Source organism: Kineococcus deserti, from assembly GCF_050871945.1.
Lineage (GTDB): Bacteria > Actinomycetota > Actinomycetes > Actinomycetales > Kineococcaceae > Kineococcus.
Window position 1 is genome coordinate 57,672 of record NZ_JBJLSI010000012.1, and the last position, 52,026, is coordinate 109,697.

49 protein-coding genes and 4 pseudogenes (1 of these 53 cut by a window edge) are annotated in these 52,026 nt (G+C 69.1%); 38 read left to right on the top strand and 15 right to left on the bottom strand.

The window, feature by feature from the left end; all coding sequences use genetic code 11:
• Window positions 1–436 carry the 3' portion of a YbhB/YbcL family Raf kinase inhibitor-like protein gene (locus ACRYR2_RS11670; protein ID WP_432563084.1) on the top strand. It extends 92 nt beyond the left edge of the window, so 436 of the gene's 528 nt are visible here — the last part of the coding sequence; the start codon falls outside the window, past its left edge; its stop codon occupies window positions 434–436.
• A 564-nt stretch (window positions 437–1,000) separates the two neighbouring features.
• Window positions 1,001–1,528: an SET domain-containing protein gene (locus ACRYR2_RS11675; RefSeq protein ID WP_432563038.1), complete on the top strand. Its 528-nt coding sequence runs from the start codon at window positions 1,001–1,003 to the stop codon at window positions 1,526–1,528.
• Window positions 1,529–1,607: 79 nt separating this feature from the next.
• Here the strand turns inward: ACRYR2_RS11675 and ACRYR2_RS11680 are convergent, their stop codons facing one another.
• Window positions 1,608–2,423 (bottom strand): aminoglycoside 6-adenylyltransferase, encoded by an 816-nt coding sequence (locus ACRYR2_RS11680; RefSeq protein WP_432563039.1) that lies wholly within the window; start codon window positions 2,421–2,423, stop codon window positions 1,608–1,610.
• A 92-nt stretch (window positions 2,424–2,515) separates the two neighbouring features.
• The gene (locus tag ACRYR2_RS11685) at window positions 2,516–2,761 is read right to left on the bottom strand and encodes a hypothetical protein (protein WP_432563040.1); all 246 of its coding nucleotides are present in this window, start codon (window positions 2,759–2,761) and stop codon (window positions 2,516–2,518) included.
• Between the two features lie 132 nt (window positions 2,762–2,893).
• Between ACRYR2_RS11685 and ACRYR2_RS11690 the strand changes: the two genes are divergently transcribed.
• Together ACRYR2_RS11690 and ACRYR2_RS11695 are read left to right on the top strand one after the other, a co-directional pair.
• Window positions 2,894–3,970, top strand: coding sequence for an IS630 family transposase (locus ACRYR2_RS11690; protein WP_432563041.1), 1,077 nt, complete (start codon window positions 2,894–2,896; stop codon window positions 3,968–3,970).
• Between the two features lie 417 nt (window positions 3,971–4,387).
• Window positions 4,388–4,714 carry a hypothetical protein gene (locus ACRYR2_RS11695; protein WP_432563042.1) on the top strand — a complete coding sequence of 109 codons (327 nt, stop codon included), beginning with the start codon at window positions 4,388–4,390 and terminating at the stop codon, window positions 4,712–4,714.
• A 298-nt stretch (window positions 4,715–5,012) separates the two neighbouring features.
• On the opposite strand, the gene ACRYR2_RS11700 is transcribed toward ACRYR2_RS11695, so the two are convergent.
• Window positions 5,013–7,529 (bottom strand): diguanylate cyclase domain-containing protein, encoded by a 2,517-nt coding sequence (locus ACRYR2_RS11700; protein ID WP_432563043.1) that lies wholly within the window; start codon window positions 7,527–7,529, stop codon window positions 5,013–5,015.
• Window positions 7,530–8,049: 520 nt separating this feature from the next.
• Here ACRYR2_RS11700 and ACRYR2_RS11705 point away from each other — a divergent pair.
• The 3 genes from ACRYR2_RS11705 to ACRYR2_RS11715 all read left to right on the top strand — a co-directional run bounded on the left by ACRYR2_RS11705 (window position 8,050) and on the right by ACRYR2_RS11715 (window position 11,935).
• Entirely contained in the window at window positions 8,050–8,481 is a 432-nt protein-coding gene (locus ACRYR2_RS11705) for a hypothetical protein (protein ID WP_432563044.1), read from the top strand.
• Window positions 8,482–9,134: 653 nt separating this feature from the next.
• Window positions 9,135–10,475, top strand: coding sequence for a sensor domain-containing phosphodiesterase (locus tag ACRYR2_RS11710; protein WP_432563045.1), 1,341 nt, complete (start codon window positions 9,135–9,137; stop codon window positions 10,473–10,475).
• 203 nt (window positions 10,476–10,678) lie between these two features.
• Complete coding sequence (locus ACRYR2_RS11715; protein ID WP_432563046.1) at window positions 10,679–11,935, top strand: GGDEF domain-containing protein; 1,257 nt, start codon at window positions 10,679–10,681, stop codon at window positions 11,933–11,935.
• Window positions 11,936–13,071: 1,136 nt separating this feature from the next.
• Here ACRYR2_RS11715 and ACRYR2_RS11720 read toward each other — a convergent pair.
• Window positions 13,072–14,022: an IS110 family transposase gene (locus tag ACRYR2_RS11720; RefSeq protein WP_432563047.1), complete on the bottom strand. Its 951-nt coding sequence runs from the start codon at window positions 14,020–14,022 to the stop codon at window positions 13,072–13,074.
• 330 nt (window positions 14,023–14,352) lie between these two features.
• The gene (locus ACRYR2_RS11725; RefSeq protein ID WP_432563085.1) at window positions 14,353–15,855 is read right to left on the bottom strand and encodes a SulP family inorganic anion transporter; all 1,503 of its coding nucleotides are present in this window, start codon (window positions 15,853–15,855) and stop codon (window positions 14,353–14,355) included.
• Window positions 15,856–16,229: 374 nt separating this feature from the next.
• Here ACRYR2_RS11725 and ACRYR2_RS11730 point away from each other — a divergent pair, with 374 nt between their 5' ends.
• Both ACRYR2_RS11730 and ACRYR2_RS11735 read left to right on the top strand, forming a co-directional pair.
• Complete coding sequence (locus ACRYR2_RS11730) at window positions 16,230–17,540, top strand: acyltransferase family protein (protein WP_432563048.1); 1,311 nt, start codon at window positions 16,230–16,232, stop codon at window positions 17,538–17,540.
• 89 nt (window positions 17,541–17,629) lie between these two features.
• Window positions 17,630–18,025: a MerR family transcriptional regulator gene (locus ACRYR2_RS11735; protein WP_432563049.1), complete on the top strand. Its 396-nt coding sequence runs from the start codon at window positions 17,630–17,632 to the stop codon at window positions 18,023–18,025.
• 470 nt (window positions 18,026–18,495) lie between these two features.
• Here ACRYR2_RS11735 and ACRYR2_RS11740 read toward each other — a convergent pair whose 3' ends face one another.
• Entirely contained in the window at window positions 18,496–18,918 is a 423-nt protein-coding gene (locus ACRYR2_RS11740) for a hypothetical protein (protein ID WP_432563050.1), read from the bottom strand.
• Window positions 18,919–19,202: 284 nt separating this feature from the next.
• Here ACRYR2_RS11740 and ACRYR2_RS11745 point away from each other — a divergent pair, with 284 nt between their 5' ends.
• From ACRYR2_RS11745 to ACRYR2_RS11775, 7 genes and pseudogenes are all read left to right on the top strand, one after another.
• Window positions 19,203–19,778 (top strand): glyoxalase superfamily protein, encoded by a 576-nt coding sequence (locus tag ACRYR2_RS11745; protein ID WP_432563051.1) that lies wholly within the window; start codon window positions 19,203–19,205, stop codon window positions 19,776–19,778.
• A gap of 672 nt (window positions 19,779–20,450) precedes the next feature.
• A pseudogene (locus ACRYR2_RS11750) lies at window positions 20,451–21,640 on the top strand (IS3 family transposase).
• A 110-nt stretch (window positions 21,641–21,750) separates the two neighbouring features.
• Complete coding sequence (locus ACRYR2_RS11755) at window positions 21,751–22,239, top strand: hypothetical protein (RefSeq protein WP_432563052.1); 489 nt, start codon at window positions 21,751–21,753, stop codon at window positions 22,237–22,239.
• The gene (locus tag ACRYR2_RS11760; protein ID WP_432563053.1) at window positions 22,217–22,495 is read left to right on the top strand and encodes a transposase; all 279 of its coding nucleotides are present in this window, start codon (window positions 22,217–22,219) and stop codon (window positions 22,493–22,495) included. The genes ACRYR2_RS11755 and ACRYR2_RS11760 overlap by 23 nt, the downstream gene beginning before the upstream one ends.
• Complete coding sequence (locus tag ACRYR2_RS11765; RefSeq protein WP_432563054.1) at window positions 22,492–22,749, top strand: IS3 family transposase; 258 nt, start codon at window positions 22,492–22,494, stop codon at window positions 22,747–22,749. The genes ACRYR2_RS11760 and ACRYR2_RS11765 overlap by 4 nt, the downstream gene beginning before the upstream one ends.
• 12 nt (window positions 22,750–22,761) lie before the next feature.
• Window positions 22,762–23,376, top strand: coding sequence for an IS3 family transposase (locus ACRYR2_RS11770; RefSeq protein ID WP_432563086.1), 615 nt, complete (start codon window positions 22,762–22,764; stop codon window positions 23,374–23,376).
• A 304-nt stretch (window positions 23,377–23,680) separates the two neighbouring features.
• Entirely contained in the window at window positions 23,681–24,178 is a 498-nt protein-coding gene (locus ACRYR2_RS11775; RefSeq protein WP_432563055.1) for a WapI family immunity protein, read from the top strand.
• A gap of 127 nt (window positions 24,179–24,305) precedes the next feature.
• Here the strand turns inward: ACRYR2_RS11775 and ACRYR2_RS11780 are convergent, their stop codons facing one another.
• The 3 genes from ACRYR2_RS11780 to ACRYR2_RS11790 all read right to left on the bottom strand — a co-directional run bounded on the left by ACRYR2_RS11780 (window position 24,306) and on the right by ACRYR2_RS11790 (window position 28,147).
• Window positions 24,306–27,395: a hypothetical protein gene (locus tag ACRYR2_RS11780; protein ID WP_432563056.1), complete on the bottom strand. Its 3,090-nt coding sequence runs from the start codon at window positions 27,393–27,395 to the stop codon at window positions 24,306–24,308.
• A gap of 85 nt (window positions 27,396–27,480) precedes the next feature.
• Window positions 27,481–27,639 (bottom strand): hypothetical protein, encoded by a 159-nt coding sequence (locus ACRYR2_RS11785; protein ID WP_432563057.1) that lies wholly within the window; start codon window positions 27,637–27,639, stop codon window positions 27,481–27,483.
• A gap of 13 nt (window positions 27,640–27,652) precedes the next feature.
• Complete coding sequence (locus tag ACRYR2_RS11790) at window positions 27,653–28,147, bottom strand: hypothetical protein (RefSeq protein WP_432563058.1); 495 nt, start codon at window positions 28,145–28,147, stop codon at window positions 27,653–27,655.
• Between the two features lie 61 nt (window positions 28,148–28,208).
• Here ACRYR2_RS11790 and ACRYR2_RS11795 point away from each other — a divergent pair, with 61 nt between their 5' ends.
• From ACRYR2_RS11795 to ACRYR2_RS11805, 3 genes are all read left to right on the top strand, one after another.
• A complete protein-coding gene (locus ACRYR2_RS11795) occupies window positions 28,209–29,744 on the top strand; it encodes a type IV toxin-antitoxin system AbiEi family antitoxin domain-containing protein (protein ID WP_432563059.1) in 1,536 nt (511 codons plus the stop codon).
• Window positions 29,741–30,793, top strand: coding sequence for a nucleotidyl transferase AbiEii/AbiGii toxin family protein (locus tag ACRYR2_RS11800; RefSeq protein WP_432563060.1), 1,053 nt, complete (start codon window positions 29,741–29,743; stop codon window positions 30,791–30,793). Before ACRYR2_RS11795 ends, ACRYR2_RS11800 begins: the two co-directional genes overlap by 4 nt.
• A gap of 76 nt (window positions 30,794–30,869) precedes the next feature.
• On the top strand, window positions 30,870–30,992 hold the full coding sequence (locus ACRYR2_RS11805) for a DUF1272 domain-containing protein (RefSeq protein WP_432563061.1): 123 nt from the start codon (window positions 30,870–30,872) through the stop codon (window positions 30,990–30,992).
• Window positions 30,993–31,014: 22 nt separating this feature from the next.
• On the opposite strand, the gene ACRYR2_RS11810 is transcribed toward ACRYR2_RS11805, so the two are convergent.
• Window positions 31,015–31,893 (bottom strand): 3-keto-disaccharide hydrolase, encoded by an 879-nt coding sequence (locus tag ACRYR2_RS11810; RefSeq protein ID WP_432563062.1) that lies wholly within the window; start codon window positions 31,891–31,893, stop codon window positions 31,015–31,017.
• A gap of 39 nt (window positions 31,894–31,932) precedes the next feature.
• On the opposite strand from ACRYR2_RS11810, the gene ACRYR2_RS11815 reads away from it, so the two are divergent.
• The 3 genes from ACRYR2_RS11815 (at window position 31,933) to ACRYR2_RS11825 (ending at window position 34,441) form a co-directional block, all read left to right on the top strand.
• Window positions 31,933–33,015, top strand: a complete 1,083-nt coding sequence (locus ACRYR2_RS11815; RefSeq protein WP_432563063.1) for a LacI family DNA-binding transcriptional regulator — start codon at window positions 31,933–31,935, stop codon at window positions 33,013–33,015.
• Window positions 33,016–33,095: 80 nt separating this feature from the next.
• Window positions 33,096–33,980: a TolB family protein gene (locus ACRYR2_RS11820; RefSeq protein ID WP_432563064.1), complete on the top strand. Its 885-nt coding sequence runs from the start codon at window positions 33,096–33,098 to the stop codon at window positions 33,978–33,980.
• 41 nt (window positions 33,981–34,021) lie between these two features.
• A complete protein-coding gene (locus ACRYR2_RS11825) occupies window positions 34,022–34,441 on the top strand; it encodes a heme-binding protein (RefSeq protein WP_432563065.1) in 420 nt (139 codons plus the stop codon).
• Here the strand turns inward: ACRYR2_RS11825 and ACRYR2_RS11830 are convergent.
• Window positions 34,359–35,729 (bottom strand): TetR/AcrR family transcriptional regulator, encoded by a 1,371-nt coding sequence (locus ACRYR2_RS11830; RefSeq protein ID WP_432563066.1) that lies wholly within the window; start codon window positions 35,727–35,729, stop codon window positions 34,359–34,361. The genes ACRYR2_RS11825 and ACRYR2_RS11830 overlap by 83 nt on opposite strands.
• Window positions 35,730–35,943: 214 nt before the next feature.
• On the opposite strand from ACRYR2_RS11830, the gene ACRYR2_RS11835 reads away from it, so the two are divergent.
• The 6 genes and pseudogenes from ACRYR2_RS11835 to ACRYR2_RS11860 form a co-directional block, all read left to right on the top strand.
• On the top strand, window positions 35,944–36,996 hold the full coding sequence (locus tag ACRYR2_RS11835; protein ID WP_432563067.1) for a Gfo/Idh/MocA family protein: 1,053 nt from the start codon (window positions 35,944–35,946) through the stop codon (window positions 36,994–36,996).
• The gene (locus ACRYR2_RS11840) at window positions 36,993–37,889 is read left to right on the top strand and encodes a hypothetical protein (RefSeq protein ID WP_432563068.1); all 897 of its coding nucleotides are present in this window, start codon (window positions 36,993–36,995) and stop codon (window positions 37,887–37,889) included. The genes ACRYR2_RS11835 and ACRYR2_RS11840 overlap by 4 nt, the downstream gene beginning before the upstream one ends.
• Window positions 37,886–39,196 (top strand): ABC transporter substrate-binding protein, encoded by a 1,311-nt coding sequence (locus ACRYR2_RS11845; protein WP_432563069.1) that lies wholly within the window; start codon window positions 37,886–37,888, stop codon window positions 39,194–39,196. The genes ACRYR2_RS11840 and ACRYR2_RS11845 overlap by 4 nt, the downstream gene beginning before the upstream one ends.
• Window positions 39,196–40,149 carry a carbohydrate ABC transporter permease gene (locus ACRYR2_RS11850; RefSeq protein WP_432563070.1) on the top strand — a complete coding sequence of 318 codons (954 nt, stop codon included), beginning with the start codon at window positions 39,196–39,198 and terminating at the stop codon, window positions 40,147–40,149. Before ACRYR2_RS11845 ends, ACRYR2_RS11850 begins: the two co-directional genes overlap by 1 nt.
• Window positions 40,146–41,018, top strand: coding sequence for a carbohydrate ABC transporter permease (locus ACRYR2_RS11855; protein WP_432563071.1), 873 nt, complete (start codon window positions 40,146–40,148; stop codon window positions 41,016–41,018). The genes ACRYR2_RS11850 and ACRYR2_RS11855 overlap by 4 nt, the downstream gene beginning before the upstream one ends.
• A gap of 164 nt (window positions 41,019–41,182) precedes the next feature.
• Window positions 41,183–41,785: pseudogene (locus ACRYR2_RS11860) on the top strand (transposase); the annotation flags it as partial.
• A 57-nt stretch (window positions 41,786–41,842) separates the two neighbouring features.
• On the opposite strand, the gene ACRYR2_RS11865 reads toward ACRYR2_RS11860, so the two are convergent.
• Window positions 41,843–42,925 (bottom strand): IS630 family transposase, encoded by a 1,083-nt coding sequence (locus ACRYR2_RS11865; RefSeq protein WP_432563072.1) that lies wholly within the window; start codon window positions 42,923–42,925, stop codon window positions 41,843–41,845.
• Window positions 42,926–43,128: 203 nt separating this feature from the next.
• On the opposite strand from ACRYR2_RS11865, the gene ACRYR2_RS11870 reads away from it, so the two are divergent.
• The 5 genes and pseudogenes from ACRYR2_RS11870 to ACRYR2_RS11890 all read left to right on the top strand — a co-directional run.
• Window positions 43,129–43,575, top strand: a complete 447-nt coding sequence (locus ACRYR2_RS11870) for a helix-turn-helix domain-containing protein (RefSeq protein ID WP_432563073.1) — start codon at window positions 43,129–43,131, stop codon at window positions 43,573–43,575.
• Between the two features lie 80 nt (window positions 43,576–43,655).
• Window positions 43,656–43,790, top strand: a complete 135-nt coding sequence (locus ACRYR2_RS11875) for a hypothetical protein (RefSeq protein WP_432563074.1) — start codon at window positions 43,656–43,658, stop codon at window positions 43,788–43,790.
• A gap of 33 nt (window positions 43,791–43,823) precedes the next feature.
• On the top strand, window positions 43,824–44,078 hold the full coding sequence (locus tag ACRYR2_RS11880) for a hypothetical protein (protein WP_432563075.1): 255 nt from the start codon (window positions 43,824–43,826) through the stop codon (window positions 44,076–44,078).
• On the top strand, window positions 44,075–45,091 hold the full coding sequence (locus ACRYR2_RS11885) for an IS3 family transposase (RefSeq protein ID WP_432563076.1): 1,017 nt from the start codon (window positions 44,075–44,077) through the stop codon (window positions 45,089–45,091). The genes ACRYR2_RS11880 and ACRYR2_RS11885 overlap by 4 nt, the downstream gene beginning before the upstream one ends.
• Before the next feature lie 21 nt (window positions 45,092–45,112).
• Window positions 45,113–45,856 (top strand): annotated as a pseudogene (locus ACRYR2_RS11890) (sugar phosphate isomerase/epimerase family protein); the annotation flags it as partial.
• 380 nt (window positions 45,857–46,236) lie between these two features.
• On the opposite strand, the pseudogene ACRYR2_RS11895 reads toward ACRYR2_RS11890, so the two are convergent.
• A pseudogene (locus ACRYR2_RS11895) lies at window positions 46,237–46,334 on the bottom strand (IS5/IS1182 family transposase); the annotation flags it as partial.
• A 286-nt stretch (window positions 46,335–46,620) separates the two neighbouring features.
• Here ACRYR2_RS11895 and ACRYR2_RS11900 point away from each other — a divergent pair.
• The 5 genes from ACRYR2_RS11900 to ACRYR2_RS11920 all read left to right on the top strand — a co-directional run bounded on the left by ACRYR2_RS11900 (window position 46,621) and on the right by ACRYR2_RS11920 (window position 48,714).
• The gene (locus ACRYR2_RS11900; protein WP_432563077.1) at window positions 46,621–47,223 is read left to right on the top strand and encodes an MFS transporter; all 603 of its coding nucleotides are present in this window, start codon (window positions 46,621–46,623) and stop codon (window positions 47,221–47,223) included.
• The gene (locus ACRYR2_RS11905; protein ID WP_432563078.1) at window positions 47,163–47,552 is read left to right on the top strand and encodes an MFS transporter; all 390 of its coding nucleotides are present in this window, start codon (window positions 47,163–47,165) and stop codon (window positions 47,550–47,552) included. Before ACRYR2_RS11900 ends, ACRYR2_RS11905 begins: the two co-directional genes overlap by 61 nt.
• A 27-nt stretch (window positions 47,553–47,579) precedes the next feature.
• Window positions 47,580–47,849 carry a hypothetical protein gene (locus ACRYR2_RS11910; RefSeq protein WP_432563079.1) on the top strand — a complete coding sequence of 90 codons (270 nt, stop codon included), beginning with the start codon at window positions 47,580–47,582 and terminating at the stop codon, window positions 47,847–47,849.
• A gap of 77 nt (window positions 47,850–47,926) precedes the next feature.
• On the top strand, window positions 47,927–48,343 hold the full coding sequence (locus tag ACRYR2_RS11915) for an MFS transporter (RefSeq protein WP_432563080.1): 417 nt from the start codon (window positions 47,927–47,929) through the stop codon (window positions 48,341–48,343).
• A complete protein-coding gene (locus ACRYR2_RS11920; RefSeq protein ID WP_432563081.1) occupies window positions 48,340–48,714 on the top strand; it encodes an LLM class oxidoreductase in 375 nt (124 codons plus the stop codon). Before ACRYR2_RS11915 ends, ACRYR2_RS11920 begins: the two co-directional genes overlap by 4 nt.
• Before the next feature lie 629 nt (window positions 48,715–49,343).
• On the opposite strand, the gene ACRYR2_RS11925 is transcribed toward ACRYR2_RS11920, so the two are convergent.
• Window positions 49,344–51,062, bottom strand: coding sequence for a dihydroxyacetone kinase family protein (locus tag ACRYR2_RS11925; RefSeq protein WP_432563082.1), 1,719 nt, complete (start codon window positions 51,060–51,062; stop codon window positions 49,344–49,346).
• 64 nt (window positions 51,063–51,126) lie between these two features.
• Window positions 51,127–52,026 (bottom strand): MFS transporter (locus ACRYR2_RS11930; protein WP_432563083.1); only part of this gene is annotated, 900 nt, incomplete at its 5' end.

The window sequence follows — 52,026 nt, forward strand, 5'->3', positions numbered from 1 at the left end:
GCAGCGCTCCGGGATCTTCGGTGCCGGAGGCACCGACACCAGTCCGCAGCTGTCCTGGTCCGGGTTCCCGGCCGCGACCCGCAGCTTCGCGGTGACCGTCTACGACCCGCTGGCCCCGACCGGCAGCGGATTCTGGCACTGGGCGGTCGCCGACGTTCCGGTCGAGGTGACGTCCCTGGTCACCGGCGCGGGTGATGAAACCGGCGCCGCGCTGCCCGCCAAAGCGTGGCAACTGATCAACGACGCCGGCCTGGCGCGCTACCTCGGCGCCGCGCCGCCGGCCGGGCACGGTCGGCACACCTACTGGATTGCTGTGCACGCCTTGGACATCGACCGTATCGGGGTCGACCGCACCGCCTCGCCGGCGTTCCTGGGTTTCGCCATGTCGACGCACACACTGGCCCGCGCCGTCATCGCGCCCTGGCTCAAGGCCTGATCTCTTCTGCTGACGCGCGAACGCCGGAGTCCCCGCAAGGGGGGGATCCGGCGTTCATGCGTTGCGGTGTCAGGCCTCGCGCGCGGTGAGAAGGGCGGCCGCAACGCGCGCCAGGTTCAACACCGCCACGAGACGAGGCGACGACCGGGCCCCCTCGAGGTCAGCATCCGGATCCGCCACCAGCCGCCGAGCCTTGCGAAGGTTGGTGGGCGGAGTCGCTCACACACCACTCCAGGAAGCCGCGGACATGCTCGGCATCGGCCGCAGGCGGCTCCATCGGCATCCGACCCACTACGTGCGCGTGACGGGACGGCCCGGTCTCGAAAGCTCAGTTGGATGATCTCCTTGCTGCGCGCTCCGGGGGGGCAGCTGACCGAACGCCACCCGTGCGAGTTGACCGCGGGCGCCGCAGCTGAAGACGCAGCCCGCGGGTAATCTCACTTCTGGAAGCCGCCAGCGGCTCACCGCACCGCCTCGACGTCACGGTCATGGCGATGACCAAGCGGTCAGAGTCACCCGGACGAGGGGGTTGCCTGGTGCGGCGACAGCGATCAAGGTGCACCTGTGGAAACGACGCCGTTGCCCGGACCTGACTGCTGGCTCAGCCCTCACGCGAGAGTCGATCAGTCGGCCATCGAGGGCCAAGGCCTGTTCGCCACCGCCCCCATCAGCACCGGCACAGTGATTAGCCGCTTCGGCGGACGGCTCGTCACCGACCCCGAGCTACGTCAGCTCCTCGCCGACGCGAGTGCTGCCGGCACCTACGTGGACACGCTGTCCATCGGCCAGGACCTCAACTTGGTCCTGCCGCCAGGAGTGCCCAACCACGCGGGCAACCACAGCTGCGACCCGAACATCTGGTGGGTCGATCCCTACACCGTGGTCGCGCGGCGGGACGTCGAGCGCGGCGAGGAGCTGACCCTGGACTACGGGACGATCACCGACGACCCCACCTTCCAGATGCCGTGCTCGTGCCGCTCCACAGCCTGCCGGGGCCAGGTCACCGGCCTGGACTGGAAGCTGCCGCGGCTGCAGGCGGAGTACGGGCAGCACTGGGTGCCGGTCCTGCAAGAGCGCATCGCCAACTCCTGAGCAAGCACAGTCTCGCCCGGTCATGGCGCCCTGCGGGCGCGAAGCAGCGCTGCGAACGCTGCACGAGCTCCCTCACCGCTCAGCTGTCGGCCAACTCTGAGCGCATCGCCAAAATGTCCTCAATCTCGCTGCGCATCCGTCCATGATCGAAGGCGGTGAAGGCCAGCTGATCGGCCAAGCGGGTCGCCAGCCGTGCGAACAGCGCCACACTCGCTCGAAGCGCCGCCGCCGTGTCCACCGCATCGAAGCGGCCCCAGCAGTCGTCGAGGGCAGCCTGCACGTCCTGATCCATCCACTGCCGCATCCGGGTGCCCAGGTAGCGGACGTCGACCTCCGTGCCATAGCGAGAGCGGTGGTCCCACTCGATCAGCAACAGCAGCTGCGCCTTGAGGTTCTCGTCGCGGACCTTGGCCATCCACAGCTCATCGCGCACCGCTGCCTTGGCGCACATCAACGCCGCCGCGTAGCCCCAGTGCAGCGCCTGCTCGAAGTCATCGGCGCTGGGCAGGGGTGACGACGAGGAGGTCAGGGACAGGGCCTGCGTGCGTGCGTCCTTGGTGACCAGCACCCGGAAGGAACGGTCCCGCGGGATCGAGGTGATCTGCTCGATGGGGATGACGGTGAGGTCGAGCTTGCCGCCGGCGTAGTAGACGACCCGAGAAGGGAACCAGCCCGCAGCGTCCAGGCGCTCCACGACGAGGACTTCCCCGAGCTGATCCCACCAGGAGTCATCGTTCATCAGCGGGGCTGGGTCCTGGACGTAGACCTCCAGGTCGCGATCGGACAGCGGGTGCGTCTGCCCGGTGGCGGCCGACCCGGTCAGCAGCAGGGCACGGACGTTGTCCTGCTGCTGGCTCCAGGAGGTCAAGGTGTTGATCACGGCGTCGTAGTCCACGGCCCTGGACGGTGGCAGAGCCTGCAACAGCACCGCAAGATCGAACCTTGGTCGACGTCGCGGTCATGGCGCGGGCCGCGTGACGCTCGAGGTCAGTAGGCGCCCTCGATCCTCGCCTGCTGGACCAGCTCGTCGTAGCGGTCCTCACCCTGATCGACTGCTTCAGGCGGCACTACGGCGATGGACCACGGCACCTCGCATGGGCCATCGTGCCCAGGCTCAGGACACAGGGCTCTGGCCAACCGCTCCTGAATATCCATCGCCTGCTCCGGCGAAGCCCACAGGCCGATCCTGACCTCGTAGGTCCCCTTACCGTTCGCTGAGTTGGTCGGCGCCATGTCCTGACGCTAAAGGCACCGCTCTGCTCCCAGAGCGGACCGCGCGGTCATCCCACGTTCTGCGCTGTCCTCCCTAGTGGTCAGCTCGGAAAGTCCTTGATCACCTGACCTGCACATGTCGCTGCCGTGACAGTGATCAAGGACGCGGCACCGTCGGTGGCCGTGGGTACAGCACTTCCGACGATGCCGCGCACGGCCGAGACTATCGAGCAGCAACTGCAGTACGTCGCTGCCCATCCCGGCGTGGCGCAACGGCACGCCTTGCGCGCTCGCCTGGTCCTGGCCGCAGGCCAGGACTCGCTGCGCGCGGTGGCTGCCGCCCACGGCACGACCCGCAACACCGTCCGCAAGTGGGTCCGGCGGGTCGCGGCCGAGGGCCTCGAGGGACTGTTGGATGCCCCGCGCTCGGGGCGGCCGGTGCTGTATCCCGATGACGCAGTCCTGGATCTGGTGAGCCTGGCCACCTCCAAGCGTCCCGGCCCGTACGCGTTGTGGACCCACCGCGCACTGCGCGATGCGATGTGGAACCTGAACTGGGGTGTCACCTGCTCCTGGGTCAGCACGACGTTGAACGCGTTGGGGTTGAGGGTCCATCGGGTCCGCGGCTGGATCCACCGTCGTCCCGACCCCGACTTCGACGCCAGGGTAGCTGCGGTGCAACGAGCCATCGCTGGCGCAAGGTTCGGTGCGAGGCCGGTACTGAGTCTGGACGAGAAGACCTCCGACCCGGTCCGGACCCCGGTGCGGGCCGATTCGCGCGCCGGTGATGGCAGTCTGCGGCGTGAGTTCGATTACGTCCGCAAGGGCACCGTCTCCTGGTACGGGGTTCAGGACTGCGCCAGCGGGGCGGTCGAGATGGTCCGGGCCCGGTCGCGGATGGACTCGGCGGCGTTCATCGAAGTGCTGGAGCATCTGCAGGAAGTTCACGGGTCCGACTTCGTGCTGATCATGGACAACGGGTCGGCGCACACCAGCCGGGCCACGACGGCCTGGCTGGCCGAGCATCCCGGCATCGAAGTCCTGCTGACACCCAAGCACGCCTCGTGGGTCAACCCGATCGAGTCAGTGTTCGGGATCGTGACCCGTCAGGTCCTCAAGCACGGCTGGTTCGTCACCGCCGAGGACTGCGACCAGGCCGTGCAGGACTGGGTCGAGGAACGCAACAGGACTCACCGCCCGGTCAGCTTCACCTGGCAGCTGGCTGCATGATCAGGAACTTTTCGAGCTGACCACTAGGCACGCCGCACGCAGCGAGGGGTAGTCGCCTTGGTGGTCCAGGACCATCCGGACTGCTCGGTCCTTCACCTCGGCCGGGTACCGCTGGGGGCATGATCGTCATCCTGACTCATCAGGAAGCGGCATCAAAGCCGTGACGCTTCAGCCTTCGGCTGCGTGTGGCTGTGAGCGCGTTTGCTGTGCTGTCGGCCTGCAGGAGGGCGCGGAAGAGCGATCAGCTCATCGGCCAGTCCAACCAGCGTGCAGCCCCGGCGCGGGGAGACAATCAAGGCGCTGGAGTACTCACCGAACCACCGCAGAAGCTCGACCTGCTTAGCGGTGAGCAGCGCATGTCTGTCCGGCACGGCTGGAGCCTCTGTCCTCCCTGGACCAGTTCACTGCTAGATCCCAGTGGTTCAGTCCACCAGCACCACCATCACCGCCAGCACCACCATCGCCGCCTTAACCTCGACCTCGACGCCTGTCGCGGAGGCGATCGGCGAGGTCGGGCGGCAGCAAGGCCAGGGCCGCCTGTGCCCCGGGGTGCTTCCAGATCAGCTGATGCAGCGCCGAGAGTGTCAGCCCATCGCCAAGGACGACCAGTTCGTGCTCGCGGCCGATGTGGTCGTCGCAGCCGATGCAGTCTTGGGTCATCGTCAGCCACGGGTCAGGGGTAGTGGGCAAGGCGTTGCCCCAGAGGTCTGCGAGCAGTCCTCGGACCGCCAGAACGCGGGCTGAAGGGAAATGCGAGTGTTCCACTCTGTGAGTTCTACAGCACTCTCAGTGCTGGGTACCTGTCACTGGGTGTGCTGTGGGCGGGTGGGCCTGCGACCCACCGGGGCATCGGCGAGGCACCGCGACCTGGAATGATCAAGGAGGCGAGGCCTGACCTGCAGGTCGAAGGGACCGCATCCTGGCCATGGACGGCGAGGCGATGAAGGCGTTGATCGAGGAGCGGCTGCCCGGTCCGCTGGGTGTGCCTCAGGGACGCCCTCAATGATCCTCCTGGTACAGGCTGAGCCGATGCAGTCCCGGGTCAGCGGCGGCGTTTGTCGCGGTACATCGCCGCATCGGCAACGTCGATCAGGCTCCCGACCTGCACCCCGTCGCGGGGATAGAGCGCGTAACCGACGCTGGCGTTCAATCGCAGTCGACTGCCGGCAAGGTCCAGAGGCGTCTTGAACGCCGTCCGCACATGCTCCACCACAGCACGCACCGGTCCCTCCTGCCCCGGCGGTAGACCGGGCAGGACGAGGAGGAATTCATCACCGGCCAAGCGGGCGAGCAGATCCCCCGAACGCAGCACCGAACGCAGCCGCTGCGCGGTGTCGATGAGTACTTCGTCGCCGGCGGCGTGACCGAAGCGGTCGTTGATGGACTTGAACTCGTCCAGGTCGATGAAGATGACCGCCCCTCCCGTGCCGCTGCGCCGACTGCGGCGCAGTTCCAGCTCCAGGTTCTCCATGACGTAGGCACGGTTGTGCAGGCCTGTCAGGTAGTCGTGATACGCCAGCCGGGTGGTGCGCTCCTGGCGCTGCATCCGATCGCTGACGTCGACCTGGTTGCCGATGAAGTGGGTCACCCGCCCCGCGTCGTCCTGGACGGGATTGATGGTGATCTCGTTCCAGAATGGGCTGCCGTCGCGGCGGTAGTTCAACAACGTCATGTGCACGCTGCGCCCGGCCCGCAGGCGCCGGGAGATCACCCGGACCTGCGTGCGGTCACTGTCCGGGCCCTGCAGCACTCGGCAGTTACGTCCCAGGATCTCCTGCGCGGAGTATCCGGTGATCTGTTCGAACGCTGCGTTGACGTAGACCAGCGCCATGTCGCCGTCGGCTTCGGCGATGGCAATGCCGTTGCTGGCGGTGGCGATCGCCCGCGTGAGCAGGCCTGGAAGCTGCTGCGGCGATACTCCTGGTAGCGATGTCTCATCCCAGGACAAGGGCGGCGGCACGGGCAACGCGGCCGACGAGGACGACGAGGACGACGGGGACGACGGGGACGACGGGGACGACGGGGACGACGGGGACGACGGGGACGACGGGGACGTGGACCCGGGCATGGACGCCGATGAGACCGACGACAAGGACGCAGACGGGAAGGGATGAGGCCGCTTGGCCAGAGAGGCTGTCCTGGTGGGCCCCTGGACCTTGGCCATCAGCAAACCCGCCGCCGCCACCACCTGGTCACGGTCATAGCTCAGGACGTATTCCAGCATCCGCGAACTGCTCCGCTCCACAGCACCCGTCGCTGTTCCTGCCGCTGTCCCTGCCGCTGTCCCTGCCGCTGTCCCTGCCGCTGTCCCTGCGCTTCTGGGGCCCTGGGCGCCCATCACCTCTCGCGCGGCGATGGCGGCCGCGAAGTGAGGCGAGACGACCGTGACCACCCACTCCCGGCTCATCGGATCCGCCTCCTCCAGCGCACTGCCGTGCACCCCACTGGCCGGCTCCACCTCGATCCCGGGCCCGAGGACGGCGGTGAAAGCAGTCACCGCGGCTAGCGCCTCGAAACGGCGTGCGGTGGCGGGAGTGAAGAAGTCCGCGTGCTGAAAGGAAGCCAGGACCACTGTGGTGTCATCCAGCAGCAGTGCTTGACGTTCCACTTGCCGGCTCAGCGCCGCCAGCAGCGGCGCGCTGGCCTGCCGGGGCGCCACGCCCCGCTCAGATGCCGCGTTCTGGCTCAACGTCTGGAAGGCCGTCGCGGCCAGCGGGGGCTCGATCGGCGCAGAGCGCAAGTCCAGCGCGCTGTTCCAGACCGTGGGCAGGGGGCCGGGGTGAGCGAAAAGCCAGCCCTGTCCCAGACTCGCGCCCATGCCCAGGGCCCGCTGCAGGTGCTCCTCGGTCTCGATACCTTCGGCCAGGATCAGCGCTCCGCAGCGTTGGGCTTCGGCGTTGACGGCGTTGACGATCGCCGCCACGTCCAGGGTGGGGCGTGAGCGCACCAACGCCAAGTCCAGTTTGATGACCTCAGGACGCAGGAACGGCATCAACGCCAGCGCCGCCGGCTCGGCGCCGACATCGTCCAGGGCTACCGCCCAGCCCACCTCCCGCACCCGGCGCACCCCGGCGAGCAGGGAGGCGGGTTGGGCCAGCAGGTCCCGCTCGGTCACCTCCACCACGACCTGCACCCCGGCGGGCACCAACGCCGCTATCTCAGCCAGGCGGCGGCGAGAAAGCATCGCCAGCGTGGCCGGTTCAGCGTTGAGGAACAACGTCGCTGACGCCGGTAGCGCCGCCGCGGAAGTTGCAATGCAGCGCAGGCAGGCCTCATCCAGCTGCAGGACGGCGCCGGAGCTGCCTGCGGCGGCGGTCGCGAACAGCGCCGCGGGCGATACGCCCGCGCCGCCGTCCCCACTGCCGTCCCCACTGCCGTCGCCACTGCCGTCGCCACTGCCGTCCCCACGGCCGTCCCTATTGACGTCGCCACGGCCATCGCCATTGCCGTCTGCATTCTCTATCCCGCCTGACCCAGCGGCTTGCGTCCCCTGCGCTACGTCCGCTACGCCGCGGATGAGTCCTTCCACCGCCAGCACCTCACGGGTGCGCAGGTCCACGATGGGCTGGTACACCGCCCGCAGCTGTACCGAAGAAGCGGGACGGACCTTGCGAGCACTTCCAGCGTGCTGTTCGCCCCAGGCAGCCGGCCCTGAGGCTCGTTCACGAGCGTCTCCGCCCACGTCTGCGCCGGGGCCCTCGCCGGGGCCCTCGCCGGGGCCCTCGCTGGGGCCCTCGCCGGGGCCCTCGCTGGGGCCCTCGCCAGTCTGCTTCGACGACGCGCAGGACGACGCGCTGGACGACTCGCCCATGAATCCCCTTCCCAACCAGCATCCGGCAATATCGGCGATATCCGGCAGCGATGTGAAGCACCTTAGGGACCCGACCTTGCCTTGTCCTCTTCGTGGTCGGCTGCCTCGTTCAGACCCTTGCTGGTACCTCGCCGATACCCGAAGACAGTCCGGTGACGCTTGGCTGTCATGGCTGAGGATGCACCTGCTGACAGGCGGGTGCCGTTGCGGCTCGACCCGCGGTGCATGGGGGCTCAAGGTGCAGCCTGGGGATGCCGATATGGGGGTCGTGAGTGCCTACCACTCGTCCTGCACCGGTGACGACCTCAACGGAGTACACCTCACGCCAGAACCAGTCGTTGAGCTGATCGTCGAGCCGGACGCTGACGACGCGTTCCAGGATCTGCGAAGGCTGCACTCGGTGATCGACGTCTCGATTCAGCAACTGCATCTGTTGATCGAGCAAGTCGAAGACGTGCGTCGTCAGCGTGACCGCGGTCGCAGTTACCGCCAGAGCGTGGCCGCTGAGAATGGTCCCTCGATCGTCGACCTCCTCGATGCAGTGATCATCAACCTGGGCGAGGCCAGCGCTCACGCGGTCAGCGCTGAAAGCAACGCCCACCAGAGCAACTCCCGCCAGAGCGAGGCCACCTCCTGCGGTGAGCCGTCCCCGGGTGCCCATCACGCTGACCACCACCCTGACCACCACGCTGGTCACTGAAGGCGCGTGGCAAGGCAGTGAGACAGCGCTGGCCTGGGAGCTGCTGACTGCTGGGGTCGGATGCTGGGGCCGGATGCTGGGGCCGGAGATTCTCTGGAGCCCAGCAGGAGGGCCGATGAGATGAGGATGGTCCAGTCGGCTGGATGCTGCCGGCCAAAGGACGACGAAGTCCGGGGCCAGACACTCCTCACGATGACGTCACCGGGCTGCGGCCTACCGCAACGGATGGGACCAGGTGGCTGCAGGACGTCGTCTGGGGGCGCAACTTCGGAGTACCTGAGGTGCGGCAAAGTCCCGTCGGCCCATCGCTGAGCGCCGACGTACGGCGTCGGCAAGGGCCCCCTGAGCGCCATCAGGTCCTCAAGCCTGGCCGGTTCAGGATCGTGCCCGGACTCGCCGAGGTGTCACCTGAGTGGGCGATCGGGACTCGTCGACACCTGCCGATGTCTAGAAGGGCAGCGATGTTGCCCACGTCTCCGGCGTTTGAACCGCTCACGGTCTGGGAAGGCTCGAAAGAGTCGGGGATCGAGGATCGGATGGTCAGCCATCGACGCCTCACGCATCGCTGCCTCACGCATCGATGCCGCTACCCCTTTCGAGACCGCTGACCTCCTGGGAGCGGTAGCCAACCGAGCCACCCCCAGGAGTAAGACGTGCCGCAAGCACCACGCCACCGGCGAGAAGCCGAACGGTTGGCGTCCCTGCGCAGCTACCAGGTCCTGGACGCCGGACCGGACATCGCGCTGGAGGCCCTGACTGCCGCCGCTGCCCGCGCCCTGAAGGCCCCCGCCGCGCTGGTCACCTTGGTGGATGAGGACCGGCAATGGTTCGCCTCTGCCACCAACCTCAGCGCGGCCATCGGCTACCACACCCCCCAGACCCCGCGGGAGCTGTCCTTTTGTGCCTACGCGGTCGCCGATGAGCAGACGCTGGTGGTCCCTGACGCCACCCTCGATGCCCGCTTCGCCGACAACGGTCTGGTCACTGGCCCAGAGCACCTGCGCGCCTATGCCGGTGCCCCCATCATCGGCCGCGACGGACTGCCGCTGGGCGCGTTGTGTGTGCTGGACCGCCAGGCCCGCCCCTTCGACGCCCAGGGAGTGCAGGTCCTGACCGATCTGGCCACCACGGTGGCCGAACTGTTGGAGCTGCGCCGCGCCGACGCCGGCGCCGGGCTGAGCGATCACGACGTGCTCAGTGAGAGCCACCGCCTGCGCGCTGGCATCGACGCCGGCGAGCTGGTGGTGCACTACCAGCCGGTGGTGGACCTGCCGACCGGACGCTGGCTGGGGATGGAAGCCCTCGTGCGCTGGAACCACCCCCAGCGGGGCCTGCTGCCGCCGTGGGTGTTCTTGCCGCTGGCCGAAGCCAGTGGCCTGATCGTCCCGCTGGGCCGGGAGGTCCTGCAGCAGGCGTGCGCGCAGGTGGCGCGCTGGCGCCGCGACATCCCGGCCGCGGCTGACCTGCACGTCGCGGTCAACGTCTCCGGGCGCCAGCTGGGCGAACCCGACATCGCCGACGTCATCGCCGAAGCCCTGCAGGTGGCCGGGCTTCCGGCGCACGCGCTGACCGTGGAGCTGACCGAGACCTCCCTGGCCGACACCGGAGCAGCGGTGGACATCGCCCTGCAGCACATCCGCGCCCTCGGCGTCACCTTGGCCCTGGATGACTTCGGCACCGGTTACGCCAGCTTTAGCTACCTGCAGCGCTTCCACCCCGACATCGTCAAGTTGGATCGCTGCTTCGTCCAAGCCCTGGGGCGCTCCGCGCGTGATGACCTGCTGGCCCGAACTTTGATCCAGCTGGGTCTGCGGCTGGGCTGCGACATCGTCGCCGAAGGCGTGGAGCACCCCCAGCAGGTCGATGCTTTGACCCGCCTGGGGGTGCGCACGGCGCAGGGCTACCTCTTCGCCACCCCCCGCGCACCGGAGCAGGTGCAGGAGCAGCTGCTGGGCGTCCACGCCCCGCCGCCGCGGGCGACGACAGCGAGCTGACCGGCCTCACAGGCAGGACTGCACGGGCAGGACTCCACGGGCAGAGCCGGGGTTGCTGCGAGATCGCCTGTCCCGCGTCCTCCGCCTGGCTCAGGTCCTGCCTTGCGCTGTCCCCTTCCTTCGCCGCTCACGCGTGCCCTCTTGCTGGAGCGGCAGGGTGGGGCACGAAGTGGTTGAGTGCAGGATCGAAAGGATGGACCACCATGCTCGACGACCCATCACCCGCCGATGACGGCGCTGCTACTGCCGGTCTTCCACCCGTCGTAACCACTGCAGCAGTAGGCGCGGTCAGTGATGCCACTGATGCCACTGATGCCACTGATGCCACTGATGCCACTGCCTTGATCGGCGCGCCGTTCCCGGACTTCACCGCTGCCGTCAGCGCAGTGCTGGCTGCCCTGCAGGCAGCGGCGGGGATGCAGCTGTGGATGGTGACACGCGTGGTCGGCGAGGATCAGGTGGTGCTGGTCTCACGTCATCGTGCTGGAGCTGAGCTGGCGGCTGCGCCCGGGACCGTTTTGCCGTGGAGCACCTCCTTGTGCCAGGCCATGCTCGCCGGCTCTGGGCCCGTGGTGGCTCCTGAGGTGCGCGACGTCCCGGCCTACGAGCAGGCCCTCAACGCCCGCCACGCCGGAATCCGGGCCTACGTGGGGGTGCCGCTGCGCGGACGTACAGGAGAGCTGTTCGGCACCCTGTGCGCTTTCGATACCCGACCTCAGCCGGACGCCCTGCGTGAGGTGCAAGTGCGCCTGCATCTTGAGGCCCGCCTGCTTTCCACCGTCCTGGCCAGTGAGCTGCAGGCACAAGAACACCTGCGTCTGGCCGAACGCGCCCGTCTGGAAGCTCAGAGCGACGCCTTGACGGGGCTGGCGAACCGCCGCGCCTGGGACGGAAGTCTTGAGCGTGAGGAGGCACGCTGTCGCCGCTACGGTCACCGCGCCGCCATCATCTGCCTGGATCTCGACGAACTGAAGGCAGTCAACGACACCGCCGGTCACGCCGCCGGCGATGAGCTGCTGCGCCGCACCGCGCAACTGCTGAGCAGCACCGTGCGCGCTGAGGACGTCGTCGCCCGCATCGGCGGTGATGAGTTCGCCGTCCTGCTCATCGAAGCCGACACCGACGGTGCACGACAGGAGCTGGGCAGGCTGCGAAAACTGCTGAGTACGGCAGGTATCGCCGTGTCCACCGGCGTAGCCGTCCGCAGCTCTGCGGGAGACCTCAGCGCCACCTGGGCTGAGGCGGACGCTGCGATGTATCAAGACAAGCAGTGCCGTCGGACCAAGCGGCCCAGCCAGGAGCGAACTAGCCGGATGCGCCTTGGAGCGTCCTCCGTGCTGGGTACTGGACTCAGCACCGATACCCCTTGTGCTGTGCAGTCCGGCGAAGGACCCCGGAGTTCGCCACGAACTTCCGGGGGACACCAACCTGGCGCTGCTGCTGCAGCAGGCTCTGGATGAGGCGGTGCGCATCAGCGCCCGGCTGCTGACCGGCCGCCCTGACCAGATGCTGGCATCGCTGCGGTTTCCCGTGTGCGTCAACGTCGATGAGTTTGATGCGAGCCTGAATGAAGGTGCCCTGAGAGGGCTGCGCCCCGACCAAGTGCGCATGGTGCGCTCCATGCAGCCGATCTCCCCGCACCCGGCACCGCCTCCAGGGCTGCAGGTCATCCATGACTCCCTGTTGTTCCTGCGTGCCCTCATCGACGCCGGCGCCTCCCTGCGCATTCTCAGTTGGGGGCATTCGGCCACACCACAGTTGCTCGTGGACCCGCCCGAGGTTCTGCTCGAGCTGATCGGCGAGCCTGATGGCTTCCTCGAGCACCAACCTGTCGTCGCCCGCTACCGCGTGCAAGGACACCGGCCCGGCCGTAGTAGCGCACGAGGCACAGCCAACATCGCCATCGATGCCGCAGCCGAGGTCGACCCACTGCCCCAGGAACCCGACGACACCCTCAGCCGGCGCACTCAGCGGCTGATCAGCGTGGTGAGCGAGCTCGTGCGTTCTTTCGAGCGTTCCATGCATCAGCGCCACGACATGCCCCCACCGCCAGAACCGTCCTCAGACCCGCGTCTGCAGGTTGGGCCGCCGCGCGCCCCGTGGACGGCACAGGCCAGCGACACCGGCAACTGGAGCGATGCAGAGCTGGAGCAGCTGCGCGCCTCTGCGCTGGGCCTGGCCACCGTCGTCGACGCCCGCGACACCACACTGCTCGTCGTCACACCCGCAGGTGTCTTCGAATGCCGAATTCCCGCAGCTCTACCCCTGCCGGACGACGTTGAACAAGGTGAGGGCGCCGAATGGGCTACGCGCGCTGTCGCCGCCGCATGGGGACTTCCCGACTTCGTCTTCCACCCCCTCAAGATCGCCAAGAGTGCAGCGACCCGTGAAATCGGACATGGCACCATCCTGGTCGGCGGGTACGGCTTACTGCTGCAGAGCAAGAGCCGCCACGGCACTGCCCTGCGTGATGAGCAGGGCGAGCGCAACTGGCTGACGAAGAACATGACCAAAGCCGCCAAGCAAGCCGCCGGGACCCTGCGCTCACTACGGCAGCAGCCCACTGAGCTGATCAACGTCCGAGGTCGGCGCCTCCTCATCTCAGCTGACGACCGCACGCAGGACGACGTCGTAGGTCGCGGTGGAAGGCGCGAACGGTGGTGCTCGTTGTCGCCGCTGTCACACTCGGCAAGGCGTCGATCGGTGCGGTCCCGTTCCAGGACGCGAAGTGGTCTCGGGTGGGGAACCGGACGATGTCCCCGACATCCCCCAGCAGCCGCGCTGCGCTGGAGGGGCCGATGCCGTACAGATCCATCAGATGCGACCCGGAGTCAACCACCAGCTGCTGCAGCTGCCGGTTCGCGGCCCTGATCTTGCCCTGAATCGCGGCGAACTCCTCCACCAATTCAGCCGCCAACTGCGTCCGCATCAACGCCGCCGGACCCACCGGGACCACGCCGTCCAGCAGCTTTTTCGCCTGCCCCGCAGTGAGGAAGCGCTTGGCCCCACCCCCGATCAGCTCACCCAGCAGCCGATGGATCCGGTTGACGACCTCGGTCTTGCGGACCCCCAACTCATCACGACGATCAGCCAGCAACCGCAACGCGACGCTCTCATCATCGACGGTCACCACCCGCAGCCCCGCGCCCTGCCCGTCCTTCGTCACCAAGCGCCGCCTGCGGCGGCGAACCGCGACCGCAGCAATGGCGTGAGCATCGGTGGCGTCGGTCTTGCGCCCGTGCCCGGTCTCGAACGCACGGACCTGCGCGGACAGTTTCGGCGGGACGTCCAGCACCGTCTGCCCGTCAGCGACCAGCCGCTGAGCCAGGTATCGGCCCGCGCCGTTGGCTCCCTCGACCGCCCACGTCCGCCTGGGCCACGCACTCACCGCGGCCAGCATCGCGCGGTAGCCGTCGGTGCCGGTGGCGAAGCGCTGCCCCAGCAGCATCTGCTCAGCCTCGTCGACGACCTCGATCGTCGCGGAACGCTTGTGCGGATCGATCCCGATGACCACCGCCGGCACCACCACTGATCTTCGTACGCTCATCGCTGCTCCCCGCTCGCCTGGCCTTCGGTGGGGCGAGGTGGGCAGCGCTACTTCGGGATGACCGAGCAGACCTCTCTTGAGCCACTCCCCGCCAGCGGTGCCCGACGCGACGCAAACCATGAGAGAACCACACCCGTGAAGCCGGTGGGCAGGCGAATTGAGAACGACGCGTCAGGCACCTCGGCACAGCCTGGCCGGGCTGGTGCCGTGAGGGAGGTGAACAAGTAGGCGAATTGAGGACGTTCTCGAAGCCGCCTGAGCTCGTAAAGGGGGGGCGAGCTCAGGCGGCGGTCGTGAGAGCCGGCTTCTGGCCAGCTGGTCGCCAGCTGGTCAGTGTCCGCTGCCGAGGTGACCGGCCAGTCGCTCCAGGCGGGCGGAGCTGTCGGCGTTCAGGCCGGTGACGTGCACCACCTTGCCTCGAGCGGCGTATTTCGTCTGGACCGCATCCAGCGCCGCAACAGTGGAGGCGTCCCAGACGTGCGCCGCAGACAGGTCGATCACCACGTTCTGCGGGTCGCCGGGGTAGTCGAACTGGGTGACCAGATCGTTGGATGAGGCGAAGAACAACGCGCCGGAGACCGAGTACACGCGGGTGGTGCCGGCGGGGTCCAGGACGCTGCTGACCTGGACCAGGTGCGCCACGCGGCGGGCGAACAACAGCGCGGCGATCAGGACCCCGACGATGACGCCGATGGCCAGGTTGTCGGTGGCCACCACGACGATGACGGTGACGACCATGACCGCGGTCTCGCTCTTGGGCATCCGGCGCAGCGTGGCGGGGTGGACCGAGTGCCAGTCGAAGGTGCCGACCGCCACCATGATCATCACTGCGACCAGGGCGGCCATCGGGATGGTGGCCACCACATCGCCCAGGCCGACGACCAGGACCAGCAGGAAGACCCCGGCCAGGAACGTCGAGGCGCGGGTGCGGGCCCCGGCCTTCACGTTGATCATCGTCTGCCCGATCATCGCGCAGCCGCCCATCCCGCCGGAGAAACCGGTGATGATGTTGGCCGCGCCCTGCCCCCAGGCCTCCCTGCCCTTGCGCGAGGGGGTGTCGGTGACGTCGTCGACGAGCTTAGCCGTCATCAGCGACTCCATCAGCCCGACCAGGGCCATGCCCAGGGCGTAGGGGGCGATGACCGTCAGGGTGTGCAGGTTCAGTGGCACGTTCGGCAGCAGCGGGAACGGCAGGCTGTCGGGCAGTTCGCCCTCGTCGCCGACGTTGGGAACGGTCAGGTGGGCGGCCACCGTGACGATGGTGAGCAGCACGATCGCGACCAGCGGGGCCGGAACGGCCCTGGTCAGCCGGGGGAAGAAGACCATCAGGGCGATGCCGGCGGCGACCATCGGGTAGACGATCCACGGCACGTCGCGCAGGTGCGGGATCTGCGCGGCGAAGATCAAGATGGCCAGGGCGTTGACGAAGCCGACCATCACGCTGCGCGGGACGTAGCGCATCAGCTTGGCCACCCCCAGCAGCCCCAGGACGACCTGCAGCACGCCGGCCAGGATGACGGTGGCCAGCAGGTAGTCCAGGCCGTAATCGCGCACCACCGGGGCGATGACCAGAGCGACCGCGCCGGTGGCCGCCGAGATCATCGCCGGCCGCCCGCCCAGGAAGGCGATGGAGACGGCCATGGTGAAGGAGGCGAACAACCCCACGCGGGGATCGACGCCGGCGATGACGGAGAACGAGATCGCCTCCGGGATCAGGGCCAGGGCCACGACCAGGCCGGCCAGGGCCTCGGTGCGCAGCACCCGGGGCGTCAGCCAGGGCGGGCGGCGATGGTGGGCGGTTGGCGCGGGGGCGGCCGAGGATGCGGCGGGCAGGGCCAAGGAAGTGCTCCGTTCACGGAGGTGATGAGGCGGCGCCGACCGCTGGACGAAGGCGCCCGGCGGTCGCTGGGTGGGTCAGTGCTCAGGGGAGGTCGAGCGGCACACCGGGCGCCGGGCCGTTTCCCTCCTCGCCCGTCGGCCGCACCAGAGCGTGCTGGCCTCGGTGCTGGCTGCGACAACTTCGCGAAGAGGTGACCCGATCAACTGATGGCGTCTCGTCCTGCCGTCAACTCTACCCTAACGTAAGGGTAGAGTCCGGATCTCGAACGGCGCCGCGACCGGCCTTCCGCGCCCCTGGAGCACTCGCCGGGGCCGTCAATTGCGCTGCCCGCCAATTGTTTCCGTACGGGTCGATGAGATGAGGACGAGTGAGCACCACCCCCGGCCAGCCTGCTGGCCGCCGCGCCCACCAGCCCGACACCCAACCCGATGCCCGCCCCGACGCCCAGCTGGAAGACGGCCGGGGCAAGCAGTCCCCGGCTGCACCGGTGATCCCACTTCGTCGCGACTCAGGTGAGCCACCCAGCCCGCAGGGCCCCTCCTCGGCGTCGACGGCCGCTGCGTCCACAGCGCCCGCGCGCAACGGACGCGCTCGATGGGCGCGCGGCCCGGCCCGGCCGACGCTGGCCGAAGCCTTCGATCCGCGCAGCAACGCGCTGGACCTGCTGCGGCTGGCGCTGGCTACCACGGTGGCGGTGGTGCACACCATGCTCATCGGCACCGGCCACCAGCCGCAGACCGGCTCCACCGACCTGGGCAGCCTGGCCGTGGACGCGTTCTTCGTCCTGTCCGGCTTTCTGGTCGCCCGCAGTTACCTGCGACTGGACTCCCTGCGCCGCTTCGTCTGGCACCGCGCGCTGCGGATCCTGCCCGGGTTCTGGCTGTCCCTGCTGCTGACCGCCGCACTCGTCGCCCCGCTGCTGGCCCTGCTCGAGGGCCGCCCGGCGGCCTCAGTGTTCACCGGCCCGGACTCGGCGCTGGACTACCTGCAACACAACGCGTTTCTGCAGATCCAGCAGTTCGGCATCAGCGGCCTGACCGCCGGCTCCGGCGCCCCGGATGTGATCAACGGCTCGTTGTGGACGCTGCTGTTCGAGGCGTGCTGCTACGCCATCGTCGCCAGCCTGGGCGTGGTGGGCATCCTGCGCCGGCAGCGGTGGCTGGTGCTGGCCCTGCTGATCGCCTTGTGGCTGCTGACCATCGCCGCCGCCGCCGGGTTCAACCCGCTGGGCTCGGAGCTGATGCTGCGGCTGAGTTTCGTCTTCCTGCTGGGCACCGCCGGGCACCTGTTCGCCGACCAGATCCCGGTGCGGGGCTGGCTGGCCGGGTTCAGCCTGGCCCTGGTCATCGTCGGGCTGACGTTCCTGCCGGACTACCGGGCCCTGGCCGGGCCGGCGTTCGCCTACCTGTGCCTGTGGGCCATCGTGCGCTGCCCCTGGCGCCCACGGATGCGCTGGGACCTGTCCTACGGCATGTACGTCTGGCACTGGCCGATCGCCCAACTGCTGTTCGCCCTCGGGGCGGCCACCTTGACCGCGGTGCCCTTCATCGCCCTGGGCCTGGCGCTGACCGCGGCGGTCGCCACCGCCTCCTGGACGCTCATCGAGCGCCCCGCGCTGAGCTGGAAGGACGCCGCCTGGGTCACCCGCACCCCCCGTGCCCTACGCCCTCGACCGTGACCGGCGGTGGATGGCGCCCTCCGCCCACGCCCGGCCTTCACGCAGCGCCGGGCGATCAAGTCCTCCGTGGGGGGTGCTTGACTACGGCGGTGGACATCGTCGACGCCTCCGACCCCCAGACCGGGCGGCTCATGCAGATCGGCGAGGTCGCCGAGCGGGTCCAGCTCTCGCACCGCACGGTGCGCCACTACGACGACGAGGGCCTGCTCACCCCCACCCGCAGCGCCGGCAACTTCCGCCTCTACACCGAGGCCGACGTCCAGCGGCTGCTGCTGATCCGGCAGATGAAGCCGCTGGGCTTCTCCCTGGACGACATGCGCCACCTCATCGCCGTCCTGGACCAGCTGGCCACCGCTCCCGACGATGAGCAACGCACCCAGGAGCTGCGCACCTTCATCGCCACCGCCCAAGAACGCCGCGACCGACTCGCCCAGCAGGTCCGCACCGCCGATGCCTGGCTGAAAGACCTGCGCTCCCGGCTGTGAAGTGACCGGCCCCCGCCCCGGCCGCCGCCCCGGCCGCGGGCACCGGACCGCGGCACCGGAGCGTTCCGCCGATCATGCCGGCGTCGGCCGCCCGGCCGTGGCCTCCCGGAGGGACGACTGAATTGCCGAGGTCGGCAGCTGCCGAGTCAGCTACGGGTCAAGCCGGCCGGGCCCGCCCCTCGGAAGTGGCGGGCCAGGTCCACCACGGGCACCACGCACTCATACAGACAGACCAGTCCTCCAGCCTCCTCGCCGACGACTTCGCCATCACCACCCAGACGCTGCACCCACTCGATGCGAGCCTCGCTTCCGCAGACCGGGCACCGGCGCCAGGTATGCATCGACTGACTCATCGGTTCGCTCCGCGATTCACAACCTTCACGTTACGTGAGGGTGCGGCACGCGAGCCAGGACCAGCAACCTGACCGCGGTCCAGCTCGGGTCGGAGCGATCTACCGGTCATCCCGCGATCAGGTGCGGCCTCGAAGGTGCCGCTTGCGGATGCGGAAGTCCGCCAACGCTCCGATGGTGGCGACTTTGGTGTTCAGGACGGGGCAGACCCAGATCCCCTGGCTGTCGTGCTCGCGCGCAACCAGCGGGTGCCGGTCAGGGTGGTGCGGGCACGCCGGCCACGACGCTGACCGCTCGAGCTTCCACAACGCCTCCACCGCCCACTCATGCACCTGTTCAGCCAGGGCGAGAACCTGTGCTGTGAAGGGCTGCCCGGTCTGGACCCACACACCCATGCCGGTGCCGTCGGGGCTGTGCAGCCAGCAGCTGGCGGCCCCGGGGAAGTCCTGCCACTCGCGGTCGTCCACGGTCGGCGCGACTCCGCTGGGCACCTGCAGGTCCGCCAGCAACGGCGCCAGCGCCGCGTTCAGCTCAGGGTGCACACGACCAGCATGGCGATCATGGACCGCAGGGCGCCACCGACCTCGCGATCATCCCGCTGTCATGGACGTCGATGACCGCCCGGATCCGCCGATCTGCGGTCGTCGATCTGGGCAGGCGTAGCTGCGGTAGCTACTCTGCTGGTGGCTCGGTGCAGCCTGCCGCTCGCGCCCTTCGGGGTCTGGTGAATGCACCGCTGGGTCCCGCCTCCTGCGGCTTCCCGGACGCGGCAGCAGCCGGCAACGCGAGCACCCGGCACAGCACCTGCCGCACAGGAAGGCGCACCATGACCCCCTCGACGACCCCCTCATCGACTTCTCTCGCCCGGGCCAAGGACCTGGCCAAGCTGCTGCGCAGCGACCTGACCACCGCCGGAATCGACGTCCCCCACTCCCTGGCCCTGGAACTCATCGCCCACCAGCACGGCGTCCGAGACCGGAACACCCTCGCCGCCACGGCAAACGCGCACACCGCGGCCGCGCCCGTACAGCCGCCAGCGTTCGGCCCTGGCGTCCCGGTGCTGCGGGTGATGTCAGCCAAGGTGGCGCTGGGCTTCTACGGGGATTACCTCGGCTTCACCTTGGACTGGGAGCACCGCTACGCCCCGGGCTTCCCGCTGTACATGCAGGTCTCGCGCGGGCAGACGGTCCTGCACCTGTCAGAACACCACGGTGACGGCAGTCCTCACGGCGTCGTGTGGATCGCCGTGGCCGACGTCCACGCCCTGCACACCGAACTGCACACCCACCCCACCGCACCCGCGCGACCAGGCGTGGACATCGAGTCCCCCGGCGGGCCGACCCTGGAGGTCATCGACCCCTACGGCAACGTCCTGCGCTTCTGCCAGCCAGACGGCAGCTGAGGGCCAGGCGACGGCAGAGCAAGCACCAACGTCCGACCGATTCGCGGCCTGACCCCGTAGCAGGACGACGTCACGGTCATCCCGCTGGCCAGGACGTCGACCTCGCGGTCCAGGCGATGTCGGGACCCTCGGTCATGCCTGCTGGCAGCTGTCCAAGTTCTCCAGTGCAGCGATGTCGGCACAACGCACATGGCGCCATTCCCCGGACCCGAAGGAGTCCGCGGTGGTGTCGATGAAGACCTCCAAGTCCCCACCGGGTAGCGCCCGGTAGTACGTCTTGATGGGGTCCCCCTCCGTCGTTGGAGCCGTCACGACGACCTCAGCTCCCTCGCGTTGCGCATCAGAGCTGAGCAGGCAGTCCTTTAGATCGGCCGGGACTCTCTGCCCCTGTGTCAGGGTGATCACAGTGCATTGCGGTAGGGCGGAGCGTTCCCGGAATGCCGCCGGAGCTTGTTCAGCATCGGGACCCTCGACCACTGCACTTGGCTCTGGAGACATCGATGCCGAGCTCGTGCTGGTCGATGTAGACGGCGCAGTCGGTGACGGCGCGCTGTCAGCGCAGCCCGAACCTGCCAAGAGCGCCGCAGCAGCCACGAAAGCCAGAGGGTCTGCTGCACTGATCGGTGACAACCGAGCTGGCTTGCTCCTCAGCAGGCCTGGAAGGATGTCGCTGTGCCCAAGCCCTACCCCCGCGAGTACCGGGACGACGTCGTGCGCGTCGCCCGGGACCGCGACCCTGGCGTGACGTTGGAGCAGGTCGCGGCCGACTTCGGCATCCACGTCATGACGCTGTCGAAGTGGATGCGCCAAGCGGATGTGGATGCCGGCGTGAAGCCTGGGACGAGCACAACGGACAACGCCGAGCTGCGTGAGGCGCGGCGGCGGATCAAGCTGCTGGAGCAGGAGAACGAGGTCCTGCGCCGCGCGGCGGCCTACCTGTCCCAGGCCAACCTGCCCGGCGGCTCGGGAAAAGGATCTTCCCGCTCGTGAGGGAGCTGGCCGCCGAGGGCATTTCGGTGGTCCTCACGTGCCGGGTACTGAACATCGCTCGACAGGTCTACTACCGCTGGCTGGCTCAGCCGGTCACCGACACTGAGATCGAGCAGGCTTACCGCGCCAACGCCCTGCACAATGCCCACCGCGACGACCCGGAGTTCGGCTACCGCTACCTGCACGAGGAAGCCGCCGAGGCCGGGCAGCCGATGGCGGCGCGGACGGCCTGGCGGATCTGCTCGGACAACGGCTGGTGGAGCGCCTTCTCCAAGAGACGGTCCAAGAACGGGAAGCGACCGGGCCCACCGGTTCACGACGACCTGGTGCAGCGGAAGTTCACCGCGGATAGCCCGAACCAGTTGTGGCTGACCGACATCACCGAGCACTGGACCGGCGAGGGCAAGCTGTACTTGTGCGCCATCAAGGACATGTTCTCCCGGCGCATCGTGGGGTACTCCATCGACTCACGGATGACGTCGAATTTAGCGGTCCGCGCGTTGGCCAATGCCGTTGCGCGACGGCGAGTTGAGGGGATCGACGTGGCTGGCTGCACGCTGCACTCGGACCGAGGATCGCAGTTTCGATCCCGGCGCTACGTTCACGCTCTGAACCGTCACGGCCTGGTCGGGTCGATGGGCCGTGTCGGCGCGGCCGGGGACAACGCGGCGATGGAGAGCTTCTTCGGCCTGTTGCAGAACAACGTCCTGGACCGCCGGCAGTGGTCGACCCGGGAGGAGCTGCGGATCGCGATCGTGACCTGGATCGAGCGGACCTATCACCGCCGCCGGCGGCGGCAGAGCGGTCTAGGTCGGTTGACCCCCATCGAGTACGAGACCATCATGACCACGTCGGTCGCCCTGACCGCGTGACGTAGCTGTCACCTGATCATGCAGCAGACCCTGTCAAGGCATCCCCAGCAGGGCCAAAGCCCGCAGACTGACCAAAGCCGCACACCCCAGCCACGACAGGAGCACGATCAGTGAGCTTCCTCGCCCGGCTCAAAGATCAGCTCCATGCCTCCTCTGAAGCCGACGATGATCCCCGTCCCCTGGCCCACGGATCCTTCCCCGGCGACCAGGCCGTCTTGATCGATCTGCTGCTCTACCCCGACACCTTCGTGGTCGCTACGGTGGCAGCCGCAGTCTTGCGCTACCGAGACCCGGCCGCCGTCGGCCTGATTCTCGAAGCGCTCAGCGACCCGCGCTGCGACGACGAACTCGAGGACTGGCTGCTCGATGCCTTCCTCGGCACGTACGTGGACACCGACTGGAACTTCGAGCCGCTGCGTCAGATGGCCATGCAGGCCTGCGCGCAGTCCCCGCAGACGCGCACAATCGGCAGGAGCTTGACCCGCTTTTCCGGACACCGACCTGAGGCGATGATGTCGCCCAGAAAGGAGTCCTTCGATGCCCCGACCCCACCCGCCGGAGTTCCGTCAGCGCGCCGTGGAGCTGGCGCAGCTGCGTGAGCAGCCGATCGGCAAGATCGCCGCTGACCTCGGCATCAGCGAGTCCTGCCTGCGCCGCTGGGTCCGGCTGGCTGAAGGCAGCAGCGGCCGTACCAGCGGCCGCGCCGGTCAGGACACCACCGCCGTACTCGACGCCGGTGAATGCGCCGAGCTGCTGGAGTTGCGCCGCAAGACCCGGGTGCAGGCGATGGAGATCGACATCCTCAAGCGGGCCAGTGCCTACTTCGCCCGGGACGTGCTGCCGGACCCAAAATGATCTACCCGCTGGTCCGTGACCTTGCCGATGACGAGACCGCCCCGGTCCCCGTCGCGGTGACCTGCCGGGTACTGGGTGTGTCCCGCTCGGGCTACTACGAGTGGCTGGGGCGACCCACGTCGGCCCGGGCAGTTGCCGACGCGGCGTTGACGCAGACCATCGTCGAGGTCCACGTCTCCTCGCGGGCCACCTACGGTGCGCCTCGCATCCACGCTGAGCTGCGCTTGGGGATGGGCATCGCCTGCGGACGCTAACGCATCGCCCGGCTGATGCGTGCTGCTGGCCTGGTGGGTGTCTGCCACCGCCGCAAACGGTCGGGCTTGAAGCCGTTGCCGGCGCCGCACGAGGATCTGGTGCGGCGCCGATTCACCGCCGAGGAGCCGAACCGGTTGTGGGTCAGCGACATCACCGAGCACCCCACGGCCGAAGGCAAGGTCTACTGCGCCGCCGTGGTCGACGTGTTCAGCCGGATGGTGGTGGGCTGGTCCATCGCCGATCACATCCGCGCCGAGCTCGTCGTCGATGCCTTGGAGATGGCCTGTTGGCGACGTCGTCCGCAGCCGGGAACCATCGTCCACGCCGATAGGGGCAGTCAGTACACGTCCTGGATCTTCGGGCACCGGCTGCGGGCCGCCGGCCTGCTGGGTTCGATGGGGCGGGTCGCCTCCAGCGTCGACAACGGGCTGATGGAAAGTTTCTGGTCCACGATGCAACGCGAACTGCTGGACCGCCGCGCCTGGTCCACCCGGGCGGAGCTGGGCTCAGCGATGTTCGAGTGGATCGAGGCGTTCTACAACCCGCGTCGGCGTCACTCCGGCATCGGCTACCTCAGCCCCGTCGAGTACGAGGCCCTTCACACCGCGGCGACCGCTGCGGCATGATCGAGTCACCTACCTGTCCGGGAAACCGGGTCAAGCTCCACGACGCTCTCACGCAGGACGGCCGATCCGGGATCGGGAACGGCCGGGTTCACGGTCATCGTCGCCGTCCGCACGATCGTGTCGATGAGCGAGGTGGAGGCGGTGTAGCCACGCGGCAGGAGCGGCAACGTCGCAGAAGGCTGACAGAGCCGACCCGAAGGCATCGCGACCGACCCGCCATGACTTCGCTGTTCTGACGCGCATCGGCTGGACCGGTGCACCACGTCGAGCATCCCCGCCAGCGCAGGCGCGGGAAACTCAGCAGGTGCAGCTCACCTCCACCGACGGCGCCCTGCTCGAACTACGTCCCAGCGGCTACGAGCACCCAACCCTCACCACTCCTGGCGAACTGGACGCCAACTGGCTCATCGTGCACGGGACGGTGCGCACCGCCGCCGGAGAGTCGTGGACGTTCGACGAACCGAGCTTGACCACGTGGGAGGCGAAGGAGTTGCTGGACTGGCTGCACGCCGCGGCCGAAGGACGCCTCGAGCCGACCGACGACCCCGGCTCAGACCTTGCCGCGAGCACGATGATCTTCATCGAACCCAACTTGGCCTTCAGCGTGGGCGCAGTCGAGGGTGACCAAACGCTGCTGCGCGTGCACCTGTCCCTGGAGGCGTTGGCAGGCGGACCCGATGTGATGACGGGACCCGAGCCCAACGTGTACGGGTACAGCATCCCGTTCCGGATCGACCAGGCTCAGCTGCTCACGGCAGCGAAGCAGTGGAGCAGCGACATCGCGCCGTTCCCGGCTCGTTGACGACAGGGGAACCACCGTCGTGGGGCGAAGTCCTCGGCTCTGGCTGACACGTTGCGCTCATCCCGCTGTCGTGGACGTCCGCTACGCTGACTACGGCATCCACTGATCGCCGTGCACGATGCGGCGATCACCGCTTCCTGCCCCATCGTCCTTCAGGATTCTTAAAAACGCCGAAGAGGTCGTCATGGGGCACATCATCGGTCCAGTAACCGTACCGGTCGCCGAGCAGGGTCAGGATGGCGGCGAAGTCGGGGGTGCGTTGATGGGTCTGCAATCCCCAGTTCGTGAGGGTGTGCAAGGCCGACATGTTCAAGGCGGTGCTCAGATTCTCGCTGGTGAACACCTCCAAGGAGACCACGTCGTTCGGCTCCTCAGCCCGACGCATGAGTTGCCCAGCACGCCGGCGCCAGGTCTCGTCTTGAGAGAAACGGTCAAGACCTGCGGCATGAAGACGCTGGTTCCCGACCACGTTGGCGATGGCGGTCAGCAGGTGCCAGTCCAACCAGCCTGCGCGCCTCCGTTCCGCGAGAACCTGACGTGCATGCTCGTTCCCGAGCATTCTTGCCAAGGTGAATCGGATAATGGGTGGAAGGTTTTCGTATCGCCCAGCGCAGGCTGCCAGAGACTCTTGTTCCGTGTATCCGGGGCCTGGCCCGCTGGGGGAAGGTAGTTCGTCGGCGGCCATAAGGTTTCTTGGACGATCAGCTGCAACACTCGTCACCGGCAAGGTCGCGGAGGTGGTGTAGCTCGTGGCGGGGCGGGTGTCGGCGACTTCGTCATAGGGTCGGCCGGCGCCGAGCTTGTGGAGCAGGCCGCGCTCGAAGGAGCGTTCCACCAGTGTCATGAACGCTTCGCCGGGTAGCAGGGTGATGGTCACCAGTATCTGCGCCAGCACCGCGAGGGTTTCCTGTTCGAGTGCTCCATCGGCGACGCCGCCGGTGTATGGGGTGAGCGAGACCGTCCAGCGACTTACCGCGTTGTCTGGTTCTTCCACGCACGCGTCCTGGCCCGGTCGCGGGGGCGGTACATCCTCCGTGCTGCGGACGGTGAGGCTGATATTTATGTCGCTGGGCAGCAGCAACGGATCGTGAGCACTGAGGTCGGCGAGCAGGATCTGAGCTGCCGCACTGAACCGTTCTGCCGCCAGGACGGTCGCGCGGTCATTGGGGCAGCGCACGTACCAGCGGGTTCCGAGCCCGGCCCAGTGAATGACTCGCTGCGGGCCGGCATCGTCGAAGGGCCGTCCGCTGAGTTGCTGGTCGGCGAGTTCCGCCCACTCGTCTTCAGACGGGTGATCCGGATCCGTCGACTGCGGTGGCATGGAGTCGATCACTGGGGTGTCCACCACGATGCCGCGTAGCTGTTCCAGCACCGCCGGGCGGATCGCCTGTGCGGTGTGGAGGCGGATCGCCTGGTTGTCCCAAGCTCCATCGAGGTACAGGTACTTCTCGTTGTTCCAGGGGTCTAGCATGAAGTGGTGCTGCGCCAGCATGGCCACGCGGGTGAGCTCCGTCGCACCGATCCAGGCGCCGGCGGCGTGGTCACAGTTCGCGGCCCCGAAAAGTCCCACGGGGATCAGGTCTTGCACGTCCTCGTTCTGCGTGGCGTGTCCAGCGAAAGCGACGGCCATGGCGTACTGCTTGGCCGCCATCGGCAGTCGCAGCTCGGTGTAGATGTCCGAGATGGACAGCATGGCCAGAAGGGAACTGCGCAGCGTGTCACCACTCCACCAAGTGACCTTGGCCTCATGGAACTCGTTGAGGGCAGGGAGGAGGCGACCCGCCTCAACCAGAGCGCGTGCCCGCGTCATGCACCGTGTTGCCACGGCGTCGTTGCCTGCAACCCGGCCGGTCGCGGCATCCAGGGCATCGCGAATACCGCGATAGCGCGGATCGTCGATGATGTTTTGGCTGATGAAATCGAACCAGTTGCACAAACCTTCAACCGGGAAGGTGCTGGCCAGGGGAAGGAGAGCGGTCAGTTCGCTGAGGGCTTCCAGTCCCCCGTCCGCGTCGAGCATCACCACATCGCCTACGACGGTAACGGGAATTGGCGTGCCGTTCTCCTGAGCCTGCCGAACCATGGAAGTGACCTCAGCCAAACTCGGCAGATCCTGCTCGATGAGGTCTTCCGGGTCGGATGGGACCGGGGTGAGGGCGAGGCGCGCAAAGACTTCGAGCAGCGCGGCCCGCTGGTTTCGAGGTGGCGCCAACTCCAGCAGGTCCCGGAGGTGTTGCAGCAGGTCTCGCCCCCAGGCGTGGATCTGCGTGCCGGGGATGCCGGATCGGTCACGTAGTCGTGCTCCCAGACAGTAAGCAAGCAGGACGGCCGCGTCCATGAGCAGGCCTGCGCTTTCCTCCTGCATGACGTCGGCCATGAAGTCACGCACCGCATCATCGGCCCGCGTCAGATCACCGGTTCCCCGATAGGTGGCCAGCGCAAGCTCGTAGCGAGCATTCTGCCGGTCGCGGGTACGCGACGCCTCAAGCGCCAAAGCGTGCAGTAGGCGCAACCACTGGGGCAAGTCAGGACGGGCTGCTTCCTCTGAAGCGGCGTGACGGGCAGCGCGGCGGATCTCGAAGAAATCAGCAGAGGTGAGGTCGGCACTGGATTCGGTCCGCCAGTGGATCCTGGCGGTTTGGTACCACCGGGGAAGGGCTACCTCCTCAGGCTGCGGCGCGGGAGCCATCTCCATCGGTAGGTGCAAGTAGGCGTTGGCGATCCAGTACAGCTCGGGGTCGGCCAGCCAGGTGGTGATCGCCTCCGCGTCGAAGATTTCCAAACGCACACGGTGGTCCGCCTTCGCCTGCTCCTGCAGTCGGTGGCGTGCGGCGACCGGCACCGAGCCGGAGGTGAAGTAGCAGACCACATCGACCGCAGTGCCCTGAGTGCAGATGCCCCGCACGTCGCTGCGGATCTTGGTGGACAGGTGGTCCTTATGCAGGGTGCACGCGAAAGCCACCACCTCAGAGGTCGCGAGCGCCAGGAAGCCGCTGGTTCCGTCCACGCCTTCGGCCAGATAGGTCCGGAACGTTTCGAAGTCCCGCGCCTGGTCTCCACCTGAGCTGACCGGGCCGGTGGCAGGCAGGATGTTGCTCGCCACCCGGCGAGTGGCAAGGTGCCGGCACAGGTGCTCGAACTCGTGATGCGCGTTCTGAGTCCCCATCTCCGACAAGGCGAACTTGAGGAAACGTTGACGTTCTTCAGGCGAAGCCATGAAGACCTTTCGTGGTGAGCAAGGCACTGACCAGTTCCCAGCGATGCATCAAGTGATGTCTATCCGCACAGCGCAACGTGTTGACTCACGACTCGGCGTTCCTGGTCTCGACGTCCGACTGGTCCTCGCCCTTCTCGACCGTCTCGTAACGCGGCGCTTCTAGGTTGAGCTCGGTGTCGACCGGTGCGTCGGGGTCGGGCTGCGTCGGCGCCGCGGCCTGCGGTTCTGCGTCTTCTGTCGGCATCGGTGTTCTCCTGTCAGAGTTGACGGGTGAGGATCTGAAGGGCAAGGACGGACACTGCCGCCAGCGCGGCCAGCAGCGCGCTGAGTCCTTTGAGGTACCACTGGCCCCGCGAATTGGCCTCCTCTTTCGCCGAGACCACCGGGTCCTGGTCACCGCCGAGCAGGCTATCGGCGACGTGGGCCGGCATGGTGACCGAGCGCCGGTGATCGCGCAGAGAGACCCACTGCTCCCGCAACTGGACGCTGTCGGGGACAGTCACTTTCCGCGGGGCCAAGGCCACCAGGCATGACGTCGCCGATCCAAGCAGGAGGACCACGATCACGATGACGTTCAGTTTGATCCAGGCGTCGAAGGTGACGGCGGCCTTGAGCGCCACCAGCCCGGCGATCAGTACTGACAGTGCCACCCCGTCGAAGGCCAGGACGGTCGAGGCGCGTTGGGCGAAGGCTTCCCCGCGCTTGTCGTGGTGATCATGCATCCAGCGTGCCTGCTCGATGAAGGCCTGCACGATGGTCGGGTCCGTCGCAGGATGGGCAGCAGCAGGCGACTCTGCCTCCGAGCCTCCCCGGGTGGCCCGCGTGGACGGCGGTAGGTATCGCCTGATCCACGTGCTGATCGCCACGGTCACCGCCCTCTCTTGTCTCCCCCTGGGATTGTTACACTCTAAGCGTTACATTTGCAGCATGAGGACGTCGGATCTGACGGCGGTCACCGACATAGCCGCTGGTCAGTGGGGCCTACTCACCACCGCTCAAGCTGCGCAGGCCGGCGTCAGTCGGGTGCAGCTGACCCGCATGGTCACCGCCGGTGTCCTCGAGCGCATGGCGCACGGCGTCTACGCCACCCCCGCCGTCCTGGGCGATGAGCTGCTGTCACTGCGTGCGGCGTGGCTGGCGCTGCAGCCACGCGCCTCGGCCAGTGACCGGCTCGCTGACCCCTGCGCCGCCGGGGTGGTCTCGCACACCTCCGCCGCCCACCTGCACCAGCTCGGGGACCTACTCGCCGACGAGCACGAACTGACCCTGCCCAAGCGGTACCAATCCACCCGCGCCGGCGTCCGCATCCACCGCGCCAGCCTGAACGCTGGGGAGGTCACACTGACCGCGGGACTGCCGGTGACCACCCCCGCGCGCACGGTCGCTGACCTGCTCAGTGCCGGCCACGACCGCGAGCACGTCGCCCACGTTGCTGCTGACGCCATCCGCCGCGGCTCGACCACCCCACACGACCTCGCTGTCGCCCTGCAGTCGGCCGCCGCACGACACGGCGCCCCCGACGGCGCGACCCTGACCCAGCAGCTGCTGGACGCCGGCGGGCTGGCCCCCCACGAGCGGCCCGGCTACGACGTCCGACTCGCCTCCCAGCTGGAGCTGCTGCGCCGCTCCCTGGAGGTGACAGGAACGCGTGCCACCGACACCCACGCCAGCCACGACGATGCCGGCAGCGGCTTCGAGACCAACCTGCAGGCCGTCGCCGCCGGGGTCATCACCCTGGCCACGCTGGTGGAAAAGATCGCTGCCGACCCGCAGGCGAGAGCGGCGATCGCCAGGTTCGCCCAGCGCACCCACGCGACCCTCGCTCCGCTGCGCAACCAACTCGTCCACCCCGTTGCTCCCCCAGTGCGTGGCCCACGCCCTCGCCTGCGGGCAGCACTACCCAGCCCGGACACTGGGGAACAGATCGTGGACTGGTTCGCCAACCCGGACAACCAAGCCGCGCTGACCCAGCTACTCACCACACTGCAGGAGCTCACCGCCAACCGAGCGCTCGACGACCTCCCCACAGCCCTCAACGAAACCGCCCACCGCGACGAAGACGAAGACCGAGACGAAGACCGAGACGAAGACCGAGACGAAGACCGAGACGAAGACCGAGACGAAGACCGAGACGAAGACCGAGACGCAGCTGGAGACGCGGACAGTCGCCGCGGGGGGCGCGAGCGCCGTGGTGGCCGATCCGGGCGGGATGGCCGGCTCGCGAGTCAGCGTGATGACCGGGGTTGGGGAGAAGGCACTGACGTTGGCGTAGGAGCCCGTCGTGGTCTTGATGATCGCGCCGATACCCCGAGGACCCCGGCGGCCGCGACGGATGGGCAGCAGCAGTGAGCGCGACGACCTACCGCGACGGCACCGCGTTGTGGCGGGCGCTGACCGCGCGGGTGCGCATCGCAGCCGCCGCCAGTTCCCGCCCGGGCAATGAGCTACTGCGACGCTTCGTCTACGACCGTTTCCTGGCTCGCGTCTTCGCCGACCTACATCAGGACTCGGCCCCGGGCTCGGGCACAGAGTTGGGCACAGCGCTGGCCACGCCAGACGATTCGGGGTGGGTGCTCAAAGGCGGGACAGCGGTCCTGGCCCGCGTCCACGACGCCCGCCACAGCAAGGACGTCGACCTCCTGCACCGCCTGGGCGATATCGACGATGCCCTGGCGGCACTGCGCGCCGCCGCTAGTCGCGACCTGGGCGATCACTTCCGCTTCGTGCTGGGATCGGTGCGCCCGGTAGGTGGGCGCCAGCAGCCGGGCCTGGCCGGGTACCGCGTGCAGGTCGAGGCCTACTGCGGCGTGCGGCGCTGCGAGACCTTCAGCATCGACCTGGTCACCGGCTCGGTCATGACCACCGCCCCTGAGCTGGTGCGCTCCAGCACCCCGCTGGACCTACCCGGCCTGCCCGCACCCACCGTGCGGGCCTACCCGGTCGTGGACCACATCGCCGACAAGGTCGCCGCCACCGAAGCCCGCTACAGCAACCACACTCCCGGTGTCGGTCCCGGCAGTGGTTCTGGCGGTGGCTCCGATGGCGCCGTCGGTGGCAGTAGCGGCGGCACGTCACCCCGTGCTGAGTCCACGCGAGTCCGTGACCTCATCGACCTGATCGTCCTGGCCCGTACCCAGCACGTGGACGGCGCCGCCCTGCACACTGCCATCGCCGCCGAACGAACCCACCGCGGCCTGCCCCACCGTGACACCTTCGCCGCCCCCGCCGGCTGGGCCACCACTTATCCAAAGTTGGCGGCGGCCACGGTGCACTGCCACGACCTGCCCCAGCTGGCCCAGGCCGTCGCCTACGTCGCGGCTTTTCTCGAACCGGCCATGGCCGGCCACGTCGAGCACCACGACTGGTCCCCCACTGACCAGACCTGGCGACCCCGCTGACAGCATCCTCTCTTCCGCGAGCGTCTGCAGTCGACGCCGTGGCGATCAGCGCTCCCTTCTCGGCTACGCCCCTCCTGTGAATGCTGCGGGACCGACCTTGTCCCGAACGCCGACGCCCATCTGCTCGTTCGAGTGCACGTTCTGCCTCGCGTGCGCCGACTTCCGGCTGGGCGGCCGGTGCCCGAACCGCCGATCATGAACTGAGCCCGGCGAGGCTCTCGTCAGAGTTGGCGCAGGCGAGCGTTGCGCCACCGGCACCGTGCGCCCTCGCCCCAGCGCGCGTCGCCGAACATCGCGTCGTTGTCGTGCACCTCCAGCGCCAGGTGCCCTCGGTCGCCCAGCAGGGCGTGCACGGCCCCGGCGTCGTACCCGGGCGAGACGAGCGTCGCAGTGTCGATCTCGGCGACCTGCACGTCGTTCACCCACGTCGTGATGACCGGCATCGGGCCGATGCAGCGGATCCGCAGGGTGTTCCACTGCCCGACCCGCCACGCCGCCAGGAAGTCCTCCACCCTGCCGGCGTAGGTCAGGCGGTCGATCTTGTCCTGCGTCACGGGTTCGGCGCTGGTCGCCGGGTCGTCGGCGACCAGCCGCACGACGTTCCCGTCGGCGTCGAGTTCGGCGTCCACCGCGAACGGCACGGCCGAAAAGCTCGCGAGACCGTTGCCGAAGAAACCGCCGATGCCGCCCGAGGGCCGGTGGTCGAGCAGGACCTGGAAACCCTCCCAGCTGGCCCGCTGCCGGCGCAGCATGATGCCGGTGTCCGCGGGCCAGTCGGGTTTCACCTCGACGACGAGTTCGAAGTCGCCGTACGCCTCGTCGGAGACGAGGTACCCGCCGTAGCCGCGGGTCCCTTGCTCCCCCACGACGTACGTGTCACCGTTCTCGTCGGTCTCCACCGACCACACCGCGGGGTGCAGTTCCGGGTCGACCGGCGGCGCGATCCCGCGCTCGCGCATCCAGTCGTGCAGGTGCGGCCCGCCGGGGAACAGCGTTCCGTAGACGCGCGGGGCGGGGTGCCAGCCGGCGAGGGTGGTCCCGTCGAACAGCGGGACGAACCCCGCGGCAGCGTCGGTGGTGTCGGCGCGGTTGCTGGACAATCGAACCTCCTGGGTCGGTGGCGTGGGATGATCTGGGGCGTGGATGCGAACGACCGGACGGGACGACTGCCGACGATGTCCGACGTCGCCGCGCACGTCGGGGTTTCCCGCCAGCTGGTCTCGCTGGTCCTGCGCGGCGCCCCCGGCCCGAGCCGGCAGGCCCGCGAGCGCGTGCTGGCCGCCGCCGCCGAACTCGGCTACCGGGCCAACGCCTCGGCAAGGCTGCTGCGCCAGAAGCGCACGTTCCTGCTCGGGGCGCTGTTCTCGATGCGCAACCCGTACGAGTCGCGGCTGGTGGAGCGGTTGTTCTCCGCGGCGGCCGCCCGGGGGTTCGGCGTGGTGCTCGGCCCGGTCACCGACGAGGCCGACCGGCTGCGCGTGATCGAGGGTCTGCTCGAGCAACGCGTCGAGGGCCTCGTCGGGTTCGTCCCGCGCTCGACGACCCCCGAGCTGGAGCGGCTGACCGCGCAGGTGCCGCTTGTGTGGCTGGGCGGACCGGCACCCGGCGACAACGTGCACATCGACGACGTCGCCGGCATGCGGGCCGCGATCGGACACCTGCGCGGCCTCGGCCACCGCCGCATCGCCCACCTGCGCGGCGACGGCAGTCCCGCCGGCGAGGAGCGCTGCCGGGCGTACAGGCAGGCGATGGACGAGGCGGGGCTGTCCTCGCAGACCACTGTCCTGGGCGGCGGCTGGGACGAGGAGAGCGGTGCGGACGTCGCACGGGACCTGCTGCGGCGCAGACCGTCGGACGCGCCAACGGCCGTGGTCTGTGCGAGCGACCAGGCCGCGGCGGGTCTGGTGCAGGTGTTGCGCACGGGCGACGGCGCGCTGCCGGGAGTCGACGTGCCGGGGCGCGTGTCGGTGGTTGGCTGGGACGACAGCTACCTGGCTGCGCTGTCGTTCCTGGACCTCACGTCGGTCCGCCAGGAGATCGCGGCCACCGCCGACGCGGCGCTGGACCTCGTCTCGCGCCGGCTCGAGGACCCGGCGACGCCCGTCGAGACCGTCCTGACCGCGCCCACCTTGGTGGAGCGCGGCTCGACCGGGCCGGCGAGGGCTCATCGCGGGACTCCGTCATCTCAGCGGTTGGCACGTTCCAAGCAAACGTCCGACTGAAACTCGCACACGCACCGAGGGCCGTCAAGCACCTCTCCGGCGAACCTCCACCCGGGTTTGTCTCGTGCTAACTTGCCCGCATGCTCCGCACCCTCGCGCCGACGCAGCGGTCCCGCGTGATGATCGGCGGCCCCGACCTGGCCACCCCCGAGGTCGTGTTCGAGACCACCGACCTGCTGCTGGAGGCGCCGAACTGGTCGGCCGACGGCGCGGCGCTGTTCCTCAACGGCGACGGTCGCCTCTGGCGCCTGGACCTCGCCGACCCCGCTGCCGGCGTGCAACCGGTCCCCTTCACGGGCCTGCCGCCGATCAACAACGACCACGTCGTCGACCCCGACGGCGAGCACGTGTACCTGTCCGCGAACGACGGCCACGTCTACCGCGGTTCCCTCACCGGCGGCGACGTTGTGCGGATCTCCCCCGACGACGGCAACTGGCACTTCCTGCACGGCGTCTCGCCGGACGGCGGCACCCTGGCCTACGTCGAACTCGGCTCGTTCGATGAACCCGGCCGCCTGGTCCTGCTGCCCTCAGCCGGCGGGGACGCCGTCCGCGTCCCCGCCGGCGACGGCCACCTCGACGGGCCCGAGTGGACCCCGGACGGCGAGTGGCTGCTGCTGAACACCGAGCACTTCACGAAGGCCCCCGGGCACGCCCAGCTGGCCCGCCTGCCCGCGGCCGGCGGCAACCTCGAGCGCCTCGTCGCGAGCGACACGGTCGACTGGTTCCCGCACGTCTCCCCCGACGGGCGGGCGGGCAACTACCTGTCGTTCCCGGCCGGGACGCAGGGCCACCCCGCCGACCTCGACGTCGTCGTGCACGTCGTGCGCCCCGACGACTGGACCACCTCGATCCAGCGCTACCCCATCCCCGGCGGGCAAGGCACGCTCAACGTCAACGGCTGGGCACCCGACGGTTCCCGGTTCGCCTTCGTCGCCTACCCGTTCGACGGGGGGACCCCCTGAGCGACGACCTCGAACACCTCGAGCTCCAGGAGGAGCGCCTGGTGTTGCCCCGGTTCGGCCCCGAGGACGCGTGGACGCTAGGTTCGCTGATCGTCGAGCGCGCCCGCGCCACGGGGGCCGGCGTCCTCGTCGACGTCCGGCGCGGGGACTTCGTCCTGTTCCGCGCCGTGCTGCCGGGCGCCACGATCGACCAGCAGCACTGGGCCGTGCGCAAAGCCGCTGTCGTGCAGCGTTTCGAGGCCAGCAGCGCGCTCGTCGCGGCCCGGATGGAGCGGCACGGGGTCGACCCCGTCGCCGTCGGCTGGCTCGACCACGGCTACGCCGTCACGGGCGGTTCCTTCCCGGTGCGCGTGGCCGGCGCCGGGGTGGTGGCGGCGGTCACGGCGTCGGGGCTGAGTTCCGCCGAGGACCACGACCTCGTGGTCCACGGCCTGCAGCGGCTGCTGGCGACGATGGAGTGACGGCGGGCCCGGCCCACCGCTCCCGGCACAGCCGCAGGAACGGGCGGAACGTCGCCCCGAGGTCGAGTTTCGGGTCGGCGATCCATTGCAGCTCCAGACCGTCCATGACCGCGAACACCACCCGCGCCTCGAACTCACGGCGGTCGGCGTCCATCGCCGCGACGGCCCCGTCCGCGGCCGCCTGCCGCAGCGCCCCGTCGAGTTCTCCGACGATGCGCCGGAACCGACGCGCGACCCAGTCCCGGGCGGGGTGCTCGGGGTCCGAGGCCTCGGCACACATCGTCAGCCACAGCTCGACCAGTCCGGGGTTCTCGTCGTGGTGGGCCATGGCCCGCTCGAGGGTGTCGACGTAGGCCGCGCCCCGCGGGGAGTCCACCCACTCGCCCGTGCTCGCGTCCCAGTCGTCGAGCACGGCGAACAGCAGCTGCTCCTTGGTCCCGAAGTACCGCAGCAAGGCCGCGGCGCTCAGCCCGACCCGGTCGGCGATCTCGCGCACCGACGCCCCCGCGTACCCGTGCCGGCCGAAGAGCTCTGTCGCGGCGAGCACGATCTGCCGTCGGCGCTCGACCCCGGTGCGGTAGGGCCCGCGCACGGTGGCGCCGGGCACGGCGGCGCCCTCGGCCTGCGCCTGCGGTGCGGCCGGCGACGCCGCGACCGACGCCGGCGGGACGCGGTCCGGGGCGGCGCCCGGCGTCCCCAGCCAACGGCGCAGGGTCATCTCGAACAGCGCGTCGGAGTGGCCCACCAGGTCCATCGCCGGGTCGGCGATCCACTGCAGCTCCAGCCCGTCCATCGCGGCGAACAGCCAGCGGACCTCCCGCTCGCGGTGGGCGCGGCCCAGCACCGGCACCCCGGCGTCGCGTTGCAGGACGGCGAGGTTCTCGACGGCATCCGCGACGATCCGCTCGTAGCGCTCCTTCACCCACGTGCTCGCGGGGTGGTCGCGGTCGGTGGCCTCGGTGCACATCGTGAGGAACAGCTCGATGAGGCCAGGATGCTGCACGTGGTAGCGCATCAGGTCGCCGAAGGAGCCGAAGTACTCGGCCCCGGCGCCGATCTCGACGCGGTCGCCCAGCAGCTGGGTCTCGGTCCACCACCGCTCCAGCACGGCGATGAGCAGCGCCTCCTTGCTGCCGAACAGGCGCAGGATGCCGGCCGGGCTCACCCCCACCTCCTGCGCGATCTCCCGCAGCGAGGCCCTGGTGTAGCCGCGGCGAGCGATCACGCCCCACGCCGCATCGACGAGCTGCCGCCGGCGTTCGATGCCGTTGCGGTACGGACCCCGCACTCGTGCCCCCTCGCTCGCCGCTTCCACCCGCGCAGTGTCCCCCGCCGCGGGCCGGCGGGCGCAACCGGCTCGCTCGCGCCGGCCGATCTTCCCGAACCGCTTGACCAACTGCGAACACCCGTTTACGTTCTTCTCAAACGTGAACAGCGGGTCGCCTTTCATAGGAGCCCGCCGGCCACGTCTCCCGCTCGTCTCAGTGCTGAGAGGACCGCTCGTGAGTTCCCCCTCGTCGTCTGCCCCCGCCCCGCTCGGGGTGGGCTTCCTTGGCGCCGGCCCCGTCACGCAGGCCATCCACCTGCCGACCCTCGCCCGGCTGCGCGAGACGTTCACGGTCCGCCACGTCATGGACGTGGACCCCACCGTCGCCGGCCGGGTCGCCGCTCGCGTCGGCGCCCGGGCAACCTCCGACGTCGACGAGCTGCTCGCCGACCCCGAGGTCGACGTCGTCGCCGTCTGCTCCCCGCACGCCTTCCACGCTGACCAGGTCGTGGCTGCGTGCCGCGCGGGCAAGAAGGCCGTCTTGTGCGAGAAACCCTTCGCGACCGACGCAGACCAGGCCCGGCGCATCGCCGAGGTCGCCGGCGCGACAAGAGTTCCCGTCCTCGTCGGCACCATGCACGCCTACGACGCCGGCTGGAACGCCGCCCTGCAGAACTCCGATGTGGTGCCGCACACCGTCCGCTCCTCGATCGTGCTTCCCCCGAACCCCCGGTTCGAGGACTTCGCCACCGAGGTGCTGAACCGGCCGGAGTTCTCCGGCGCCCCCGACGCCGCGGCCGCGGTGACCGGCGGCATCCTCGGGCTCGCCGTGCACGACCTGCCGCTGGTTCGGCAGCTGCTGGCCCGTGCTGGCGCCGACGTTTGGCGTTCGCTGGAGGTCGTCTCGGCCGAACCGCTGGCCCCGTTCGGCTACCTCGTCGTGGCCCGCGCGGGGGACATCACCCTCGAACTGCACGCCGTGATGCACGGGGGCTGGAACCCGCAGTGGCAGCTGACGGCCGTCGGCGACGACGACCTCCTCGAGGTCGAGTTCACGCCGTCGTACGTGCACGCCGGTTCCGCCACCGCCACCACAGCGCACGCCGGAACTCGCACCACCCACGCCCCCGCCGACCACAACGGGTACGAGGGCGAGTGGCGGCACCTGGCCGCCGTGGTGCGCGGCGCGACACCGCGGTTCGGCCTGGCCCACCTCATCGACGACCTCGAGTTCGTCCTGGAGTTCGCCCGCCAGTCGGCGGACGCCGTACGGAAGGACGCAGCGTGAGCACGACCACGGGAACCACGGCGACGGGAACAACGACCACGGGAACCAGGACGACGTACTCCGTCGGCGCCGACGAACCCGCCCGCACGACGGGGCGGATCGACGCCATCCTGGCCTCCTTCCCCGTGTCCCTCGCCCCCGCGCACCCGCCGGAAGACGCGGACCTCGTCGCCCTCGACGGCGGGGAGGACTGGCCCAAGCGGCTGGCGACGACGCGGGCCCGCGGCGCGGTCGTCGTCTGCCCCACGGTCTCCTCCACGGTCGTCCCCACATCCGCCGGGCAGGGCGCCGACCCGGGTTTCCCCGTGGTGATCGACCGCCCGCACGCCGGCCGCCCGGGCCTGGCCGACCTCCGCTCCGCGGTGCAGGCCACAGGCGCGGACGCGCTGCTGGAGGTCCGCACCACCGCCGCCCCGGGGAACGACGCGGCCGACCTGGTGCTGGAGCAGTTCGCCGTCGCCCGGGCGGTCACCGGCAGCGGCGTCGCCGCCGCCCGCGTCCTGTCCCACGGCCCGCGGGGTCTCCTCGTGCGCGCCGTCCTGCACGACGGCCGGCAGGCCCTGTTCGGGGCCGACCTGACCACCGCCCTGGCCCCCCTCGTCACGGTCCGGATCCTCGGAGCGACGAGTTCGGTGTCGGTCGCGATTCCCGACTCGGCCACCGCCCGCCCGGCGCACGCCGTCGTTACCGACGACTCCGGCGCCCGCCTACTCCCCACGTCCTGGGAGTCCTCGCACCGCGCCTCCTGGCGCCGCCTGCACGCAGCCGTCGCCGACGGCACCGCCACCACCGACCTCGCCGACCACGCCCAGGACTGCGCCGTCCTGGTCGAGGCGATCCCCGAGCTCCTGCCCCCGACCTCCTCCCCGAACGAACCTGGAGCACAGCGATGACGCACTCCGACACCACCCGCAGCACCGCCACCCGTCGCGGTTTCCTCGGTCTCGCGGCCGGCGCCGCCTCCCTGACCGCCCTGTCCGCCTGCGGTGGGGGTGGCGGTTCGAGCTCCGGCGGCGGTGACTCGATCGCCTTTTGGGACATGCCGTGGGGCGCGGCCAGCTACAACACGGCCGCGCAGCAGATCACCGAGGCGTACACCCCGACCGGCGAGAACCTGCCCGCGAAGTACCAGCTCATCCAGTGGAACAACTTCACCCAGACGTTCTCCTCGGCCATCGCCTCGAACACCGGCCCGGCCGTCTCCACGGGCGGCGGTTTCCAGGCCTACCAGTACGCCGAGCAGGGCGCGATCGCTCCCGCCGACGACCTGCTCCAGACGTTCAGGACCGAGGGCATCTACGACGACTTCCTGCCCGGAACCATCGAACCGTTCAAGGGCGCCGACGGGTACGTCGCCGTCCCGACGCAGCTCGACATGCGCGTCTGGTGGTACCGCAAGTCGGTGTTCGACCAGGAGGGGCTGACCCTGCCGACCACCTGGGACGAGTACCTGACCGTCGGCACCGCCCTGGCCGCCAAGGGGTACTTCGCCTACGGCATCGGCGCAGGCGCCGGCAACAACCTCGGCGCGCACACCATGGTCGCGATGATGATCAACAACGGCGGCGGTCTGTTCAACGCCGACAACGAGCTCGACTGCGTCACCGACCGCAATATCGAGGCCATCGACTTCGTTCAGGAACTCGCAGGGGCGGGGATCATCGACCCGGCCGCGGTGTCGTACACGACAGACAACCTCCGCAGCCAGTGGCAGGGCGGGAAGATCGCCATGGGCATCAACACCCCGGGTCTGGACGAGGACCTCGGGGAGACCGACGGCGACATCCTCGTCGCGACGCCGATGGCCGGACCGCACGGCGACGTCGGCTGCCTGCAGTTCCTCAACAACATGATGATGTACAAGAACACCCCGTCGCAGGCCTCCAGCGAGGCGTTCATGCTGTACTGGTTCCAGAACTACGGGCAGCTGTGGCAGCAGAAGGTCATCCCGGGTCTGCCCGTCCTGCAGTCCGTCGTGGACCTGCCGGAGTTTCAGGAGAACACTCAGAAGGCCGAGATCCTCAAGACCTGGCAGCCGATCGCCAAGACGTACGCGGCACAGGGCGACACCGTCGACGCGAAGATCGCGGCCATCGACGGCGGCCAGGCGCTCAACGAGTTCACCCAGACCGTCCTGGCCGGCGGCGCGGACTCCAAGGCGGCGCTGGAGAAGCTGCAGAAGGACATCGAGGCGCTCTGATGTCCGACGTCCAGGAAGCCCTCGGCAAGGCCCGGCGCGGGGTCGGCGTCGCCGGCTCCGGCCGGGTCGCGGGCCGGCGGAACCGGGGCCTGAACCGCGGCGGGCTGACCCTGCTGCTGCTCGTGGCCCCCTCGGTGTTCCTGCTGCTGCTTATCAACGCTTACCCGCTCGTCTACGCGGCCAGCCAGTCGGTGCACAAGGGCAGCCTCATCGCCACCGGCGACTTCGTAGGGCTGGAGAACTACGTCAACGTCCTGCGGTCAGAGGCGTTCTGGAAGGCGACCCGCTTCACGCTGCTGTTCACGCTCGTCGGCGTGTTCGGCTCCTGGGTCGTCGGCCTCGGGCTGGCGCTGCTGCTGAAGACCCGCATCCCGGGCCGCGGAACGTTCAAGGTCCTGCTGCTGCTGCCGTGGGTCGTGCCCGTCGTAGTCTCCTCGACCGCCTGGAACTACCTCGTCGCCACCCCCGACAGCCCCCTCCCCCGGCTGTTCACCAGCCTCGGGTTCGACACCCCGCTGTTCCTGGCCGACCCCACCCTCGCCGTCGTCACCGTCTGCCTGTTCAAGGTCTGGGTCTCGTTCCCGTTCATGATGCTCATGGCCTCCTCGGCGCTGACCTCCGTCGACGGCACCGTCTACGAGGCCGCACAGATGGACGGCGCGGGCCGGCGTCAGCAGTTCTTCGGCATCACCCTGCCGCTGATCGCCCGGTCCACCTACATCTCTTGGATCCTCATGACAATCTTCTGCGTCAACGACTTCCCCACGATCTACCTGCTCACCGGCGGCGGCCCCGTCGACGCCACCACCTCCCTGGTCGTCCTGGCCTACCGCACGGTGTTCCAGAACTTCCAGACCGGCCCCGGGGTCGCGATCGCCTTCCTCATGACCGCCACCCTCGTCGTCATCTCCGTCCTCCTCTACCGCCAGATCAGGAAGTCGGCCGTCGAATGAGCACCCTGACCGCACCACAGCCCACCGCCCGCCCGCGGCGCGCGCGCGAGATCGTCCCCGAGCGGGAGCTGAAAGGCCGCTGGTGGCGCTTCACCCTGATCCTCCTCATCACCGCCGTCGTCCTCGTCCCGGTCATCGCCACCGTGGTCCTATCCCTGCAACCCGGCCTGGGTTCGCAGGCCTCCGGGCCGACACTGTCGAACTACGTGGCCGTCTTCCGCGACACCCTCACCCCGACCTGGCTGGGCAACTCCCTGGCCGTCGCCCTGGGCACCGTCCTCGTCTCGGTCGCCGTCGCCGCCCCAGCCGGGTACGTCCTGTCTCGCGGCCGCTCCCGCGCCGTCTCCGGGTACAGCCTGCTGCTGTTCGTCGTGCAGTCCCTGCCCGTCATCACGGCCGTTGTCCCGCTGTTCATCCTGTTCGCGAAGTTTGGGCTGGTCGACAACCTCGTCGGCATCGCCATCATCTACGTCGGGTCGTCGATGTCGGTCGCGACCTGGATGATGGCCGCCTACTTCGACTCCATCCCCGCCTCCCTGGAGGAGGCGGCCTGGATCGACGGGACCAGCGTCTTCGGTTCTTTCACCCGCATCGTGCTGCGCAACTCCCTGCCGGGGGTGCTGTCGACCGCGATCTTCACGTTCCTGCTGGCCTGGAACGACTACCTCGTCGCCATCGTATTCCTGCGCTCCAGCGAACGGTTCACCCTCCCGATGGGTTTGCAGTCCTTCTTCCAGCAGAACGCCACCGACTGGGGATCGGTCATGGCCGTCGCCGTCGTCATGATGCTGCCGCCGGTCGTCGTCTTCGCCGCCCTCAACCGGTACTTCTCCGTCGGCGGCATCGGCGGTTCCCTCGCCGGCCGCTAGCCTCGATCTTTCGCGGAGAGCTTGACCCGGGACGCCGACGCGGGTCGTAAATGCACCGGAGTGCCTGCTCTGCAGGTGATCATGCTGCTTGTCGAAGGCACATGGCCACCACGCAGAGAGGCACTTCGTGAGTGAAGATTTAACCCCGCCCCCATCCACTCACCATGACCGCAGACGGCGATTCGCTGGTCTTTTCCGCCGGCGCGTCCTTGCTGGTCGACACCGCCCGCCTCGCCGGTCTGGACACCGCTCTGCGCCGGGCCTTGTCGCCCTGGCGGGCCCGGTCGGCGGTGCACGACCCCGGCAAGATCGTCCTCGACCTGGCGATGGCCGTCGCTCTCGGCGGGGACTGCCTGGCCGACGTCGGCGTGGTCCGTGCCCAGCCGCAACTGTTCGGCCCGAGCGCCTCCGACCCCGCCGTCTCCCGGTTGACCGCGCAACTGGCAGCCGATACCCCTGCCGCCTTGGCCGCCTTGCGCCACGCTCGAGCGACTGCCCGTGAGCGGGCCTGGAACATCTCCTCGCCGATTCTAGACCACGGGCACATTGTGATCGATCTCGATGCCACGATCATGTTGGCGCACTCGGAGAAGGAAGGCGCGGCCCCGACCTGGAAGCGGACCTTCGGATTCCTCCACCCACTGCTGGCGTTTGTCGACCACGGCCCTGGCGGGACCGGGGAGTACGTCGGCGGCATGCTGCGCACCGGCAAAGCCACCGCCAACGACGCCGCCGCCCACATCGCCGTCCTCACTGAGGCCCTGCAGTAGTTGCCTGAGCACGAGCAGTCCCGGGTTCTAGTGGTCAGCTCGAAAAGTTCCTGATCATGCAGCGCGCTGCCAGGTGAATCTGACCGGGCGGTGAGTCCTGTTGCGTTCACCGACCCAGTCCTGCACGGCCTGGTCGCAGCCGTCACCGTTGGTGAACCAGCCATGTCCCAGGACCTGGCGGGTCACGATCCCGAACACCGACTCGATCGGGTTGACCCACGAGGCGTGCTTGGGTGTCAGCAGGACTTCGATGCCGGGATGCTCGGCCAGCCAGGCCGTCGTGGCCCGGCTGGTGTGCGCCGGCCCGTTGTCCATGATCAGCACGAAGTCGGCCCCGTGCACGTCTTTGAGGTACTCCAACACCTCGATGAACGCCGCCGGGTCCATGCGTGACCGGGCCCGGACCATCTCGACCGCCCCGCTGGCGCAGTCCTGAACCCCGTACCAGGAGACGGTGCCCTTACGGACGTACTCGAACTCACGCCGCAGACTGCCGTCACCGGCGCGCGAATCGGCCCGCACCGGGGTCCGGACCGGGTGGGAGGTCTTTTCATCCAGACTCAGTACCGGCCGCGCACCGACCTTGGCCGCGCTGACAGCCTGCTGCACCGCAGTCACTTTGGCATCGAAGCCGGGGTCGGGACGGCGGTGAATCCAGCCGCGGACCCGATGCACCTTTAACCTCAACGCGTTCAACGTGGTCGTGACCCAGGAGCAGGTGACGCCCCAGTTCAGGTCCCACATCGCCTCGCGTAGTGCGCGGTGAGTCCACAGCGCGTACGGGCCCGGACGCTTTGAGGTGACCACGGTCACCAGGTCCCGCACGGCCGCATCGGGGTAGAGCACCGGCCGCCCGGAGCGAAGGACATCCAGCAGTCCCTCGATGCCCTCGGCCGCGACCCGCCGAACCCACTTGCGGACGGTGTTGCGGGTAGTGCCGTGGGCGGCGGCCACTGCCCGTAAAGACTTCGCCGCAGCGGCCAGGACCAGGCGGGCGCGGAAGGCGTGCCGCTGCGCCACGCCGGGATGGGCAGCGACGTACTGCAGTTGCTGCTCGATAGTCTCGGCCGTGCGCGGCATCGTCGGAAGTGCTGTACCCACGGCCACCGACGGTGCCGCGTCCTTGATCACTGTCACGGCAGCGACATGTGCAGGTCAGGTGATCAAGGACTTTTCGAGGTGACCACTAGTGGTCATGTGCGAAAGTTCGTGATTACCGGAGTGCCGCAACAGATCCACACGTCGCTACCCAGACCGTGATCAAGGACGGGGCACCGTCGGTGTGCATGGGAATGCCTCTGCCGACGGTGCCGCGCCTGGACGATGCTAGGCGGAGCGCGTTGACGAAGATCGCCAGACGACCGACCAGCCAACGCCACGCCGACCGCGCCCGCTGGGTCCTGGCCCTGGACGCCAGCATCGACGAAGGCCACGGCGAAAGTCGCAGCCAAGTCCGCGCTGTGGCCGCCCGATTCGGCATCAGCCCCACCACCGTCCGCAAGTGGGCCCGGCGTGTGGCCGAGCTCGGCACCGACGGCCTGGCCGACGCCGCCCGCAGCGGCCGTCCCCGCCTGTACGACGACACCGCCGTCCGGGACCTGCTCACCTTGGCCACCGAAGAACACCCTCAGGTCAACGCCTTGTGGACCCAGACCGAGCTGGCCCGCCGCATGGGCGATCTAAACTGGGGCGTCACCGCCTCCTGGGTCAGCCGCACCCTGGCCGGCCTGCACCTGAAGGTCCACCAGGTCCGCGGCTGGCTGCACCGCCCCTCCCTGTCAGGCTGAGGTGAGACACGAAGTACCGATCCACTCCTTGGCGTAGGGCGAGAAGCGAGACACCTACCGTAACCCTGACACTGTCCGATGTGGACAGCACCGACCGCCCCGATCCGACCGGGCCGACCGGCCCCAACGACGCGTCCGAGCCCGGCCCCCGCGCCGAGCAAGCCCGCCGGCGTTCGTTCACCGCCGAGTACAAGGCCCGGTTCCTGGCCGAGTAGGACGCCGCACCCCGCGGCGAACGCGGCGCCATCTTGCGCCGCGAAGGCCTGTACGACACCCACCTCATCGGCTGGCGCAAGTCCGCCACCGTCGGCGCCCGCGACGCCTTGCAGCCCCGCAAGCCCGACCCGCGGGACGAAGAGATCGCCGAACTACGTGCTCGCGCCGAACGCGCCGAGGCCGACCCGAACCGGACCCGGACGGCGTTGGAGATCGTGGGAAAAGCGCACGAGCTCTTGGAAAAACTCTCCGAGAGCACGGGCACACCCAAGCCGCCGCAGCGGTGATCAACCCCGCCGTCGATGAACTGGCCAGCACGCTGGCCGGTCGTCTCGGCGGTATCCGACGGGCGTGCGCCTTGCTCGGCCGGGCCCGCGCCTCGCACTACCGCGCCAACAAGCCTCCCCGGCTGGGACCGTCGCGGCCGCGGCCACGTCCGGCCAGCGCGCTGAGCCGGGCCGAGGAACAGCAGGTCCTGGACCTGGTGACCTCCGACCGGTTCGTGGACAAGTCCGTCGCGCAGATCTGGGCGATGCTGCTGGACGAGGGCACCTATCTGTGTTCGCAGTCAACGATCCATCGCCTGTTGCGGCGCAATGGGATCGTCGGTGACCGCCGCGCCCAGGCCACCCACCCGGCACGGGTGAAACCTGAACTCGTCGCCGTCAAAGTGGGGCAGGTCTGGACCTGGGACATCACCAAACTGCGCGGCCCGGCCCGCGGGGTCTACTACGAGTTATACGTCGTGATCGACATCTTTTCCCGCTTCGTCGTGGCCTGGCGGGTGGAGGCCCGTGAGGACGCCGGACTGGCTCAGGACATGCTCGAGCAGGCCATGGGCCGGCACCAGATCCCCGATGTCGTGCACGCCGACCGGGGCACCTCGATGACGTCCAAGCCCGTCGCGCAGCTGCTGGTCGACCTGGGTGTCACCCGGTCGCACTCCCGGCCGCGGGTGTCGAACGACAACCCGTTCAGCGAGGCGCAGTTCAAGACGTTGAAGTACGCCCCGGCCTTCCCGGACCGGTTCGAGTCCCTGGATCGCGCCCGGGAATTCTGCGAGGTGTTCTTCGCGCACTACAACTACGAGCACCGGCATTCGGGGATCGGGCTGCACACCCCGGCCTCGGTGCACTACGGCACCGTCGGGCAGATCCGCGCTGCCCGGCAGATGACGCTGGATGCGGCTTACGCCGCGCACCCCGAACGGTTCGCCACCCGCCGGCCCACACCACCAGCACTGCCGACTTCGGCGTGGATCAACCAGCCGTCGCGGGAGGCTCAGATTCAGAGCGTTTGACCGACACGTGTCTCATAGAACTTGACAGGTTCCGCCGGCGTCTCGCGGGTGGAGGTGACCTTCCCACCCCTGGACTTCCACAGCGCCCTCACCGCCTACGGACCCGCTGAAGCGGTCCGCGAAGCGTTCGGCCGTCGTGGCGTGAAGGTGGTCTCCGGCTTCCTCAACGGCACGCACTGGGGCACCTGCTCCCCGGAGGAAGCCGTCGCCGACGTCCGTGACTACGCCGGGTTCCTGCACGCGCTCGGAGCGGACATCCTGGTGCTCGGGACACCCATGACCCACGGGGGTCCCGACAGCCCCGTCGAGCCGCTCGACGCCACCGGCCGACAGGCCCTGCTGGAGACGCTGGCGGCCAACTGCGACGCGGTCGGCGCGTCGCTCGCCGAACTCGGCATCCGTCTCGCCATCCACACCGAGTCGCACTCGATCACGGTCCAGCACGCGGACATCGCCACGATCATGGACTTGACCGACCCAGCCCTCGTCGGCCTGTGCCCGGACTCGGCACACATCACGCTGTCCGGGGGTGACCCCGTGGCCATCGCACGGGAGTTCGCCGACCGGGTCGTGGTCTCGCACTGGAAGGACGCTTCCGGCCCCTTCCCCGCCGATCTCGTCCTCGACGAGAACGTGCACGCCGTCCACCGCCGTTTCATGCGCCCCCTGGGCGAAGGAGTCGTCGACTTCGAAGGCTGGGCGAAGGTCATGTCCACTACTGCCACCGCCGGCGTACGACTCATCGAACTGGACGCCGCCCCCGACCCCGTCGCTGACGTCGTCGCTGCGCGCGCCTTCGCGGAGGAACTACCGAGTAGCCCGTCGCGCAGCCCGAACATCACGAGTCCTGTTCGTCGCCTCACCCGCCGCGGGGTGGACAGTCGCGTGGTCAGGGTCCTGTCGGCCGCCCTGGCCTGCCGGTGTTGCAACTCCTTTCACCGTGAGGTCGGGAGTTTGCGGCAGCAGATCAGCGCACGTCAGCTGCAGCGGGCTCAGGTGCAGATCGGAACGGACGTCGCAAGGGATGCGCAGAGGCGGGAACTGCTGCGGCCAGGCGGAGGTGCGCTCGACGACCCGGCGGGTGCGGCGACGTCTGGCGTCGCGAGCGGCGGCGCGATGTGCGTTGCGGCACGATCCCTCCAGCTCGGACGCAGACGGGATCGGCCGCGGACACCACGCACGGTTGGGAAGGCGTCGACCAACGGCAGGAGCTGGGTCACGGCGTGCCGGCGCCTCCGGAGAGGGTGGCCGCACGCAGCTCATCGTCGGCGGGTACGAGCAGGTGTGGTGGACCGGCGCGAGTGACACGATCGCCGAGAACTCCTGCCTGACTGGCTGATCGACGTTCTGACCCAGACGGGATCCGTCGCGGACCCGATTGCTCGTCACCACTCGAGGAGGAACGTCTGCTGGTCAGTTGCAGCAGTCAGCTGATCGAAGAACACCACGTCCGCACGGCTGGTGACCGCGCCGCCAGCGCTGAGGGCGATGACGTCGACAGGACCTGAGACGGCGACGAGGACGGCGCGATGGCGTTGGCGCCTTCGGTCAGCGTGGGCACGAAATCGTCTCATCGGACAGCGGCAGAAAAGAGCGGTACGACGTGGCCTCGCGCGTCGCACCCTGCCACCGACCACCACCAGCCGATGTTTGACCCTGCTGCACGGTCCCTGCGCTGTCCCGGTCAGCCACCGCGGCGCTGCCTCCTCTGCTGCGCCCGTATCCACGCTGCAGGCACCACGCCGCAGGCACCCAAGACGCACCTGGAGCCCAGCGAGGTCGTCGTCATCGCCGTGCTGGCGGTGTCGGGCTTCATCGTCATCTTCAACGAGATGGTCATGGGGGTGGTTCTGTCCCACGTCATGAGCGAGCTGGGCATCACCGCGACCACCGGGCAGTGGCTGACCACCGCCTACGCCTTGACCATGGCGGTGGTCATCCCGGCCACCGGCTTCCTCATGAAGCGCTTGAACATGCGCCCGCTGTTCAGCACCACCATGGCCTTGTTCAGTGCCGGCACCCTGATCGCCGCGATAGCCCCAGCTCCGAGGTCTTGCTGGCCGGGCGCATCGTGCACCTGCTGGCCGGGCGCATCGTGCAGGCGCTGGCCACCGCGATGCTCATGCCGCTGATGATGACCACCACCTTCCGGCTGACCCCTGTACACCGGCGGGGGCAGATGATGGCCCTGGTCACCGCCGTCGGCGCGGTCGCCCCCGCCATCGGCCCGGCCATCGGCCCGGCGATCTCCGGCATCATCATGGCCAACCTCAGCTGGCGTTGGATCTTCATCCTCGTTCTGCCGCTGGCCTTGATTTCCCTGGTCGTGGGCGCGATCAAGATGCGCGACCTCACCACCCCCGCTGCCAGCAGCATCGACGTGGTCTTCCTGGCCCTGGCCGCGGTCGGCTTCGGCGCCCTGGTCTACGGCCTGGCCAGCGCCCACGACACCTCCGGCTAGCACCCGCCGGCCACCTTCTGGATCACCGTGGCCCTGGGTCTGGTGGGCATCGCCACCTTCGTGGCGCGTCAGCGGCATCTGCAGCACCGCGACGCTGCGCTGCTGGACATGCGCATCTTCACCCACCGCGGCCTCACCCTGGCCGCGATCGTGGGTCTTTGCCTGTTGATGACCGCCATGGGCCTGGCGGTGGTCCTGTCGCTGGTGCTGCAGGACGTGCTGGGCTTGAGCGTCTTTACCACCGGTCTGCTGCTGGAGCCCGGGGTGCTGCCATCGCCCTGGTCTCGGCTCTGGTAGGGCGCCTGTACGAGCGCACCGGCCCGCGCACGCTAGTCCTGACCGGTGCGGTCATCGACACCGCCGGGCTGTGGTTCATGTCCACCGTCACCCCCGAGCGGCCCGTCTGGGTCATCCTGGCCACCCACCTGGTGATCTGCACCGGGCAGGCGTTCATGTGGACCGCGCTGTTCACCTTGGCTCTGGGGTCGCTGCCGGAAAAGCCCTACTCTCACGGCAGCGCCGCGCTGAACACCTTGCAGCAGCTGGCCGGAGCCGCCAGCATCGCCGTTCTGGTCTCGGTGCTGGCTATCTTCAGCGACCCGGCCAGCGCTGGTGCCAGCACCGGCAGCACCTCCCTGGACGGGGTCAGTGCCGCGTTCACCGCCGCCAGCCTCATCGCGGTGGCCTCCATCATCGGCGCGCTCTTCCTGCCCCGACGGGCCAAGGAGACCGCGCCTACCTCCGCGCCCGCGTCCACGTCTGCGGCGGTCGAGGCCCGTGAGCCCCGATGAGCAAGCCCACGATGATGCTGGCCTTGACCTTGGGCACCGGGTACGGCTTTCAGGCCCTGTCCTGGCGTTCTCCCAGCGTGGACCCGGCCAACTACACCAACTTCGAAGCTCAAGCGCGAGACGCTCGGGCCGCTGAGCGGGGCAAGTTCGCCTTCTTGCCCGACACCCCGGCCATGACCCCCACGACGGACCGGGAAGCACCGCAGGCCACCCTTGAGCCGATCGTCACGATCGCGGCCATCGCCGGCCAGACTCAGCGGATTGGCTTCGTGGCCACCGACTCGACGAGTTTCGGTGAGCCCTACAACACCGCCCGCAGTTCAAGGCCCTGGACATCCTCACCCACGGCCGCAGCGGCTGGAACGCGGTGACCACCAGCCAGCCTGCTTCCGGCGCCAACTACGGCCAGGCCATCGCCGTGCCAAGGTGCAGGACACCGCGGGCGCCTCGACTGACGGGCCGGCACTACCCTCGCCCACCGTGACCGGTGATGCTGCCCAGAACAACATCGACGCCCAAGCTAAGCAGAACGGCTTGGGCCGCCGGACCCATGGACACCTGACTGCACCTCGACAACAATGCCCTCCGCCCAAGTACACACGACCTGGGCGGAGGGCATCCTCGGGTTTCTTGTCCCGCACGCTCACGGTTCTCAAGGTCCCCCTCGACCGTCTGACTCGCTGACGACAGCCCCGCTGACCAGCCGATGAACACTTTTCACCGTCCGAGGGCCGCCAGGCCGTGCAGCCACATGCTCCGTCCTCAGTCGCGCTGATTCAGCGCCGGGCGCCTGCAGCGCTGACCTGGAGCAAGGAGGGACGCAGCCGGGTGCCGTTGGCGACCTCCTCGACCTCCACCTCCGAGTAGACGGCCAGCACTCACCGCAACGCCTCGGAGAAGTCGGCCCGGAAGTGCCGATACCTACGCGGGATGGACACCTGGGTGCCGAACTGGAAGCGCAGCTGCTTACACGTCACGATCATCGGCCGGCGCCGTTCTCTCAGAGTTTGTCGGCGATGGTGCGGGTGACCAGGGCCAGGGAGACGGCCCCGGCGTCGGGGTGACCCAGGGAGCGTTCGGCCAGCGGCCGGGCCCGCCCGATCTGCGGACGCAGGTCCTTGGTGGCCTCGGCGGCCGCGGTGGCGGCCTGCGCGGCGGTGGTGAACGCCGTCTTCAGGTCATCCCCGGCCCCCACCCGCTCGGCCAGCTTCTCAGCGAAGGGCACCTGGGCATCCAGCATCGTCTTGTTGCCCACCCGGGCCCCGGCCAGGCGCATCACGGCCTCCACCGAGGCGGTCGCGCCCTCGGCGACCTGCTGCGCGGTGGGCTTGCCCGCATCGCCCAGCTTGTCGGCGAAGGCGTGCAGCAGCACCCCCCAGATCACCCCCGAGGTGCCGCCGGCCCGGTCAGCCCAGGCGCCACCGGCGGCCGACAGCGTCGCGCCGGCGCCGGCGCCGGCATCAGCGGCGGTCCGGGCGGCCTGGGCCGCGGCGACCGAGCCGTTGACCATGCCGGTGCCGTGGTCGCCGTCGCCGGCGATGGCGTCGATGCGGCCCAGTTCGGCCTCGGCGTCCTTGAGCACGTCGCGGACGGCCTCGATCAAGGCGGCGACCTGCTGGCCGGCCTGCTGGGCGGCCTCGGGGGTGCCGGAGTAGTCGGCGACCTCCTCGGTGGGCGCGACGTAGCGCGGGGCCGGGGTGGTCTCGATCGTCGCGCCCACGCTCAGGGCCGGGCACTGGGCCGGGGCGGTCCACAGCCTCTCCAGCTCCTCATCCAGCCAGGTCACCGTCAGCGAGGCGCCGGCCATGTCCAAGGAGGTGACCAGTTCCCCGACCTGCGGGGCCACGATCTGGTAGCCGGCCGCGCGCAGCCGCGCCGCGATCGGCACGTACAGCAGGAACAGCTCCTCGTACTTGGTCGAGCCCAGGCCGTTGACCAGGACCGCGACCTTGCCCCCCTGCCCAGGGCCCGGGGTGCCTTCGGGGCGGCCGGCCAGGACCTTGTCGACCAGCAGGTCGGCGATCTCGGAGGGCGTGCCGATGGGTTCCTCGCTGATGCCCGGCTCGCCGTGGATGCCCAGCCCGACGCCCATGTGGCCTTCGGTGACGGTGAACAGCGGCTCGCTCTCCCCGGGCAGGGTGCAGCCGGCGAAGGCGATGCCCATCGAGCGGGTCACGTCGTTGGCGTGGCGCGAGACGCGCACCACGTCGTCGAAGGAGTAGCCGGCCTCGGCCGCCGCGCCGGCGATCTTGAAGGCGACCACGTCGCCGGCGATGCCGCGACGTTCACCATTGGCGCCCTGTCCCTCGGAGGCGACGTCGTCGGTGACCACGAGCAGTTCGGCCGGGATGCCCTCGGCGCGCAGCCGTTCGGCGGCCAGGCCGAAGTTCAGGATGTCCCCGGCGTAGTTGCCGAACCCCAGGACCACACCCCCGCCGCGGTGGGCGGCCTTGGCCACGTCGTAGACCCAGCGGGTGGAGGGGGAGGCGAACACGTTGCCGCACACCGCGCCGTCGGCCAGGCCCGGCCCGACGTAGCCGGCGAAGGCCGGGTAGTGCCCCGACCCGCCGCCGGCGATGACGGCGACCTTGCCCTGGGGGGTGGCGGTGGAGCGGATCACCCCGTGCGGCACCGGCTGCACGAAGTGGGAGTAGATGTCCACGAAACCGGCGACGGACTCGTCGACGAAGGTTTCAGGCTGGCCGAACAGGTGGGTCACGAGCAGTTCTTCCCGTTCTTCGGTGCGTGCGGTTCCACGGACGTCCTCCCCCGGTGCGCGAGCCTCAGCGGGCGCCGGTGGGCTTACCGACGGCGGTCGGGGTGCCGGCCAGGGCCTGGCGCTCGGCGGCGAGGTTGGCCGCGCGACGCGAGGCCGGGTTGGTCTCGGCGGTGAGCAGGGCGGCGACCAGGCCGATGAGGCCGTAGACGCTGAACAGCACCGCCGGTCCCTGCCAGCCGAAGCTGCCGTAGAGGCTGACCGCCCAGAAGGCGGTGAACCCGGAGATGACGGCGGACAACTGGTAGGCCAGCGACGCACCGGAACTGCGGGTGCCGGTCTCGAACAGCTCGGGGAACCAGGAGGCCTGGGTTCCGGCGAGGGAGTTCTGGCAGAGCGTGAAGCTCACGACGAACACCACGACGATGAGCAGCAGGTTGCCGGTGTTGGCCATGAGGAAGATGGGGAAACCCATGACGACCATCAGGCTGGTGCCGAACAGGTACAGCGGCTTGCGGCCGATGCGGTCGGTGAGCCGGCCCCACAGCAGCGTGGCGGGGAAGCCCAGCAGGGCGGCGATGACCAGCGCCATGATGGTGTCGGACTTGCTCGCCAGTCCCTCGTCGTGGACGTAGGAGGTGAGGTAGGTGATGGCGACGGCGTAGCCGGCGGTCTCGGCGATGCGCAACCCGAACGCGCGCAGCAGGTTCCGCCAGTCGGACTTCACGACGTCCTTCAGCGGGTTCTCGGCGATCTCGCCCGCCTCCTTGGCGCTCTCGAACTCCGGCGACTCGGTGATGCGCAGCCGGATGTAGATGCCGGCGGCGATGAGGAGCCCGCTGAGCAGGAACGGCACCCGCCACACCCAGTCACCGGCCAGGCCGGCGCTGGCCCAGAACGCCAGGTTCGCCAGCAGCAGCCCGAGGGGGAACCCGGCCTGCGGCAGCGCGCCGTACTGGCCCTTGCG

Bases quoted from the DNA above. Each gene is read 5' to 3' on its own strand.
- ACRYR2_RS11765 (WP_432563054.1), top strand. From the start codon at position 22,492: ATGATCTACCCGCTGGTCCGTGACCTTGCCGATGACGAGACCGCCCCG.
- ACRYR2_RS11920 (WP_432563081.1), top strand. From the start codon at position 48,340: ATGAGCAAGCCCACGATGATGCTGGCCTTGACCTTGGGCACCGGGTAC.
- ACRYR2_RS11785 (WP_432563057.1), bottom strand. From the start codon at position 27,639: ATGCCGACAGAAGACGCAGAACCGCAGGCCGCGGCGCCGACGCAGCCC.
- ACRYR2_RS11900 (WP_432563077.1), top strand. From the start codon at position 46,621: ATGGCGTTGGCGCCTTCGGTCAGCGTGGGCACGAAATCGTCTCATCGG.
- ACRYR2_RS11820 (WP_432563064.1), top strand. From the start codon at position 33,096: ATGCTCCGCACCCTCGCGCCGACGCAGCGGTCCCGCGTGATGATCGGC.
- ACRYR2_RS11780 (WP_432563056.1), bottom strand. From the start codon at position 27,395: ATGGCTTCGCCTGAAGAACGTCAACGTTTCCTCAAGTTCGCCTTGTCG.
- ACRYR2_RS11745 (WP_432563051.1), top strand. From the start codon at position 19,203: ATGACCCCCTCGACGACCCCCTCATCGACTTCTCTCGCCCGGGCCAAG.
- ACRYR2_RS11915 (WP_432563080.1), top strand. From the start codon at position 47,927: ATGTCCACCGTCACCCCCGAGCGGCCCGTCTGGGTCATCCTGGCCACC.
- ACRYR2_RS11845 (WP_432563069.1), top strand. From the start codon at position 37,886: ATGACGCACTCCGACACCACCCGCAGCACCGCCACCCGTCGCGGTTTC.
- ACRYR2_RS11685 (WP_432563040.1), bottom strand. From the start codon at position 2,761: ATGGCGCCGACCAACTCAGCGAACGGTAAGGGGACCTACGAGGTCAGG.
- ACRYR2_RS11855 (WP_432563071.1), top strand. From the start codon at position 40,146: ATGAGCACCCTGACCGCACCACAGCCCACCGCCCGCCCGCGGCGCGCG.
- ACRYR2_RS11850 (WP_432563070.1), top strand. From the start codon at position 39,196: ATGTCCGACGTCCAGGAAGCCCTCGGCAAGGCCCGGCGCGGGGTCGGC.
- ACRYR2_RS11720 (WP_432563047.1), bottom strand. From the start codon at position 14,022: ATGAGCGTACGAAGATCAGTGGTGGTGCCGGCGGTGGTCATCGGGATC.
- ACRYR2_RS11715 (WP_432563046.1), top strand. From the start codon at position 10,679: ATGCTCGACGACCCATCACCCGCCGATGACGGCGCTGCTACTGCCGGT.